A 57278-nucleotide genomic window follows, 5' to 3' on the forward strand; every position below is an offset into this window, starting at 1 on the left:
CGGACGTGATCCAGGCGCCTTTCCCCGCTGGGCCGCCCCAAGGGGAAAGAGCCCCCTCGGGGGGCAGCTAGCCCACGGAAGTGGGCGCGGCGTGGGGGCGCCTTTCCCCGCTGGGCCGCCCCAAGGGGAAAGAGCCCCCTCGGGGGGCAGCTAGCCCACGGAAGTGGGCGCGGCGTGGGGGCGCCTTTCCCCGCCGGGCCGCCCCAAGGGGAAAGAGCCCCCTCGGGGGGCAGCTAGCCCACGGAAGTGGGCGCGGCGTGGGGGCGCTTATACGCCACGCAATCAATCTCGACCTTTGCGTCCACCATCAAACTGGACTGCACGCAGGCGCGTGCCGGCGGGTTTTCGCCGAAGTATTCCTTGAAGACCTTGTTGAACGACGGGAAATCGCGGGCGTCGTCCAACCAGACGCCGCAACGCACCACGTGTTCCGGGCCGTAGCCGGCTTCCTTCAAGATCGCCAGCAACTGCTGAATGGCTTTATGGCACTGGGCAACCGTGCCGCCTTCAATCACTTCACCGTTTTCCATCGGCACCTGGCCAGACACGTGCAGCCAGCCGTCGGCCGCAACCGCGCGCGCAAACGGCATGTGCGATCCGCCCTGGCCGGTGCCGCCGGCCACGCCGTAGCGGGTGATGCCATTGTTGTCGGGGGTGGGGGCATTGCTCATGGATAGGCTCCTTAGGGTGTTTGGGGGGCGGGCGTCAGCGGATTTGCTGCGGCAAAGCCCGCGCGCAGATCGCCACTGCGCGGCAGCCAGCGGCCAGCGCGGTCGCCGGTGGGTTGCCCGTGGTGATAAGAGAGTGCGCCATTGACCCACACGGCTTCGATGCCGGCGGCCGTTTGCACGGGGGCGGCGAAGGTGGCGCGGTCGATGACGGTGTCGGGATTGAACAGCACCAGGTCAGCGTGATAGCCCTCGCGCACCAGGCCGCGTTCAGCCAAACCGAAGCGGGCGGCGGACAGCCCGGTCATCTTGTGGACGGCCTGAATCAGCGGAAACAAACCCACATCGCGGCTGTAATGGCCCAGCACGCGCGGGAACGCGCCCCATAGGCGGGGGTGCGGCATCGGATCGTTGGGCAGGCCGTCGGAACCCACCATCGTCAGCGGGTGCGACAGCACGCGGCGCACATCGTCTTCGTGCATGTTGTGATACACGGCGCCCGCGGGCTGCAAACGCTTGGCCGCGTCCAGCAGGCTCACGCCCCATTCGGCGGCAATGTCGGCCAGCTTGCGGCGGGCCTGCTCCGGATGCGGCACGGACCAGGTGATGTCGATGTCGAATTCGTCGGTGACCTGCTTCAAGTCCAGGGTGGACGAGCTGGCGGAATACGGATAGCAGTCGCAACCCACGTGTTGCAGGCGGCCGGCGCTTTCAAGCGTGAACAGCACTTCCTTCGTGCGGCCCCAGTTGCCCGCGCCCGCGCATTTCAGGTGCGACACCACCACCGGCACGCGTGCATGCTGGGCAATGTCGAACGCTTCCTGCATGGCTTCCAGGATGGCGGCAAATTCCGAGCGCAGGTGCGTGGTGTAAAGCGCGCCGAACTCGTCCAGCGCTTCGGCCAGCAGCTTGACTTCGGCGGTGTCGGCCTCAATGGCGGATGCATACGCCAGGCCCGTGCTGAGCCCGATCGCGCCATGCGCCAGGGCGTCTCGCAGTTGCTCGCGCATCGCCAGCACTTCGTCTTGCGTGGCGGCGCGGTCCAGGCGGTCCATGTGGTTGCTGCGCAGCGCCGTGTGGCCGACCAGCGCGGCCACGTTCACGGCGGGCTGCGCGGCTTCGATGGCGCGGGTGTAGTCGGCGAACGTGGGGTAGTTGAAATCCTTGCGGCCGCCCAGCAGGTTCATCGGGTCTGGCGGGTCAGCGCGCAGCGACACGGGCGAGGCGCTGATGCCGCAGTTGCCCACCACCACCGTCGTCACGCCTTGCGACAGCTTGGGCAGCATGCCCGGCGTGCGGATGACGTTTGTGTCGTCATGCGTATGCACGTCGATGAAGCCGGGGGCGAGCGCCAGGTCGGTGCCGTCGACGATGTGGCGGGCGTGCGCGCCCGGCAGGCCGCCAATGGCGGCGATGCGGCCATTGGCCAGCGCCACGCTGGCGCGGTACTCGGGGCCGCCCGTGCCGTCCAGGACTCGGACGTTGCCTATGAGGGTGTCATACATCTTGGGTTCCAGGTTCAATCGCCCAGCGGCAAACGGTTGGGGCCGCCGCGGTGTTCGTCCAGCGCCAGCTTGATGCGGCGCAGGCGTTCGCGGTTTTCCTCTTGGTTCAGCATGGCCAGTTCGGTAGACAACAAGTCAATGGCCAGCATCATCGCGTAGCGTGATGCCGAGGGTTTGTAGATGAAGTCGGTTTCGTCGGTACGTATCGGCAACACCACGTCGGCCAGCTTGGCCAGTTCCGACGATGCGTCGGTGATGGCGACAAGACGCGCGCGGTACTGTTTGACGATGCGCGCCGCGCCCACGATTTCCGGCGTCAGGCCCGAGGCCGACAGCACCAGCACCGCATCGCGCTCGTCCAGGGTGGCGGCCACCATGCGCAACAGCACGGCGTCGCTGTAGACGGCGATGGGGTAGCCCAGCCGCACCAGGCGCGACTGCACTTCCTGCGCCAGCACGGCGGACGCGCCGCCCATGCCGAACACGTAGATCATGCGGGCGCCGTCGATCATGGCGCATGCTTGTTCGAACAACGACTCAGTAAAAGTGGGCAGATGCGCGCGCAGCGTGCTTTCGATGTCGGCGTAGATGCGGGCGTAGAAGGTGCTTTCCTCGGCGGGCGCGCTCGGGTCCAGAAAGCGGCTGCCCACGGTGCTGGCCTGCGCCAGCTTCATCTTCAGGTCGCGCGTGTCGTCGCAACCGACCGTGCGCGCAAAGCGCGAGATTGTGGCGATGCTGACGCCCGCCTTGGTGGCCAACTGGTCAACGGTGGCGCTGGCGCCCCACATGATGTCGTCCAGAATGGCGTCAGCGACCTTGCGTTCGGTCACGCTCAATGCGTCCCGCCGACTGCGTATCTGGAAGACGATGTCGCGGATGATGTTCATGTGAAATTCCTGGGTCGAGTCGGGCAGGGCTGGCCGGCGTCAGGCCGCCAGCTCGGGGTCGCCGATGCGCGAACAGGCCACGTAGTGGCCCGGGCCGACGCTGACAGCTTGCGCTTCGATCGTGGCGCAGGCGTCAATGGCGTGCGGGCAGCGCGTGCGGAACACGCAACCGGACGGCGGATTGATCGGGCTGGGGATGTCGCCTTTCAGCAGAATACGCGAGCGCGGCGCACGCGGGTCCGGCACCGGCGCGGCAGACAGCAGCGCGCGAGTATAGGGATGGCGGGGGCGCGCGTACACCTCGCTGGTGGGGCCGCGCTCCATCACGCGGCCCAGATACATCACGACGACGTCATCGCACAGGTAATCCACCACCGCCAGATCATGCGCGACGAACAGCATCGTCAGCCCCAGATCGCGCTGCAAGTCCTGCAACAGGTTCAGCACCTGCGCCTGCACGGACACGTCCAGCGCCGACACCGGTTCGTCGGCCACGATGAAGTCGGGTTCGACCGCCAGCGCGCGGGCGATGCCGATGCGCTGGCGCTGGCCGCCCGAAAACTCGTGCGGATAGCGGCGGCTATGGTCGGCGTTCAGGCCCACGCGTTCCAGCAGTTCGCCGATGCGGGCCGACCGCCGGTGCTGCGCAAGCTTGTGCGTGTCCAGCGCCTCGCCCAGAATCTCGGCCACCGTCATGCGGGGGTTCAGGCTGGCATACGGGTCCTGGAACACGATCTGCATGCGGCGGCGCCACGGCAGCATCTGCCTTTCATTCAGCTTGGTGATGTCTTGGCCATCGAACACAATGCGGCCGGCAGTGGGCGCAAACAGGCGCAGCAGCGCGCGGCCCGTCGTTGTCTTGCCGGAGCCAGATTCACCCACCAGGCCGACGATGGTGTTTCTGGGCACGTCGAAGCTGACGCCGTCCACCGCCCGCACAACCGGCGCATGGCGCGCCTGCGAGGTCGGGAAATGCACTTTCAGGTCTTCGATGCGGACCAGCGGCGCTTCGGCGCGCACGGTCACTTGAGGGCTCGTCATATCGGGTTCACCTTGATGCAGCGGGCGCGATGTTCGGGTTGTACCGTGACCAGTTCCGGCACGGCGGCGCGGCAGTCGTCGGCCGCCAGCTCGCAGCGCGGCGCGAAGGTACAGCCGGCCGGCAGCGACAGCACGCTGGGCACGTTGCCGGGAATGGCGCGCAGGCGTTCGCCCGAGGCCAGCAGCGCAGCGGTGGGCAGGCACGACAACAGGCCACGGGTGTACGGGTGCGTGGGCTTTTCGAACAGGTCGTAGACGCCCGCGTCTTCCACCACGCGGCCTGCGTACATTACCGCCACGCGATGCGCGATCTCGGCCACCACGCCCAGGTTGTGGGTGATGAACAGGATGCTCATGTTCATCTCTTTCTGCAGCCGGCGCAGCAGGTCCAGGATCTGCGCCTGCACGGTCACGTCCAGCGCGGTGGTGGGCTCGTCGGCGATCAGCACGGCCGGGTTGCAGGCCAGCGCCAGCGCGATCATCACGCGTTGGCGCATGCCGCCCGACATCTGGTGCGGGTATTCGTTGACGCGCCGGTCGGCAGCGGGAATCTCTACGCGTTCCAGCATTTCGCGGGCGCGCTTGAGCGCCGCCGCATACGAGCCGCCTTCGTGCTGCAACACGGCTTCGGCGATCTGGTCGCCCACCGTGTATAGCGGGTTCAGGCTCGTCATCGGCTCCTGGAAAATCATGGCGATTTCCGCGCCACGGATTTTCTGCAGCGTAGCGGGCGTGGCGTGGGCCAGATCATGCTGCACGCCCTGGCGGTCGCGAAACAGGATCTTGCCGGCTTCGATGCGGCCCGCCGGTTTGGGCAACAGGCCCATGATGGACAGGCTGGTTACGGATTTTCCGGAACCGGATTCACCGACGATGGCCAGCGTTTCGCCGCGAGCCAGGTCGAAGGTGACGCCGTCCACGGATTTGGCGATGCCGTCGCGGCTGTGGAACCAGGTCTTCAACCCTTCCACGGACAGCACGACGTCTCGGGTGCTTGCCGTCATGATTACAGCTCCTTGCGCAGGCGCGGGTCGAGCACGTCGCGCAGCCCGTCGCCCACTAATTGCAGCGACAGCACGGACAGCACAATGGCGATACCGGGGAAGATCATGATCCAGTCCGCCGAGCCCATGTACTGCTGGCCGGCGTTGATCATGGTGCCCCAGGTGGGAATGTCGGGCGAAACGCCCACGCCCAGAAACGACAGGCCGGCTTCGGCCAGAATCGCGTAGGCGAAGATGAACGTGCCTTGCACCAGGATGGGCGACACCAGGTTGCGCAGCACGTGCACGGTCACGATGCGCCACGTGGGTACGCCCAGCGCGCGGGCGGCTTCCACGAAAGGCAGCTCGCGGATCACCAGCGTCGAGGCGCGCACGATGCGGGCCAGACGCGGCGTGTAGACGATGCCCAGCGCAATCACCACGTTGATCAGCGACGGGCCCAACGCGGCCACCAGCGAGATCGCCAGCAGGATGTCGGGAAACGCCATCATGGCGTCGATCAGGCGCGACACGAACTTGTCGGCCGACCGGAAGAACCCGGCGATAAGACCCAGCGCAATGCCCAGGACGCTGGACACGACCACCACGGAAAAGCCCACCATCAGCGACAGGCGGCCGCCATAGATCACGCGGCTGAACACGTCGCGCCCGAAGTCGTCGGTGCCGAACCAGTGCGCGGCGCCCGGCGCCTTCAGCCGGTTCATGATGGACAGCTTGAACGGGTCGTAGGGGCTGACCCACGGCGCCAGCAGCGCGGCGGCCACCAGCACGATGATGACGATCAGGCTCAGCAGCACGGTCTTGCGCGACACCAAGAGGCGCAGCACCTGCCAGCGGTCGGCGCCGCCGGCGGATTGGGGAGAAGTTGCGATAGCCATATCAGTAGCGCACCCGGGGATCGACCAGCAGGTACAGCAGATCGATGATCAGATTGATCAGGACATAGATGGCCGCGATGATCAGCAGCGCGCCCTGGATGACGGGGTAGTCGCGGCGCAGCACCGCCGACACCACCAGACTGCCCACGCCGGGCAGGCCGAACACGGTTTCGGTCACGACGGCGCCGCTGATCAAGAGCGCGGTGGTCAGGCCCAGCACGGTCAGGATGGGGATCAGCGCATTGCGCACGGCGTGCTTCAGGATGACCTTGCTTTCCGGCAGGCCCTTGGCGCGCGCGGTACGCACGTAGTCGTCACGCAGCACGTCCAGCATGCTGGCGCGGATGAAGCGGGTGATCAGCGCGGAGTTCACCAGGCCCAGCACCACTGCGGGCAGGATCAGGTGCGACAGGCGCGTGGCCAGCGACGCGTCGGGGCCGCCATAGCCCGACACCGGCAGCCAGCCCAGCTTCACCGAGAAAATCTGCATCAGCAGCAGGCCGAGCCAGAAGCTGGGCACGCTGGAGGTGAACATCGAGAACGACAGCACCGACTGATCAAGCGTGGTGCCGCGTTTGACGGCGGACAGAATGCCCACCGGCAGCGCGATGGCGCTGGCGATAAGCAGCGACATCAACGTCAGGAAAATCGTGGGTTCGGCGCGGTCAGCCAGTGCGGAGAGCACGGGCTTGTTCATGAAGATGGACTGGCCCAGATCGCCTTGGACGAGCTTGCCCAGCCACGATACGTATTGCAGCGCCATGGGCTGGTCCAGCCCCAGTTGCGTGCGCAGCGCGGCGATGTCCTGCTGGCTGGCTTGCGGACCCAGCATCACGGCAGCCGGATCGCCGGGCGTGACGCGGATGATGACGAACACGATGGTCGCGACGATAAACATCACGGCCACCAGCCCGACCAGCCGGTTTAAGAGATAACGCAACACGATGATGTCCTAATAGAAGCGTCAATCAGTGCATGAGGGACGGGGGCCTTACTGCACGCCCCTTCCCAGCGATGGGGGGCGCGCGGCGGGCGGTCTTGTTCTTGCGACCGCGCTGCCGCGCTTTACCCATCCTTACTTAGGGCTTTTCCAGGCGTTCCAGAAGAACGGCCACGGGGCGGGCTGGGTGCCTTGCAGCGACGGCGAGCGCGCAGCCTGGGCGTTGAAATCGCCGACCTTCACGAACGGGATTTCGTCATACACGGCCTGCTGCACGTCGGCCCAGCGCTTGATGCGTTCTTCCTGCGTGCGGGCCTGGTTGTAGGCGTCCATCACCTGGGCGCGGCGCGGCGTGTCCCACCAGCCCGGCGCGTCCTTGGACGGGAAGTCGATCAGCGCGGGTTCCGGCAGGAACACACTGTGCGTGATGAAGATGTCCCACACGGCGGGGTCCTGGCGGCGTTGCGTCAGCGTGGCCCAATCCACCACCTGCATGTCCACCGTAAAGCCGGCGGCCTTCAGGTATTCCGCGGCCACCAGCGCCATCTTGTAATGGAACTCGTACTGCTGGCTGGTCAGGATGCGGATCTTCTTGTCGGCGACGTTGGCGCTGTCCAAAAGTTTCTTGGCGGCGGCGGAGTCGGCCTTGTTGTAGACCTTGCCGCCCAGCGACGTGGCCCACGGGTAGCCTTCGGGATACAGGTCGCCGTTCAGCTTGTAGAAGTCTTTGTTGCCGAACGCGGCAAACAGCATGTCTTCTTCATTCAGCGCCAGTTGCACGGCCTGGCGCACGGCCAGGTTGGACATGATGCCTTGCTTGGTGTTGAGCACCAGGCGCGGCCAGCCGAAAGGCTTCAGCATCACCGGGTCGGAACGGCCGCCCTTGAGCTTTTCCAGCGCTTCCACGGGCAGCGAGTCGACGTAGTCGAACTGGCCGGCGGCAGCGGCTTCCGAGCGGGTGTTGGCGTTGCTGACCGGCACGAAACGGATTTCGTCCAGGTATTGCTTGCGTGCGCCGCCGTAGCCGTCGGGCTCGCCTTCGCGCTGCTTGTAGCCGTCGAAACGCACCAGCTGGATGTACTGGTCCGGCACGCGCGCCTTCAGTTGGTAAGGCCCCGTGCCGACGATTTCGGTCAGCACCGGCGCGATCTTGCCCTTGGGCATGATGACGGCGGCGGCGTTGTTCATCGCCAGCAGCGCGGTCAGCGGCGCATAGGGTTGCTTCAGCGTGATGCGGATGGTGTTGGCGTCAGGCGCTTCGATGCTCTGGATGACCTTGGCGGCGCCCTTGCCGCGCGTGGCGGTTTCCGTCCAGCGCTTCAACGAGGCCAGCACGTCCGACGAATCCATCTTCGAACCGTCATGGAACGTGATGCCCTGGCGCAGCGGAATCGTGTAGATCAGGCCGTCGGGGGTCACGTCCGGCATCTTGTCGGCCAACAGCGGAGTCAGGTTCCACTTGGCGTCGAAGGTGTACAGCGTTTCGAAGAAGTGCTGTGTCAGGATGCCCACCAGATCAGCGGTGCTGGTCATGGGGTCAAGCGTCGGCGGCTCACCGATGGTGGCGACGGAAATCGTGCCCCCCTTGACCGGCGTGGCACTCAGGGCGGGGGACGACATTGCGGTCAAGCCAATTGCGCCGGCCGCGAGCAGGCTGGTCAGCCCGCCGCCTCGCCGGGAGGGTCGGAAGTTCATGATTCTCTCTCCAGAGGGGTCAAAAACAGGTTGTCGCGTGAAATCAGGTAAGCGCCGGTTCCCAAGTCATTCAGCCCCCTTGGGCCTGGCGCGATGCGTCAGGCAGGGGGCGTTCAGAAGAAGGTTTCGGCCACGTCCGTGACGCGGTACTGCTCGTCCACCAGCAAGACCTGGCGCCACTTGTCGAACGTCAGGCAGGGGTGGGAGATATCGAAGGCGATCATGTCGCCGACTTGAATGTCGTCGCCGTCGGCGATCTGCATGAAGGCGTGCTGGTCCATCATGGCGGTCAGCTTCCAGGCGCGGTTCGCGTCTGCCGGGGCGCTTCGCCCCGGACGGTAGTGCAGGGCGGGCGTAGGCAGGCCGGCGTCAAACGCGGCGTCGCGCTTGCCCATTGCGATGATGGCGCGGCCGGGTTCGGGCAGCGACTGCACGTAGGCCCAGACCTGCAAGGCGGGCAGCAGGCCCGGCTCCATTTTTTGCGCCACGGGGTTGTGGGCATTGATGCGTTCGGCGGCCGAGCGGTACACGCCCACATCGTGCGACAGGTAGCAGCCCGGGCGCAGCACCACTTCCAGCGGTGCGCCAATATCCAGCTGCGAGAATTCTTCGGCCACGACGTCGAACCAGGCCGACCCGGCGCCCGAGATCACGGCGGGGCCGTTCTTGCGCAGGCGGCCGGCGGTGGCCAGGCCACGCAGGGCGTCGGTGGCGCGGCGCAGGAATGCGCGGATGGCGCCTTCTTCCTGCAACACGCCTTCGTAGACTTCAATGCCGGCCAACGCCAATCCGGGCCAGCGGCCGATTTCTTCCACCACGGCTTGCAGTTGGGCGTCGTCGCGCACGCCGGTGCGTCCGCCGGCGGGGCCCAGTTCGATCAGCACCGGCAGGGTCAGGCCTTGCTCGCCGAAGAACTCGCCCAGTTGGGCGGCGTTGGCGGGGGAATCGACGATGCAGAAGTACGTGAAGGCGGGGTCTTGCAGCAGGCGGGCGATGATGGCCATGTTGGCGCGGCCCACCAGCTGGTTGGCCATCAGCACGCGGCGGATGCCATGTTGATAGGCGGCCAGCACTTGGGGAGCCGTCGCCAGCGTGATGCCCCAGGCGCCGTTGTCGATCTGGCGCTTGAACAGCGCCGGGCTCATCGTGGTCTTGCCGTGGGGCGCCAGTTTGACGTGGTACGCCTCCATGAACTGCTGCATCCATTGCAGGTTGTGGCGCACGCGGGCTTCATAGAGCACGGCGACGGGCAGGCTGACGTCTTCGTCCAGCAGGTTCCAGTTCAGGGCCGCCACGCCCGCGGTCGTACAGGACTCGGGGAACGCGCCCAGGCCTTTGCCATTCACGTCCAACAAGGCTGCGGGGGAAGAAGAATTCGTCATGGTGGGCGCCTGCTTTGGAAAATATTTACGTCAAAGTTCGTTTTTTTCATTATCGTGAAAGAAATTTACAAGCGGGAGCTAGGAGTTACCCTAGTCGACAGGGCGGCCCACATGGCTCCACAAGGATTTACACGGCTCTCCACACGGCAGCCCAGTTGGCGCGACAATAGCGAAACGTTCGAAATTCATCGCGCCAAACAAGGAAATGCCATGCTGAAAGTCGCTTTGGGCCAGTTCGCCGTCAGCCGCGTCTGGGAAGAAAACGCGCAAGTCTGCGTAGATCTGATGACGCGCGCCCGCGAGGGCGGGGCGGATCTGCTGGTGCTGCCCGAAGGCATCCTGGCCCGCGATATCACCGACCCGCAGATCGTGCTGAAGGCCGCCCAGCCGCTGGATGGCCCGTTCATGACCCGCCTGCTGCAAGCCAGCCGCGGCTCGTCCTTGTCGACGATGATGTGCGTCCATATCCCTACCGGGGACGGCCGCGTCTGGAACACGCTGGTCACGCTGCGCGACGGCGAAATCGTGTCGCAGTACCGCAAGCTGCATCTTTACGACGCCTTCACGATGAAGGAATCCACCAACGTCACGCCGGGCGCCGAGATCCCGCCCCTGCTGGAAATCGCCGGCCTGCGCGTGGGCCTGATGACCTGCTATGACGTGCGCTTCCCCGAATTGGCGCGCCGCCTGGCGCTGGACGGCGCTGACCTGCTGGTGCTGCCGGCCGCGTGGGTGCGCGGGCCGTTGAAGGAAATGCACTGGGAGGTATTGGTCACGGCGCGCGCGCTGGAAAACACCTGCTATGTGGCCGCCACGGGCGAATGCGGCGAACGCAATATCGGTTGCAGCATGGTGGTGGACCCCTTGGGCGTCGTCACGGCCCGCGCGGGCGAGGCGCCGGCGCTGGTGTTTGCCGATATCGACCCCGAGCGTCTGGCGCATGCCCGCAAGGTGCTGCCGGTGCTGGCCAACCGCCGTTTTGCGCCACCGGAATTGGCCTAGCCGCCGTGCCGGCTGCGCAAGTCAGTCGGCATGGCCGTCATGGTGTAATGCTGACTTAAACTTCACGCTGTCCTCCCTCATCTGCTGCCAATGAGCAACGATCTCTTCGCGGCCGATCCTGCGCATCGGCCCTATGTGCCTCTGGCCGAACGCCTGCGTCCGCGCACCTTGTCTGACGTCGTCGGGCAGTCGCACCTGCTGGGGCCTGACAAGCCCCTGCGCGTCGCCTTCGAATCGGGCCGTCCGCACTCCATGATTTTCTGGGGGCCGCCCGGCGTGGGCAAAACCACGCTGGCGCGCCTGATGGCCGACGGCTTCGATGCCCAGTTCATCGCCATCTCGGCCGTGCTGGGCGGGGTGAAAGATATCCGCGAAGCGGTCACGGTGGCGCAGGTGGCGCAAGGCCAGGGCCGCCGCACGATCCTGTTCGTGGACGAAGTGCACCGCTTCAACAAGGCCCAGCAGGATGCTTTCCTGCCCTATGTGGAAAGCGGGCTGTTCACGTTCATTGGCGCCACCACCGAAAACCCGTCGTTCGAGGTCAACTCGGCCTTGCTGTCGCGGGCGCGGGTGTACGTGCTGCAATCGCTGTCGCCTGAAGAATTGCAACAGCTCGTCGATCGCGCGGTGACCGCGCTGAACGACGGGGTGGAAGACGGCGAGGCCATCCGCGTCGAGGACGATGCGCGCGAACAATTGGCCGCGTGGGCCGACGGTGACGCGCGCCGGTTGATCAGTGCGGTCGAAGTCGTGGCGGAATCGGCGCAGTCGGCGGGGCGCGACACGGTCGACGCCGCCTGGCTGGAAATCTCGCTGTCGCAGAACCTGCGCCGCTTCGACAAGGGCGGTGACGCGTTCTACGACCAGATCAGCGCGCTGCACAAATCGGTGCGCGGCTCCAACCCGGACGCGGCCCTGTACTGGTTCTGCCGCATGATCGACGGCGGCGCCGATCCCAAATACCTGTCGCGCCGGCTGGTGCGCATGGCGGTGGAAGACATCGGCCTGGCCGACCCGCGCGCCACCGATCTGGCCGTCGTTGGGGCCGACATCTACGAACGCCTGGGCTCGCCCGAAGGCGAGCTCGCGCTGGCGCAAGCCGTGGTCTACATGGCCTGCGCGGCCAAGTCGAACGCGGTCTATAACGCCTATAACCAGGCGCGCCAGTTCGCGGCCGAACACGGCAGCGCGCCGGTGCCCATCCACCTGCGCAATGCGCCCACCAAATTGATGAAGCAATTGGGCCACGGCAAGGCCTATCGCTACGCGCACGACGAGCCGCACGGCTATGCCGCCGGCGAGCAATATTTCCCTGATGGACTCAAGCCTTCCTTCTATCGGCCGACCGATCGCGGCCTGGAGGCTAAAATCCAGCAAAAGTTGGCATTTCTGCGCGAGCTGGACGCGCAGGAACGCGCCAAGAACCGGTAACGGGCCACGCCCGTTGCTTCACGCAACTCTCAACCGACCTCACCGATGCTAGACCCGATACTGCTGCGCAAAGACCTGCAAACCGTCGTAGACCGCCTCAAGAGCCGTGGCGTGTCCTTCGACACGGAACGGTTCAACGACCTGGAATCTCGCCGCAAGGCCGTCCAGACCGAGACCGAGTCCCTGCAAGCCCGCCGCAATGCGCTGGCCAAGCAGATCGGTCAGTTGAAGGCCAAGGGCGAAGACGCCAGCGCCGTCATGGCGGAATCCCAAGCCGTGCCGGTGCGCCTGAAGCAGCTGGAAGAAGAGCTGGCCGCCTTGCAGGCGCCGCTGAATGAGCTGCTGATGTCGGTGCCGAACCTGCCGCACGCCAGCGTGCCGCTGGGCGAGTCCGCCGACGACAACGTCGAAGTGCGCCGCTGGCTGCCGGGTGAAGCCGGCGCCGATGGCAACCCGCCGCCCCTGGCGTTCGACGCCCGTGACCACGTCGCTATCGGCGAGCCGCTGGGCCTGGACTTCGACATGGCGGCCAAGCTGTCGGGCGCGCGCTTCTCGTTCATGCGCGGCCCCATCGCCCGCCTGCACCGCGCGCTGTCCCAGTTCATGCTGGACTTGCAAACGGGCACGCACGGCTACACCGAGTGCTACACGCCTTACATCGTCAACGCGTCCACCCTGTACGGCACGGGCCAGTTGCCCAAGTTCAAGGACGACATGTTCGCCGTGTCCAAGGGCGGTGGCGACGACGATCCCAAGGTGGATGCCGCAGGCAACCCCTACGTGCGCGAAGACCAATACCTGATCTCCACGTCGGAAATCACCTTGACCAGCGTGGCGCGCGACACCATCCAGGCCGCCGCCGACCTGCCGCTGAAACTCACCGCGCATACGCCGTGCTTCCGTTCCGAAGCGGGCAGTGGCGGCCGCGACACGCGCGGCATGATCCGCCAGCATCAGTTCGACAAGGTCGAAATGGTGCAGATCACGCAGCCCGAGCAATCGTACGAAGCGCTGGAAGACATGGTCGGCCACGCGGAACGCGTGTTGCAGCTGCTGGGCCTGCCGTACCGCGTGGTGCTGCTGTGCACGGGCGACATGGGCTTTGGTTCGGCCAAGACCTATGACCTGGAAGTGTGGCTGCCGGCGCAAAACACGTGGCGCGAAATTTCGTCGGTGTCCAACTGCGAAACCTTCCAGGCCCGCCGCATGCAGGCGCGCTTCCGCAATACCCAGGGCAAGCCGGAGTTCGTGCACACGCTCAACGGTTCCGGCCTGGCCGTGGGCCGTGCGCTGGTGGCGGTGCTGGAAAACCACCAGCAAGCTGACGGCAGCGTGCTGATCCCCGAAGCCTTGCAGCCTTACATGGGCGGCCTGACGGTGCTTAAGCCGTAAAGAAAAGCGGTCTGTATATCGCGTCTATCGGCCATTTGGCGGATAAGAAAACGGAGCCTCCGGGCTCCGTTTTTTTTTATCATGTCGACATATTCTTGTCGTTTTTGCTATTTAAGATCTCGGGGTGAGTGCTTGATTTTGATGTGAGCAATTGTGTATTTCTAATAAAAGGGCCGGATAGTTGCGGCACAATACACCCGCGTTCTACACGCTTCATTCACTTATATAACAAGGAGTTGTCCATGACTTCAAGAATGATTGGAGATTTTCGTGTGAGATGCTCTGTCGCTCGTGAGGACGAACAGGGCTACCGCGTGCAGATATGGACCCGCCGAGTGGGCGGAACCGCACCGGAAAAATGCTGGACTGTGCCGGGACAGGCGCCGTTCTCAGACTTGCACGAAGCAGAACAGGAAAGCCGTCAATTGTTCCAAGATATCAATGGTGTGCGTTTCAACGGTGAACCGGAGTTTGCTCATGCGTCCGCATAATGGCTGGTGGCGGGCGTCCAGTGCGCCTCGTCGATGGATCGATCTTGTTCAAGAATCGCCGCGTTGGGCCGATAACAAGGCCAACCCGGTATCGCAGACGCCAGCTGTCATGGCTGGCAAACCTGTGCAGGCCCCTGCGGCCTGAATCCCTTCCAACGGGGCACCGGACATTGTCCCGGCGGAAAAAAAGGCCACTCTTTCGAGTGGCCTTTGCTTTTGGCCGCGGCTTTTACACCGCGGTTAAGTTGACGCGTTCAGCGGCGCCAGTCACCACGGCCGTCGCCATGTCCGTGCCCATGTCCGCGGTAGTAGCCGGGGCCCGGGCCGTAGTAGCGCGGGGGCGGGCCGCCGCGCCAGTGGGGGCCGCCGCGGTAATAGACCGGGGCGGGGTAAACCACCGGGGGCGCCACGTATACGGGAGCCGGGCGGTAATAGACGGGCGGGGGCGGCGCCACGTAGACCGGGGCGGGGGCGACATACACCGGCGCCGGATACACCACACCGGGTACGCCAATGGAAATCCCCACATCCACACGAGCCAAGGCCACGCTTGAGATCAGCAGACCTGCGGCACCTGCACCAGCGATAAGCCATTTTTTCATGTTGCACCTGCCTGCTGCGCGACACAGCAAAGTTGAGTATTCGACGCCTCTATTTTCGGGCTTTTCCGCCCGCTTTTCGTAAGCGCCGCTTCCTCAATCGCGACAATCCGCAACCGTCCCCCTGTTCGAATTCGCTTGGGTGTTGCAGTGCGGGGTAGTGCGTCCGCTCTGGTAAACCCGGACTTGAAATCGATTGAAATCGAGTGGAATGAGATGAAGTTAATAGGGGGCGTTACACGCCGTCACCATCCGCGGGCGGTGTGAGGCGCATCCGCCACGTCAGTCGCCATGGGTGCGGCGCATCTGCCACGTCAGTCGCCATGCGTGCGGCGGAACTCCACCACCCATACCCACGGATTTGCCGCCCAAGCGTGCGCCCCGTAGCGTTCGCACCACGTCAACGCAAACGCCGTTTGAAGTGGCACGCCAGGCAGCAGCGCAGAGGATTCATACAGCGCTTGTGTGCCTTCGGCGCGCGCATCCGCTTCGGTCAGGTTCTGCAAGCGCTGGATGCGCACACCGACGACAAGCGCGGTGGCGAATGGCGTGCCGGCTTCGTCCGTCAAGACAATGCTCTCGCCGGACTTGCCGTACGGACATCGCACCCAGCTTGAGGTCTTACGGAGTTCAGTGGGGTTGTCGCGGTTGGGGCCCATGGCGACCCATCTGCCGGAATCGGCAGCGTCCGCATACCAGACCGTGGTCGGCTTGGTTGGCTGTGGCTTCACGATGCGGCGGCTTTGCACCTTTGAGCCGTTTAAAACGGCTTGTTTAAGCGGCTCGCTGAATTGAAGTGACTGCCTTTTCATGCGCTCGCTATTCTCCTCTCGATGAACGGCACCGCGTTGGTCGCTGAGGTGCCGAAATCGATGCGTGACAACTGCACCAGCTATTTCAGCCTAGGAGCAGGCAGTATGACTTGTCGGGTTCACGATGTCAGGCACGGTTTGTATTTGTGTTGTCTTTTTGTACAAAGCATCGATGTTTGTATACTCAGGGAATGAACACAGACCTGCACAATCTCAAGCCCGGTTACTACTGGTACACCATGGCCAACGACCCGCTGGCCGTCATCCACATCCATGAAGACGGTGGCGCTTCGCTCATGGGTTCGGACTATCGCATCGGCGCCGAAGGCGTGGCCGATATGGTCCGCCAAGGCGAACGCTTCTTCTGGATCGAACCCCCGCAAGTTTGAAGCCGCAAGGCCTCTCACGGCCGGCCCGCGTGGCCGGCCGCTTGCGTTTGTCCCGGACTCACCATGACTGATCTGTTGCTGAAGAATGTCCGCGTGTCCCCAAGCGATGCCGTGGATGTGTTGGTGCGCGGTGGCCGCATTGCGCAAATCGGCCCGCAGATTTCTGCGACGCCCGACACTCTGACGGAAGACGGCGGCGGGGCGTTGCTGCTTCCCGGTCTGGTGGAAGGGCACACCCATCTGGACAAGACCAACTGGGAATCGCCCTGGTACGTGAACGAGGTGGGTTCGGCGCTGACCGACCGCATTGACAACGAACGCGCCTGGCGCGCCAGCACCGGGCATGACGCAGCCAGCCACGCGCGTGCGCTGGCGCTGGCTTTCCTGCGCGAAGGCACCACCCGCATCCGCAGCCATGTCGACGTGGACACCGACGCCGGCCTGCGCCATCTGCATGGCGTTCACGCCACACGCGCCGAACTGGCGGGCCGCGTGGAAATTCAAACGGTGGCGTTTCCGCAATCGGGTTTGCTCATCCGTCCTGGCACGGCCGAGTTGCTCGATCAGGCGCTGGCGGATGGCGCCGATGTGCTGGGCGGGCTGGACCCCTCCGCCATTGATCGTGATCCGGCGCGGTCGCTGGATGTGCTGTTTGGCCTGGCCGACAAGCATGGCAAGCCCGTGGATATCCACTTGCACGAGCCCGGCGAATTGGGCGCATTCACGCTGGACCTGACGCTGGACCGCGTGGCGGCCTTGGGCATGAACGGCAAGGTAGTCATCAGCCACGCGTTCTGTCTGGGCGGCGTGGACGCCAAGCGACTGGACGGATTGCTGAAGCGGCTGGCCGCGCTGGACGTGGCCGTGCTGACCACCGCGCCGCCGTCCCGCCCCGTGCCGGCCGTGCGCGCCTGTCGCGAAGCGGGCGTCACGATCTTCGGCGGCAACGACGGCATTCGCGATACCTGGACGCCCTACGGCAGCCCCGACATGCTGGCGCGCGCCATGATGATCGGGCTGCGCAACGATTTGCGGCGTGACGATGAAGTCGAATGGGCGTTTGATTGCGTCACCGGCGCCGCCGCGCGCGCCTGCGGCTTTGCCGACTACGGCCTGACGATGGGCGCACGTGCCGACCTGGTGCTGGTCGACGCCAGCTGCGTGGCCGAAGCCGTTGTCACGCGCAAGCCTCGCCGCCTGGTGGTGTCAGGCGGCGTTGTCGTGGCGCGCAACGGGCAGGACGCCATCGCCTAAGGGCGGGACAGGCCGAGTCGCCTAAGGGCGGGACAGGCCGAGCTGCGACTCGGTCAACTCCACAAACGCCCGCATCAATTCCGAACGCACGCCGGCGCGCAGCCAGATGGCGCCGACGGTGCGCACGGGGCAGGGCGCTGGCAACGGCCAGCGCTTGACGCGCGCCATCGCCTCGCCGGTTGTCGCCCAGTCTGGCAGCAGCGCCACCCCCAATCCTTCCGCCACCAGCTTGGCGATGGAATCGATGCCATCCAGTTCAAACCGCACGTGCGGCCGCAGATTGCGCGCCCGCAGATAATCGTCGGCCATCTTGCCGCCGACCACGCTGCGGTCGTAGCAGATGTAGGGCTCGCGCGCGAGGATCGCCAGCGGATCGCGCACCGTCATGTCGGCAGGCGTGACCAGCACCAGCGGTTCGTGACGCAGGTCGCGCCAGTCGCAGGTCTTGGGCAGCGTAAACAGCGGATGCACCAGCAGCGCGCCATCCAGTTCGCCCGACAGCACCTTGCTGTACAGCAGCGTCGTGGGCGCGGGTTCGATATAGATTTCGATGTGGGGATGGCGCGCCACCCACGTGCGCAGCACGGGCGGCATGATGCCCGTCAGCGCCGTGGGCGTGGCGCCCAGCCGCAGCGGTCCGGCGGGCAGCTCGGTGTCGCTGGCGGCCGAGCGCAAGTCGCGCACATCGCGCAGGATGTGGCGCGCCCGTTCCAGGATGCGGATGCCGGCTGGCGTGGGTTTGACGGTGCGCCCGGATCGGGCGATCAGCGCGCTGCCCACGTCCGCCTCCAGTGCGCGCAAGCGCTGCTGAACGGTGGCGGGCGTCAGCCCCTGGTGCCGGGCGGCCTGGGCGATGGAACCCAGCTCCACCACATGCACATAGGTTTGCAGAAAGCGCGAGTCCACGACGGCGAGCCTTTTGGGAAGATGGATTTTTCGTATTCTAAAGATGGATGACGATAATTGTTGTTTTCTTTGGCGGCGGGAAGAATACGTCCAGAGCGAGTAGCCCGCCGCACGTCGCGCCGGCGCCGCCTTCAGCATCTTCCCGCTACCAAGGAGCCCACCGTGCCCATCATTGAATCTATCGACGTCTGCGCCGCCGCCGTCCCCCTGGACAAAGTCACCTCGTTTTCCAACCGTACGGTGTCCACGCGCCACTACGGCCTGGTGAAAGTCCGTTCCACCGACGGCGTCGAAGGCATCGGCTTTTGCTATGTGGGCAGCGCAGGCGGGGCCATCTTCGAAGCGGCCGTGCAAAGCCTGCTGGGCCCTGTGCTGCTGGGCAAGGACTCGCATGCCGTCGAAGGGCTGTGGCAGTCCATGTATCAAGAGGCGCTTCTGCAAGGCCGCCAAGGCACGGTGATGCGCGCGCTGAGTGCTCTGGACATCGCGCTGTGGGACTTGAACGCCAAGACGGCAAACCTGCCGCTGCACAAATTCCTGGGCGCGGTGGAACTGGAAACCGTGCCGGCCTACGCCAGCGGCGGCTATTACCTGGATGGCAAGACCCCGCAGCATCTGGGCGAGGAAATGGCCAGCTATGTGGACAAGGGTTTTCGCGCCGTCAAGATGAAGACGGGCCGCCTGTCGCCGCGCGAGGAAGAGGCGCGTCTGAAGGCCGCGCGCGAGGCCGTTGGCCCGGACGTTGAATTGATGATGGATTGCAATAACGCCTGGGAGGACGTCACGCAGGCCATGCAATACATCCGCCGCTTTGAACAGTACGAGCCGTACTTCATCGAAGAACCCTTTGGCCCGGACGATATCGACAGCCACGCCAAGCTGGCGCGCCTGACGCACTTGCCGATCGCCACCGCCGAAATTGGCTATGGCCGCTGGTATCACAAGGAATTGCTGGACAAGGGCGCGGCCGGCATCTTACAAACGGACGCGGCTGTGTGCGGCGGCATCACCGAGTGGAAGCGCATTGCCGCCACCGCCGCCAGCTACGGCGTGGTGGTGTGCCCGCACTGGTTCCACGACGTGCATGCACCGCTGGTCGCGGCGACGCCAAACGCGCGCTACGTGGAATTCTTCTGGGACGACCAGGTGCTGAATTTCCGCAAGCTGGTTGATCGCCAACTGACGCACAAGCAAGGCCGCGTAGTACTGCATCAAGACCCGGGCCTGGGCTTTGGCTTCGATGAGCGCATGGTTGAACGCTACGGCAAGTGGACGCGTGTTGCCCGTTAAGGGCGGTGTGGCTTTCTTATTCAAGCGTAGGTAAAGGAGGGCGGCATCCCGGCCGCGTCAGATGGCCGGATACCGCGGAAGCAGACATTGCTTCCATAACCAGCCGCCGTCCACGGACGCCGGCGCGAGGAGACAAGCATGCAACGCAGGCAATTCATGACCGGCGCCGCAGCGCTGGGCGTAGGACTCGTCCTGCCCATCGCGGCGCGGGCGCAGCAGGACCTGCCGTCTGGGCCGGTGAAGATCGTGGTGGGGTTTCCGGCGGGCGGCGGCACGGACGTGCTGGCGCGCCTGCTCGGGCAGAAGCTGGGCGTCATGTGGAACATTCCCGTCATCGTGGAAAACCGCGCGGGCGCAGCCGGCATCATTGCGGCCGAGCAGGTGGCCCGCCAGCCCAACGATGGCAACACGCTGTTGATGGCGCATGTGAATAGCCACGGCATCGCGCCGGGCTTGCAACCCAAGCTGGCGTACGCGGTGGACCGCGATTTCTCGCCCATCGCGCTGGTGGGCAAGACGCCCACCATCCTGATCGGCGGCGCGTCGCAGCCCGCCAAGACCTTGCCTGATCTGGTCAAGCTATGCCGCGCCCAGCCCGGCAAGATCGTGTTCGGGTCGGCGGGGGCGGGGTCGGCGCAGCATCTGGCGCTTGAAATCTTCAAGGCGCGCGCTGGCATTGACGTGCTGCACGTGCCGTACAAAGGGTCGGCGCCGTTGATGAACGATCTGCTGGGCGGCCACGTGCAGTACTGCTTTGAAGGCATGACCACGGCCACGCCTCTGCTGCAATCGGGCAAGGTGATTGCGTTGGCCCAAACGCTGCAACAGCGTTCCAAAAGCCAGCCGAATGTGCCGACCGTGGCCGAGCAGGGCTACCCCGGTTTCGAGGCCAGCATTTGGTTTGGCATGGTGGGGCCAAGCAAGATGCCGGCCCCCATGGTTCAGCGCATGAACCGCGACATCGACCAGGTGCTGGCCATGGCGGACGTGCAGGAAAAGCTGGCGCAGGTGGGGGCGGAAGACGGCGGCGGCAGCGTGCAGCGCTTTGCCGACTTCATGTCGCAGGAACAGCAGAAGTACGCCAAGACCATCAAAGACGCGAAGATCGTCGTCGAAAGCTGACGCCAGAATGCGCCGGGGCGGGCAGATCAGCCTGCCTGCGCGTCCCCGTCCGGTTCCACCCAGCCCGCCATCGCCGAGATCGAGCGGGCTTTTTCACGCAGCAAGCGGGCGGTGCCGGATTCCAGTTCATCGTCAATCGCGCCTACCGGCCCCATCAGCGTGATGGCCGCGGTCATCTCGCCCAGCATGTCGAAGATGGGCGCGGATAGCGACGTGAAGTGCGGCAGCAGCGCGTGGCGGCAGCGGCTGATGTGGTGCTTTTGCACTTCATCGCGTATCGCCTGCACGTCTTTCAGCGTGTAGGAATTGCCCGGCGCGCCGCCGTGGCTTTCAGGCTGGGATGACGATAGCTCTTGCTCGAGCAGATCACGGGTCAGCGCATCGGGCAGGTGCGCCAGGAAATTGCGGCCCAGGGCGGACGACAGCAGCGGCATCACCGTGCCCACGCGCAATTCCAGCAGGGGGCGGCTGCGGCTGCCTTCCACGCGGTAGACGATCGTGGGGCCCTTGTTGCCCCACACGCCCAGGAACACGGTGTGCCCGGTAACGGCGGCGACTTCGGCCATGATGGGCCGCGCGGTCGTGAAGACATCGAATTGCTCCAGCGCCGCCAAGCCCAGCCGCAGCGCGTAGGGGCCCAAGCCGTAATGGCCGGTGTCGGCATGCTGCTGCACCACGCCCACCTTTTGGAAGCTCACCAGGTAGTAGTGCACGTTGGGCACCGTCAATTCACAGGCGTCGGCGATTTCCTTCAAGGGCATCGGCCGGCCGGTCTTGCGGATTACGTCCAGAATCCGGAACCCCACCTCAATCGACTGGATGCCTCTGCGCGCAGCGGCTGGCGCCTTGTCCGTGTTCTTTTCAACCTTGCCGGCGGGCCTTGCCATCACTGCCTCCACTGTGTGTTTGGCGGCAGTGTAGCAGCGGCTCGGGCGCGTTCCCGCAGGCGGCCGCCGCCGTTTTCCGGGTTTCCCCCAGCTTTGTGATGCCCGGTTTTAAGTTTGATAATAGTTAATGCGTACAGCAGTATCAATTAAAAACACCAGGGGAAAGCAAGCATGGAAGCAAACATCGCAATGCCGCAGGCCGGGGCCGGGCTAACGCTAAGCCGCAAAGAAGAACGCCAGGTCGTCGTGGCGTCGACGCTGGGCACCTTGTTCGAGTGGTATGACTTTTTCATCTACGGGACGCTGGCGGTCTTCATGAGCCAGGTGCTGTTTCCGCAGGACAATCCCACGGTTGCGCTGCTGGCCGCCTTGGGCGCGCTGGCGGTGGGCTTCATCATCCGGCCGCTGGGCGCGGTGATGTTTGGCTATCTGGGCGACAAGTGGGGCCGCAAGTACACCTTCCTGATCACGGTGGTGATGATGGGCGGCGCCACGGTGTTGATCGGCTGCCTGCCCACCTATGAGTCGGCGGGCCACTTGTCGTGGATTCTGTTGCTGACGCTGCGGGTGGTGCAGGGCCTGGCGGTGGGCGGCGAATACGGCGGCGCCGTGATCTATGTGGCCGAACACTGCGAGCCCAAGCGCCGCGGGCTGCTGACGGGCTGGATTCAGATCACGTCATCCGCCGGGCTGATCCTGTCGCTGATCGTCATCCTGTGCACGCAGGCGTCCATGAGCGCCGACGATTTTCGCCAGTGGGGCTGGCGCCTGCCGTTCATTCTGTCGATCGTGATGCTGGCCATTTCGATCTACGTGCGCGCCAAGCTGCATGAATCGCCCGTCTTCACGCGGATGAAGCAGCAGAACCGCCTGTCGAAGAATCCCATCAAGGAAACGTTTGGCCAGTGGTCCAGCCTGCGCCTGGTGTTGCTGGCGCTGATTGGCGTGACGGCCGGCCAGGGCGCCACCTACTTCACCGGCCAGTTCTACGTGATGATCTTCCTGCAACAAGCCGTGCAGATCGACCAGACCAGCGTCTACACGCTGATCCTGATCGGCTTCATCATCGGCGCGCCGACCTTCGTGCTGTTTGGCTGGCTGTCTGACCGCATCGGCCGCAAGTGGATCATGATGGCGGGCCTGTTCATCGCCGCCATCGGGTATCACTCGATGTTCGACGTGCTGCTCAAAGCCGGCAACCCGGCGTTGGCGCAAGCTATGCAAAGCACGCCGGTGCGCGTGCATGCCGACACCAGCGGCGGCGCGTGCGACTTCGGTTTGCAAGCCGCCATGATCGGCAGCCATGCCGACCATAAGAAGGTGTGCGTGCAGGCCAAGAAATTCCTGGTCGGCAAGGGCATCAACTTTGAATACGCAGCACCCCTGCCGGGGCAGGACATCGCGATGAGCGTGGGCGGCGTCACCGTCAACGGTTTCGACCGCGCCGGCTACGCCAAGGCATTGACCGCCGCAGGCTACCCCGACCGCGCCGACCCCGCCCGCGTTGACCGCGCCACCATCATCCTGATCCTGGTGCTGATGACGGCGGTGGTCGCCATGGTCTACGGCCCGGTCGCGTCCTATCTGGTCGAGCTGTTCCCGGCCCGCATCCGCTACACCGCGCTATCCTTCCCGTACCACATCGGCGCCGGCATCTTCGGCGGCATCGTGCCCTTTACCGCCACGTACCTGGCGCAAGCCAGCGGCAATATTTTCGGCGGCCTGATGTACCCGGTCGTCGTGATGGTGATCGTGGGCGTCATCGGCAGCCTGTTCCTGCCGAACACCCGCGCCCAAGCCATTGATGAAGACCCCATCCACTAAAACAGCGAGGAGAGACATGTCCGTGCCATCGCAATTCAAGGCTGCCGTCATCCAGGCAGCGTCCATCCCGACCGACAGCGTTGCTTGCGCCCACAAGGCGGCCTCGCTGATCCGCCAGGCGGCGGAGCAGGGCGCCCGGGTGCTGGTGTTCCCCGAGGCCTTTCTGGGCGGCTACCCCAAGGGCAATTCATTTGGCGCGCCCATCGGCATGCGCAAGCCCGAAGGCCGTGACGCCTTCGCCAGCTACCACGAGCAGGCCATCCGGCTGGACGGCGAGGAAGTCGCCGTGGTGGCGCAGGCCGCGGCCGATACCGGCAGTTTCGTGGTCATGGGCTGCATCGAAGCCGACGGCGGCACGCTGTACTGCACCGTGCTGTACTTCAACGGCGACGCCGGGCTGATCGGCAAGCATCGCAAGCTGATGCCCACCGCAGGCGAACGGCTGATCTGGGGCTTTGGCGACGGCTCGACCATGCCCGTCTTCGACACCCCCTACGGCAAGATCGGCGCCGTCATCTGCTGGGAAAACTACATGCCCATGCTGCGCATGTATATGTACAGCCAGGGCGTGGCGCTCTATTGCGCGCCCACCGCAGACGACCGCGACAGCTGGATTCCCAGCATGCGCCACATCGCGCTGGAAGGCCGCTGCTATGTGCTGACCGCTTGCCAGCATCTGCGCCGCAACGCGTATCCGGAAGACTTCGAATGCGCGCTAGGCGATGCGCCCGACACCGTGCTGATGCGCGGCGGCAGCGCCATCATCGACCCCTTGGGCGAAGTGCTGGCCGGCCCGGACTTTTCGGACGAAACCATCTTGTATGCCGACATCAACCCCAACCAGATCCTGCGCGGCAAGTACGACTTTGACGTGTCGGGCCACTACGCGCGGCCGGACGTGTTCCAGCTTCAGGTCGACACCCGCGAGAAGCGGGCCGTCTCCGCCATCGGCGCGGGCGGCCAGCAGGAGCCTTAAGCCATGCATTTTGATTTCAGCGCCTTGCCTTCGCAGACGGTCTACAAGCTGTTGACCTCGACCGTCACCCCCCGCCCGATCGCGTGGGTCACCACGATTTCGGGCGACGGGTGCGTCAACGCGGCGCCGTTCAGCTTCTTCAACGTGATGGGCCATGAACCGCCCACGGTGGCCATCGGCCTGATGCGCCGCGCCAACGGCGACTTGAAGGACACCAGCGCCAACATCATCGAGAACGGCGAGTTCGTGGTGAACCTGGTGCCTGAATCGCTGATGCAGCAAATGAACCAGACCTGCGCCGACTACCCGCCGGGCGTCGACGAGCTGGCCAAGGCCGGGTTGACCGGGTTGCCGGCGGCGCATGTGCGTCCGCCGTTGATCCAGGGCAGCCCGGTGTCGCTGGAATGCGTCAGTCAGGCCACGATCGTGACCGGCCCGCATCAAGTCGTGGTCATTGGCCGGGTGTTGGGCGCGCATGTGGACGACGCTTTTGTGCAGGACGCCGAACGCGGTTACGTGAAAACCGCCGAGATGGGGCTGGTTGCCCGCATGCACGGCAGCGGCTGGTATGCACGCAGTACAGACTTGTTCCAGCTTGCGCGGCCAACGGTCGCGGACTGAAACCCTAGGCGGCCGTGATGGCCGCTTTTTTTTCGCCTTCGCATTGGCCGCAGCGCCAGTTACGCAAACGCGGGAGCTTGTGCCAAAACACTCCCCATTTCGCCCCTTGCCGGTCAAATCCGGGCTGCTAGCATTTCCCGGACCGTTGAGAGAATCCTCGAATCCGACTTCTCCGGCGGCGCTTTTTTGACACAACGAACACCAATATTTTGGGGGCGGATCATCCAGGGGCTTACGGGCGTCTGGCTTGCAAGGGGCGGCGGCTTTTGTCCGGCGCTCTCGCAACTGCCGAAGCCCGCATTCAAGCGCCTGGTTGGATGCTGGAGGCAGTATGAAGAATATGAAGCTTGGAACCCGTCTTGCGGGTGGCTTTTCCGTCTTGCTCGCCATGATCATCATCATGAGCATCGTCGGGCTGGTCAGCCTGGCGAACATCAACGACTCGGTGGAAACCGTGACGCAGCGGTCGCTGATCAAGGAACGCCTGATCAGCGATTGGGCGCGCAACATCCAGACCGGCGTCACCCGAACCACCGCCATCGCCAAAAGCGCCGATGCCAGCCTGGCCGGCTTCTTCACCGAAGAGGCGGCGGCATCCACGAAAAATTCCTCGGCGTTGCAGCAGAAGATTGAACCGCTGATCGAGTCCGACGAAGAAAAGCAATTGTGGGAAGGCATCCGCAAATCCCGCGGCGACTACCTGCGCACGCGCGACGCCATCTTCAAGGCCAAGCAGGACGGCGATGTGGACGCCGCCAACCGGGTCTTCACGCAGGAATTTTTGCCCGCCACGCGTCAGTTCATTGATCAGATCACCAAGCTGACGAACTTGCAGCGCGCGGAAATCGACGCGAGCGCGGCGGATATCCAAAGCGCTTATGGCGTGGCGAATTTCTGGATGATCGCGATTGGGTCCATCGCGCTGGTCAGCGGCCTGCTGCTGGCCATTCTGTTGACCCGCAGCATCACCCGGCCCTTGTCCGACGCGGTGCGTGTCGCCCGAACCGTGGCCGCCAATGACCTGACCAGCACCATCACCGTGCGCTCGCGCGACGAGATCGGCCAGCTGATGCAGGCGCTGGAATCCATGAACGCCAACCTGGCCGGCACGGTCGCCAGCATCCGCACGGGCGTGGACAGCATGGCGTCCGCCTCGGGCGAGATCGCGGCGGGCAATACTGATTTGTCGTCGCGCACTGAACAGCAGGCAGCGTCGCTGGAAGAGACCGCGGCGTCGATGGAGCAGCTCTCGGCCACGGTGAAGCAAAACGCCGACAGCGCGCGCCAGGCCAACCAGTTGGCTGCGGCCGCGTCCGACACCGCTTCCCGTGGAGGCGCCACCGTGTCTGAAGTCGTCAGCACGATGAGCGCAATATCTTCCAGCTCGGTCAAGATATCCGACATCGTGTCGGTGATCGACGGCATCGCCTTCCAGACCAACATCCTGGCGCTGAACGCCGCCGTTGAAGCCGCCCGCGCAGGCGAACAAGGCAAGGGCTTCGCCGTCGTCGCCGCTGAAGTCCGCACGCTTGCGCAACGCAGCGCGCAAGCGGCCAAGGAAATCAAGACGCTGATCGAAGATACGGTGCAGAAGATCAGCCAGGGCTCCGTCAGCGCCGAACGCGCCGGCACGACGATGCAGGAAATCGTCAGCTCCGTGCAGCGCGTAACCGACATCATGGGCGAAATCGCCGCCGCGTCCGCCGAGCAAGCCGACGGCATCGAACAGGTGAACCGCGCAGTGTCGCAGATGGATGAAGTCACCCAACAGAACGCCGCACTGGTCGAAGAAGCCGCGGCGGCCGCCGGGTCGATGCAGGATCAGGCAGCAGAACTGACGCGCGCGGTCAGTGCGTTCAAGTTGCCGGGAGGAGGGGGAATGGGGCGTGGCACGGAACGGGTCACGACGGGCCGATCGTTAACAATGACGGGGGCTGTCGCCCTTCGGCCCTGACCTTGACCCAATCAGCAACGGATGCCTTGCCGAATGAGGCGGGCGAGGCTATCCGTATGGCCGTTATAGGCGTCAATTGACGCCTGAATCATTTCGGCCTGGCTGATGCCAGTCCAGTCAATGTCATAGCCCGCGTTACGCGCCAGTTGTCCAATGAACTCCCGTTGCGTACGTCCATTGCCTTCGCGAAACGGATGCAGCACGTTGATTTCACCAAGGTAGTAAGCCGCGCGATGGCTGAAATGCTCAGCATCCAACGCTTGCAAGTAGCGCTCTTGGGCAAGCTGCTGAAACAATTGCCGGGCTGCGCTGTCGATCATCAGGTGACGAGCGAACATCGTGTCGCCTTTCTGAATCTCGCCTTGACGGATTTCCCCCGCCCAGTCGTAGATGTCGCCAAACAAGCGCCGATGGATTTGCTGCAGATGCGCCAGGTCGAACTTGCCGTCAACGGGCTGCTCGCGCAGTTTGGTCGCCTGCAAAAATGACAGGCTGGACTCGGCCTTATCGAGTGCAGCCTGATCCTTGATACCCAGAAGGTTGCGGAGTATCCCCGTACCTTTGTCGAGGTAGGGATCTCCGTCCTGCCCGGTGTATTTCATTTCTCGGATCGATTGAGGCCCAGCCGCGCCTTGTATTCGGCAATGGCGTCATCCAGGGATTTTTCGCCCGACGCCCATAACTCGGCATCTTTGATGACCTGTGCGTCCGGCTCCAGGCCTTCCATGCGTTGACTGGCCAGTGCGCTATTCACCACGGCACGGCGGGCAAGGACTTCTTGCTCTGCAATCATGACTCGTCCTGTGATCAATGAATGGGTCATTTTACGCCGCAGCACAAAGAAAAAAGCCCCTGATTTCTCAGGGGCTTCGTTCTTGAATACTGGCGGAGAGGGTGGGATTCGAACCCACGGTACGGGGATACCGTACGCCTGATTTCGAGTCAGGTACATTCGACCACTCTGCCACCTCTCCGTGGCTGGGTTCCAAAACGGTGTTGTCTCTTGGTGTTGCTAAAGAGGCTTCACGGAAAGATCCCTGGTCGGAAGGATCTTCGTTGTTGGAGCAGCGAAGCCCGCAATTCTACAGGAATTTTTTCGCTTGTGTAAAGGGGGTGCGAAAAAATCTTCACAAGGGCTTATCCCGATCTTCCGGCGGCGTGGATCTTTGCCCAGAATCGCCTCCATGAACCTGATCCTTATCCTTCTGCTTGCCGCGGTGCTTTGCGTGCCCATCACCCAGCGCCTGGGGCTGGGCGCCATCCCCGGCTATCTGATTGCGGGGGTGCTGATCGGGCCGTCCTGCCTGAAGCTCGTGACCAATGTCGACACCATGATCGACGTCTCGCAGTGGGGCGTGGTGATGATGCTGTTCATCATCGGGCTGGAGTTGTCGCCCAAACGCTTGTGGGCCATGCGCAGCGAGGTCTTTCTGCTGGGATCTTTGCAGATGCTTGTCTGCGGCCTATTGCTTGGGCTGGTCTTTGGCGCGGCGCTGCGCCACATAGCGGGGATGGAATGGCAGGCGGCGGTGCTGTGCGGGCTGTCGCTGGCCTTGTCGTCCACAGCGGTGGCGTTACGGCTGTTGGACGAACGCACGCTGACTCGAACGCCGCTGGGCCGTTCGGCGCTGGGGGTCTTGCTGTTCCAGGACATGGCGGCGATTCCGATGCTGGTGGCCGCTGGCCTGCTGGGCTCGGACGGCACATCCGCGCCGTCGTTCAAGGAAGCGCTGATCGCCGTGGCGGTGGTGGCGTTGGCTTATCAATTGCGGTTGCTGGGCTGGGCCGCCAAGGCGCAGCTGAATGAACTGTTCACTGCGGCCGCCTTGCTGATGGTGGTGGGGGCGGCGCAGTTGTTTGACTATGCCGGGCTGTCGGCGGGCCTCGGCGGTTTTCTGGTGGGCGTGCTGATGGCCGAATCCCGCTATCGGCACGATCTGGAAAAAGCCATCGAGCCTTTCAAAGGCTTGCTGCTGGGCCTGTTCTTCCTGGCCATCGGCATGTCGATCAATTTGAAGGTCGTGGCCGATCACTGGTCGTTCATCATTGCCGGCGTCACCGCTTTGCTGGTCGTGAAAGCGCTGGTGCTGTACGGGTTCGCGCGCGCGCTGGGCCTGCCGCGCTATCACCGCCTGTTGTTTGCCATGGTGCTGGCGCAAGGCGGCGAGTTCAGCTTCGCCATCTTCAACGAAGCCTGGGACAACCATCTGGTGAACATCGAGCAGCGCGATGTGTTGTCGGTCGTGGTGGCGGTGTCGATGGGCGTGGTGCCGGTGCTGATCAAGCTGTTGGAGCGCGTGCCCGAACGGCTGGGCGGCATGGCGGACCTGCCCGCGGCAGAACCTGCGGCAGAGCCCGCAGCAGGACCTGCGGTAGAGCCTGCGGCAGAGCCCGCAGCAGACCACGTGACCCGGCCTGTGGTCGAGCCCTCGGTCGAGCTCGTGGCCGCTCCCATCGATGCCGGTAGGCCGCCTGCGTCCACCGCCCAAGACAAGCCTCCCGTTTGACCCCGCGCCGCGTGGGGGCATGGCATGATTGCCGTCTTGCCGGGCGGCTACACTTGAACCCGCTTTGCTTCCCGCCTACCTGCCAGATCACAGGAGAATGCTCATGCTCAAAGGAAAAGTCGCCCTTGTCACCGGTTCCACCAGCGGCATCGGTCTGGGTATCGCCACGGCCTTCGCCCAACAAGGCGCCGATATCGTCTTGAACGGTTTTGGCGATGCGGCCGAGATCGAGAAAGTGCGCGCCGGCTTGGCCGACAAGCATGGCGTGAAGGTGATCTACGATGGCGCCGACCTGTCCAAAGGCGCCGCCGTGCGCGAGCTGGTCGAGAACACCGTGCGCCAGATGGGCCGCATCGACATCCTGGTCAACAACGCCGGCATTCAGCACACCGCGCTGATCGAAGACTTTCCCGCCGAGAAGTGGGACGCCATTCTGGCGCTGAACCTGTCGGCCGTGTTCCACGGCACCGCCGCCGCCTTGCCGCATATGAAGCAGCAGGGTTTCGGCCGCATCATCAATATCGCGTCGGCGCACGGCTTGGTGGCGTCTGCCAACAAGTCGGCCTATGTGGCCGCCAAGCATGGCGTGGTGGGCTTCACCAAGGTGACGGCGCTGGAAACGGCCGGCCAGGGCATTACCGCCAATTCGATCTGCCCGGGCTGGGTTCGCACCCCGCTGGTGGAAAAGCAGATTACCGCGCTGGCGGAAAAGAATGGTGTTGATCAGGAAACCGCCGCGCGCGACCTGCTCAGCGAGAAACAGCCGTCGCTGCAATTCGTGACGCCGGAACAACTGGGCGGCACCGCCGTGTTCCTGGCCTCGGATGCGGCGGCGCAAATCACTGGAACGTCCGTCTCCGTCGATGGCGGCTGGACGGCGCGTTAATAAAGGAATCCCCGAATGTTGTTGTTGCTTTCTCCCGCCAAGAAGCTGGACTACGACTCGCCGCTGCACATCGAGACGCACACCCAGCCGCTGTTTGTGGATCAGGCTGCCGGCCTGATCAAGTTGCTGAAGACCAAGACCGCGGAAGATATTTCCGGCCTGATGAGCCTGAGCCCGGCGTTGTCCGAGCTGAACGTGCAGCGATACGCGCACTGGAAGCGCACGTTCACGCAGACCAATTCGCGCCAGGCCGTGCTGGCCTTCAATGGTGATGTGTACGAAGGGCTGGACGCGTCCACCTTGTCGGCCAAGCAGCTGGAATGGGCGCAAGAACACGTGGCCATCCTCAGCGGCTTGTACGGCGTGCTGCGCCCGCTGGACTTGATGCAACCGTATCGCCTGGAAATGGGCACGCGGCTGGAAACGCCCAAGGGCAAGAACCTGTACGAGTACTGGGGGTCGACCATCGCCGCCTACCTGAACGAGCGTCAGGAAGGCAAGAAGTCGCCGGTCATCGTCAACCTGGCGTCTGAAGAGTATTTCAAGTCGGTCGACCTGAAGACGCTGAAGGCGCGCGTGGTGCAGTGCGTGTTCCAGGATTGGAAGAACGGCGCGTGGAAGATCATCAGCTTTCACGCCAAGCGCGCGCGCGGCCTGATGGCCCGCTATGCCATTCAGCACAAGGTTGCGAAGCCCGAAGGCTTGCAAGGCTTTGATCTGGAAGGCTATGCGTACGACGCGTCGGCGTCGACGGAAGACAAGCTGGTGTTCCGCCGGAAATTGGCGGATTGATGGGGTGATGGGTTCAGCGCGGATTGCGTGCGCTTTACCCAACCTACGCATTAACGCGCGCTTGACTCGTCCTGCGCGCGTTGATGCCTTTGCTTTACGCCGTGGCGGCAACCGGGGGCGCGTGCGTCGGGTCAGCCAGCGCTTGCAGTTCCTGGCGGATCATGTGTGACGCCTTCAACATCTGTTTCAGCGGATAGGCCAGCGCGGCTTGTTCGCCTTCCGTGTCGAATTGCGTGGGCAGCGTCGTGGCGATCTGCGGGCGCTTTTCGTCCAGCAGATCGACCATGCCATTCAGGGCCAGCTGCACGGCTTCGGGCGTCTTGGGCAACGCCGCCAGGATGGGAATTGCCGCTGTGATCTGCGAGGCCAGCACGTGGTTCTGGATCAGCAGGTTGTTCAGCTCCGGCACGCTCAGCTGGTGCGACTTGGGTTCGCTCATCATCCGGTAGAACGCTTCGGCAAAGTTGCTGAACGCAATGTGCACGTTCTTGCGCGCCAGGCGCCATGCCAAGTCGGCGTCAATGACGGCAGGCACATCAGAAGCCGGCCCCGTCGTGGCCACCCCGTTTGATTGCATCGCTTCCACATAGCGCAGGCCGGCCAGCAGGTATTCGCGATTGGCGCGCGTGGCGGCGGCCGCCAGGGGCTTCAGATAGCGCGCCTCCCACCACGGCAGGATGTAGCTGCAAACGAGCGCCAGCGCGCAGCCCAGCAGCGTGTCGATGGCGCGTTCGCCAATCACCGCCATGGACACCGTGCCGGGCGACACGAAGTGGAACACCAGCACCACGAAGAGCGTGTTGAAAATGGCGCTGGCCATGTAGTTCAGCTGCACCAGGCTGTTGCCCATGACGCACGCGCCCAAGAGCACGGCGAACAGGATTTCGGGCCGGTCGGTTACGTTGAACAGCAGCAGCGCGCAGATGCAGCCAATCAGCGTGCCCCCCAGACGCCAGCCATTGCGTTGCCGCGTCAGCGCAAAGCCGGGCTTCATGATGATGACGATGGTCAGCATGATCCAGTAGTTGTGCGCGGAAAATTCCGGCGACAGCCAGCGGCTGGCCAGGGTCATGGCAATGGCGGCCGCTGCCGTCACGCGCAGCGCATATCGGAAGTGCGGGGAGTCCAGCCGCAGGTTGCTGGTCAAGAGACCAAAGCGGAATTCCTGGCGCGAGATGAATCGCGTCAAGGACTTGTTGATGCGCAGGGCGTCCGTGGGCTTGGCATCCGGCGAGGCCGCGGTGTGGTCCGCCAGGCGGTCGACGATGCGGGCCGAATTGCGCAGACGGCGCAGCACCTGGATGATCAGCGCCAGCATTTCGGGTTCGCGTTCGCCCAGCCCTTGCTGCTTGAGCTGTTCGATTTCGTATTCGATGGCGCGCAGTTCGGCCTTGGCGCTGCTGCGGTATTGCACCTGCCGGCCGCGCGACACATCCAGCGCGATGCGGTTCAGTTCCAGCGACATCTTCACCAGCGCGTCGCGCATGAACATCAGGCAGTCGTTGCCGGCCAGTGTGCGGCGCAAGGTGGCGTAGTCGGTATGCGTGGCGACCAGCGTGTCCAGCAACTGAAGCATGTCGACGAACATGTTCCAGATCATCACGCGCTGGCGGTCGCCCAGGCCTTTGCCGCGGGGCAGGGCGCGCAGCACCATGTCGCGCGCGGCCTGGTGCTTTTCCGTCATGACGGATTGGCGCTGGATCAGCGTGCGGTAGGCTTCGTCCAGGTCAGACGTTTCATCGTAGAAGGCGGCGCGGGCGGCAACGTAGTCGGCCGTGGCGAACAGCGCCACCGACATGGCTTGCTGCTCTTCGCGCAGCCAGAACAGGCGCGAAAAGCCCAGGCTGAAGACCACGTAGAACAGGGCGCCGCCCAAGGTGGCGGCGGCGTGCGCCAGAACTTCGTGCGGTTCCAGCGGCGAATGCATCGTCAAGGTCATCAGCAGCAGGCCGGCAAAGCCGATCAGCCCGCCGCGTTTGCCGAACACCGTGAACATTGAATAGACAAAGCACTGCGCAATGACCACCAGCCAGATCAGGACGGGATGCGTGGACGCCAGCCCCGTGATGATGACAGTGATGGTTCCCAGCGCCGCGCCGCCCAGCATTTCGTTGGTGCGATGGCGCTGTGGCCCGCCCGGCTGGTCGATGATGGCCAGGCACTGCGCGCCGAAGGTGGCGACCAGGCCCGTCGTGTAGTTGCCAAAGAGGCCGCCCAGCACCAGCACGGGCAAAAGCATGCCGACCCCCTGGCGCACCCCTCCGAAGAAGTAGTGGCTGTAGAGGAAACGGCGAATGCTGGCAATGCGCAAATCCATGGGGCGGGGCCTAATTCTCGCGATGCGGCAAGTATATAGATGCGCCCTGCGCTTCGGGCCTTTCCCGGCTGGCAAAGCGCACCCAAACGGCGCGAAGCAAGGGAGCATTTGGATTTGGGGGCAGATGGCTGCCGGACTGTCTCTGATGGCCGTCTGCGTCGCCCATGCAACGGTCCGGAAACACCGATTTGCTACCTTTGACGCAACGCGGTAAATTCCATCTCTTGCGTCGGTCTGCCTATCCGATACCGGCGCGTTGAGGCAAGTTGGTCAGGGTCACCTCCCAGCCATCCTGCCGCAGTGATACCTGCTGTTGGCCGCGCCACAAGCGTGTGTTGCCAAAGCTTCCATTTCGACCTCCAGCGTCCCCAAGGGGCGTTTGCACTGCGTTCTGTCGAGCGTGTGCCGGGTCGGCAAGGTGTCCGGGTGGCGTGGCTCCGTGAGCCGCTAAGCGCCGGATCATGTTGTCGTAGCCGGTATGGGTTCCGTTGCCGCCGTATCCGGGCGAGCAACAGTCAGGGTTGCAGGGCCGGTACTGAAAGGAAATACAACATGGAAATGAATGGCGCCGATATCGTCGTGCGCTGCTTGGCCGATGAGGGCGTGGAACACGTTTTCGGCTATCCCGGCGGCGCAGTGCTTTACATCTACGACGCGATCTTCAAGCAAGACAAATTTCAGCATATCCTGGTTCGTCACGAGCAAGCCGCCGTGCACGCCGCCGATGCCTATTCGCGCTCGTCGCAAAAGGTTGGCGTCTGCCTCGTGACCAGCGGCCCGGGCGTGACCAATGCCGTCACCGGCATCGCCACCGCCTATATGGATTCCATCCCCATGGTCATCATCAGCGGGCAAGTGCCCACTGCGGCCATCGGCGAGGACGCCTTCCAGGAATGCGACACCGTCGGCATCACGCGTCCCTGCGTCAAGCACAACTTCCTGGTGCGTGACGTCAAGGACCTGGCCGAAACCATGCGCCGCGCGTTCTATATTGCGCGCACGGGCCGTCCCGGCCCGGTGCTGGTGGATATCCCCAAAGACATCACCGTCGCGCAGTGCAAGTACACGCCGCCCAAGGGCGAGATCTCGATGCGTTCCTACGCGCCCGTCAACAAGGGCCACCAGGGGCAAATCAAGAAAGCCGTGCAGATGCTGCTGGCCGCCGAGCGGCCGATGATCTACACGGGCGGCGGGGTCATCCTGTCGAACGCCGCGCCCGAGCTCAACAAGCTTGTGTCGCAGTTGGGCGCGCCGTGCACCAGCACCCTGATGGGTCTGGGCGGCTACCCGGCCAGCAGCGGCCAGTTCGTGGGCATGCCCGGCATGCACGGCACGTACGAAGCCAATATGGCAATGCAGCACTGCGACGTGCTGCTGGCCATTGGCGCCCGTTTCGATGACCGCGTGATTGGCAACCCCAAGCACTTCGCCCAGAACGCCCGCAAGATCATCCATATTGATATTGACCCGTCGTCGATTTCCAAGCGCGTGCGCGTGGACGTCCCGATCGTGGGCAACGTCAAGGATGTGCTGGCCGACCTGTCCGCCCAATATGAAGTGGCGGCCGCCGAGCACAAGCCCGCGTCCATCACCAAGTGGTGGGAGCAGGTCGAGACCTGGCGTGGCAAGGAATGCCTGAAGTTCGCCAACTCGGACGAAGTCATCAAGCCGCAGTACGTGGTGGAAAAGCTCTGGGAAGTGACGGGCGGCGACGCCTTCGTCACGTCCGACGTGGGCCAGCACCAGATGTGGGCGGCCCAGTACTACAAGTTCGACAAGCCGCGCCGCTGGATCAACTCCGGCGGCCTGGGCACCATGGGTGTGGGGCTGCCGTACGCGATGGGCGTGCAGATGGCCAACCCGGGACACGACGTTGCCGTTATCACCGGCGAAGCGTCGATCCAGATGAACATCCAGGAACTGTCGACCTGCCATCAATACCGCCTGACGCCGAAGATCGTCTGCCTGAACAACCGTTTTCTGGGCATGGTCCGGCAATGGCAGCAGATCGATTACGGCTCGCGCTATTCCGAGTCCTACATGGATTCGCTGCCCGACTTCGTCAAGGTGGCCGAGGCCTATGGCCACGTGGGTCTGCGCATCGAGCGTCCGGCGGATGTCGAACCCGCGCTGCGCGAAGCCTTTGGCAAGCACAAGGAACGCCTGGTCTTCCTGGACTTCATCACCGACCGCACGGAAAACGTGTGGCCGATGGTCAAGGCTGGCCGCGGGCTGACCGAAATGCTGCTTGGCTCTGAAGACCTGTAAGGAGGCCACCATGAAGCACGTGATTTCCGTCCTCCTCGAGAACGAACCCGGCGCGCTGTCGCGCGTGGTGGGGCTGTTTTCCGCGCGGGGCTACAACATTGAAACCCTGACCGTGGCGCCCACCGAGGACTCCACGCTGTCGCGCATGACGATCGTGACGACCGGTTCCGATGAGGTCATCGAACAGATCACCAAGCACCTGAACCGCCTGGTGGATGTCGTTAAAGTGGTGGACCTGACCGAAGGCGCCCACATCGAGCGCGAGCTGATGCTCGTGAAGGTGCGCGCCGTTGGCAAGGAACGCGAAGAGATGAAGCGCATGGCGGACATTTTCCGCGGCCGCATCATCGACGTGACCGACAAGTCCTACACCATCGAATTGACCGGGGTGCAGGAAAAAGTACAGGCCTTCCTGGAGGCCCTGGACCGCAGTGCCATCCTTGAAACCGTACGCACCGGCGTGTCCGGCATCGGACGCGGTGAACGGATTTTGAAGATTTGACCGGCCTTCCAGGCCAAGCCGCACCCTACATCTGAATTAATCGAATATCCAAAATACTGGAATCTGGAGCACAACCATGAAAGTTTTCTACGACAAAGACTGCGATCTGTCCCTCATCAAAGGCAAGACCGTTGCCATCATCGGCTACGGTTCGCAAGGTCACGCCCACGCGCTGAACCTGCATGAGTCGGGCGTGAAGGTCATCGTCGGCCTGCGCAAGGGCGGCGCTTCGTGGAACAAGGCCGCCAACGCCGGCCTGGAAGTCAAGGAAGTGGCTGAAGCCGTCAAGTCCGCCGACATCGTCATGATGTTGCTGCCCGACGAAAACATCGCTTCGGTCTACAACAACGAAGTGCACGCCAACATCAAGGCCGGCGCTGCCCTGGCTTTCGCTCACGGCTTCAACGTCCACTACGGCCAGGTCGTGCCGCGTGAAGACATCGACGTCATCATGATCGCCCCGAAGGCCCCGGGCCACACGGTGCGCAACACGTACAAGCAAGGTGGAGGCGTGCCCCACCTGGTGGCCGTGTACCAAGACAAGTCGGGCGCCGCGCGTGACGTGGCCCTGTCGTACGCCAGCGCCAACGGCGGCGGCCGTGCCGGCATCATCGAAACCAACTTCCGCGAAGAAACCGAAACCGACCTGTTCGGCGAACAAGCCGTGCTGTGCGGCGGTACCGTCGAACTGATCAAGGCCGGTTTCGACACGCTGGTGGAAGCCGGCTACGCGCCCGAAATGGCGTACTTCGAATGCCTGCACGAACTGAAGCTGATCGTCGACCTGATCTATGAAGGCGGCATCGCCAACATGAACTACTCGATCTCGAACAACGCTGAGTTCGGCGAGTACGAAACGGGCCCGAAGATCGTCACGGACGAAACCCGCAAGGCCATGCGCCAGTGCCTGACGGACATCCAGACCGGCGAATACGCCAAGAAGTTCATCCTGGAAAACACCGCCGGCGCCCCGACGCTGACCTCGCGCCGCCGCATCAACGCGGAATCGCAGATCGAGCAAGTGGGCGGCAAGCTGCGCGCCATGATGCCCTGGATCGCCGCCAACAAGCTGGTGGACAAGTCCAAGAACTGATCGATGCGCCCAGGCGCGGGGCCATGCTCCGCGCCGCGCCGGTCAAAAGCGGCATGCCTGCGAGGGCATGCCGCTTTTTTCTTGGCTTTTTTGCGCAGGCACGCGGCTTGCTCTGTCCCGCAAGCGGGGCCAGATGGGTTAACCTTTCACAGTCCGTTGTAAGTTATTGAGACTATGCCCAATTTTTCCATGCGCGATTCCGAGAACCGCCACCGAAGCATCTACCTGCTTCCCAACGCATTCACCACCGCAGCGCTGTTCGCGGGGTTCTATGCCGTTGTGCAAGCCATGAACGACCGCTTCGAAGTCGCCGCCATCGCCATTTTCGTGGCCATGGTGCTGGACGGCATGGATGGCCGTGTCGCCCGGTTGACCAACACGCAGTCCGCTTTTGGTGAGCAATACGACTCGCTGTCCGACATGACGTCGTTTGGTGTCGCGCCTGCGCTGGTCATGTACGAATGGATTTTGAACGATCTGGGCCGCTGGGGCTGGCTGGCGGCTTTTGTGTATGTGGCGGGTGCGGCGTTGCGCCTTGCGCGCTTCAACACCAACATCGCCGTCGTCGACAAACGTTATTTCCAGGGCTTGCCCAGCCCGGCCGCGGCCGCGCTGGTGGCGGGTTTTGTGTGGCTGGCGGTGGACAACAAGCTGCCCATCCATGACAGCCTGATGGCCTGGGTGGCGTTCACGCTGACCATGTACGCGGGCATCACGATGGTGTCGAACGCACCGTTCTTCAGCGGCAAGAGTTTCGCGCTGGGCCGCAGCGTGCCGTTCTGGGGCATCTTGCTGGTGGTGGCCGTATTCGTGTTCGTATCCAGCGACCCCCCAGTCGTGCTGTTTGGCCTGTTCGTGCTGTACGGCTTGTCGGGCTGGGTGATGTGGGCGTGGCGCTGGAACAAGGCGCGCCGCCTGACGCAAGAGCGCCGCGGCCATTCTTCCTGATCCGAATTTGGAATATCGCTGCTGCTTCTAAAACAAAACCCGCCAGATGGCGGGTTTTGTGTTTTGCGGCGCTTGGCCTGTCAGGCCCTTCCGATGCGGGCCGCGCGTGATCTTAGCGCCACATGAACTTTTCGTCGTCGTACATGGGGTCCGGGCCGGGGTGGAAGTGGGTCAACTTGCTGCCGTCGCGGCTCATGTAGACGTACATCAGCGAATTCCAGACGCCGTTTTCTTTGTAGCGGTACGACCACACGACTTCGCGCTTTTCGCCCAGGCCGGTTTCTTCGATCCGGGCAGGCGGGCCAAACTCGCAACGCACGCGCTCCGGCCCCCATTCGCCCACTTCCAGCACTTTGAAGTGCTGGTCGGTCAGCAGCGGCACCACCTGGCCCACGCGGCCATCGGTGCCCACATTCGTGCCCCAGGCATATTGGCCCATGGGCTGCTGCGTCCAGATCACGCGCTGGCCGCCGCCGGCTTGCGGGCAGGTAAAGTTGGGCTTGCCGAATTGAGTCAGCACTTCCGCGTAGGGAGTGCCGGGCGGAACCTGGGCCAGATTCGCGCAGGCGGCCAGCCCTGTCAGGGCCAAGGAGGTGAGGGCGATGCGAGCGATGCGGGTCGTTCTGTAATATTTAGACATGATCTTGCTCCTCTTGGACGCCCGTCGGGCGCCTGCCGGCCTCTGCCGAAAGGGCGAAACCGTCTCTGGGGTAATTCTAGCGAATCAGCTATAATCATCGAGCTTTATCAAATGTATTGATTTTGCAAGATGCTTTGCGCCGGCAGTCCGGCTGCAAAGGGTACCCAACAACCCAACAGTGGGCCGGGGTTCTTATACGGAATCCAAGGCGCTCAGGGCGTCAGACGACGTTCTGGCTGGGGTGGGTCGCCCGAAGCAGCTATTGAAGCAGCAGTGAGAAAGCAAAAACGCTTATCGCCGGGTCTACGCAAATTTTTTCCAAACCACGTCAGGGCACCTCGGCCCTGTCGCATGTCCGAAGAGGTCATCAATGTCTGTAGCTGACATCAAGAAATCCGATATCGTTGCGCAATTCCAACGCGCTCAAGGCGATACCGGCTCCCCCGAAGTTCAGGTAGCTCTGCTCACCGCCCGTATCAACGAACTGACCGGTCACTTCAAAGAACACATGAAGGACCATCACTCGCGTCGCGGTCTGCTGCGTATGGTCAGCCGTCGCCGCAAGCTGCTCGACTATCTCAAGGGCCGCAATCCCGATTCGTACCGCGCTCTGATCGAAAAGCTCGGTCTGCGCAAGTGATCGACGGGGCTGGCTCCCCATGACGCAATAACCGTGGTCGGTGCGACGTATTGTCGCGACGGCCACGGTTTTTCATTTGTAAGGAATAATCGTCATGTTCAACAAAGTGACAAAATCGTTCCAGTACGGCCAGCACACGGTCGTCCTGGAAACTGGCGAGATCGCTCGCCAGGCCTCCGGCGCCGTTGTGGTGTCGATCGAGGACACCGTTGTTCTGGCCACTGTTGTGGCTTCCAAGAAGGCCAAGCCGGGTCAAACGTTTTTCCCGCTGACCGTCGACTACATCGAGAAGACCTACGCTGCCGGCCGTATTCCGGGTGGGTTCTTCAAGCGTGAAGGCAAGCCGTCCGAAAAGGAAACGCTGACCTCGCGCCTGATCGACCGTCCCCTGCGTCCGCTGTTCCCCGAAGACTTCTACAACGAAGTCCAAGTGGTCATCCACACGCTGTCGGTCAACCCCGAGATCGACCCCGACATCGCCGCCATGATCGGCGCGTCGGCTGCGCTGGCCATCTCCGGCATCCCGTTCAACGGCCCGATCGGCGCCGCTCGCGTGGGCTACATCGACGGCCAATACGCACTGAACCCGACTGCTTCGCAGCTGAAGTCGTCGAAGCTGGACCTGGTGGTTGCCGGTACGGAAAACGCCGTGCTGATGGTGGAATCGGAAGCTCAACAGCTGTCCGAAGAAATCATGCTGGGCGGCGTGGTGTTCGGCCACGAGCAAATGCAGGCTGTCATCAACGCCATTCACGAACTGGTGAAGGACGCTGGCAAGCCCGATTGGGACTGGCAAGCACCGGCCAAGGACGAAGCCCTGATCGCCGCCGTGACCTCGGCTGCCCAGGAAGGCCTGAACGCCGCCTACCAGATCCGCGAAAAGCAAGCTCGCACCGCCAAGCTGCGTGAAGTGTCGGCTGACGTGTCGGCCAAGCTGGCTGCTGCTGCCGCCGAAAAGGGCGAATCGCTGCCTGACGCCGTGACCGTCGACAACATCATGTTCTCGCTGGAATCGGCCATTGTCCGCGGCCAGATCCTGAACGGCGAACCGCGTATCGACGGCCGCGACACCCGCACCGTGCGCCCCATCAGCGTGCGTCTGGGCGTGCTGCCCCGCGCACACGGCAGCGCGCTGTTCACCCGTGGTGAAACGCAAGCACTGGTCGTGGCCACGCTGGGCACGAAGCAAGACGAGCAGATCATCGACGCGCTCATGGGTGAATACCGTGACCGCTTCATGATGCACTACAACATGCCTCCGTTCGCCACTGGCGAAACGGGCCGCATCGGTGTGCCCAAGCGCCGCGAAATCGGCCACGGCCGTCTGGCCAAGCGCTCGCTGATCCCGCTGCTGCCGGCGCCGGAAGACTTCCAATACACGATCCGTATCGTGTCGGAAATCACGGAATCCAACGGTTCGTCGTCGATGGCTTCGGTCTGCGGCGGCTCGCTGGCCATGATGGACGCTGGCGTGCCGGTCAAGGATCACGTGGCCGGTGTGGCCATGGGCCTGATCCTGGACGGCGGCAAGTTCGCTGTGCTGACCGACATTCTGGGTGACGAAGATCACCTGGGCGACATGGACTTCAAGGTTGCGGGCACCGAAAACGGCGTCACCGCACTGCAGATGGACATCAAGATCCAGGGCATCACCAAGGAAATCATGCAAGTGGCGCTGGCTCAAGCCCGCGAAGGCCGCCTGCACATCCTGACCAAGATGAAGGAAGCGCTGGACGGTTCGCGTGGCGAGCTCTCGGCTTTCGCCCCGCGCATGCTGACCATCAAGATCAACCCCGAGAAGATCCGCGACGTGATCGGCAAGGGCGGCGCCACCATCCGCGCGCTGACCGAAGAAACCGGCACGCAGATCGACATCTCCGACGACGGCACGATCGTGATCGCCAGCGTCGACGAAGCGCAGGCCAAAGAAGCCCAGCGCCGCATCGTCGAACTGACCGCCGACGTCGAAGTGGGCCAGATCTACGAAGGCTCGGTCCTGCGTCTGCTGGACTTCGGCGCCATCGTGCAAGTGCTGCCGGGCCGCGACGGTCTGCTGCACATCTCGGAAATCGCCAACTACCGCATCGCGAACATCAACGATGTGCTGAAGGTCGGCCAGCAAGTCCGCGTCAAGGTCATCGAGGCCGACGACAAGGGCCGTCTGCGCCTGTCCATCAAGGCAATTGGCGGTATCGAAGCGCAGCAACCCGCTGCCGCTCCGGAAGCTGCCCCCCAATCGGAACCGCAAGCTGAATAAGCTTGCAGTCTGATTGAACGAAGAACGGCGCCGCAAGGCGCCGTTTTTTTATTGCTGCGCCACAAAAGCGCGCCGGCAGGCTGATTCATCCTCTTGCGACTTCAGGCCCCTGACGTCTCCCAACTTCGCCGACCTTGCTGTAAAGTCTTGCGCGAGGAAAGGGGGGATTGGATGAGCCAAGCATGATGAACTGGCCGGTCGTTGCGACGACCGCGGCGCTGTTTGCCGCGCTCTTGACCGGCTGCATGAGCAGCCCCGGTCCAGGCCAGCGCGGGCCCAACAGCGAAGCCATGACCGCCGACCAGTTCGGCCAGACTGACTTCAACCGCACCGTCACGCTGGAAGTGCGCGACAACCTGGCGAGCCTCTATTCCCTGCTCGACAAGCTCTACCGCCGCAACCCGCGCGAATGGCGCAAGACCGGCGTGACCGATCAAAAAACCGCCGTCAACCGCGTCAAGCACGCCATCGAAGTCCGCATTCCGCCCAGCGACTTATCCGGCTTGCGCGACATCCAGATCCTGGCGGTGTCGCTGGACCCGAACTATTCCGGCGACCGCGTCGGCGCCTTCATCTACGGCATGGCCGACACCATCATCGCGGCGCATAACGGCAAGACCCGCCTGTATGCCACCGACGCGTTGGACGGCCAGCGGGTCTACAATGCCGCTCGGAACGTCGAGGCCGCCGCCTGGTTGCTGGCGTCGCGACGCAACAACCAGGGCGAGCTGCTTTTGCTGGCCAATGAAATATCTCCCAACGCCACGAACCTCAGCTTTGAGCGCGAGTTCGGCGCCATCATCGGCCGCCTGGACTTGATCGCCAACCTGCTCGGCGAGAATTCGCGGCGTATCGGGATCAACTATGCGCAAGGCTTGCTGCTGTTTAATTTTCTGCCTGTGCGCTAACCGGATCTACCCATCGTGATCGATATCGCCTCTATCCAGACCGCCCGCGAAAACTTGCGCGGCCAGGTGCTGAAGACCCCGTTTACGTTGTCGCGCACGCTGTCCGACATCTTTGGCGCCGAGATCTGGCTGAAGTTCGAGAACCTGCAATTCACGGCATCGTTCAAGGAACGCGGCGCGCTGAACCGCATGCTGACCTTGTCCGACGAAGAGCGCGCCAAGGGCGTGATCGCCGTGTCGGCCGGCAACCACGCCCAAGGCGTGGCCTACCATGCGCAGCGCATGGGCGTGCCGGCGGTGATCGTGATGCCGCGTTTTACGCCCACCGTCAAAGTCGCCAACACGCGCCGCTTTGGCGCAGAGGTGGTGCTGGCGGGCGACACGTTCGATGACGCCAAGGCGCACGGCTACGAGCTCGCGCAAGCGCGCGGCCTGATCATGATCCACCCCTACGACGACGAAGCCGTCATCTCGGGACAGGGCACCGTGGCGCTGGAAATGCTGGAAGACCAGCCGCAACTGGACACGCTGGTCATCGCCATTGGCGGCGGCGGGCTGATCTCGGGGATGGCCACCGCGGCCAAGGCCTTGAAGCCCGGCATCGAAATCGTGGGCGTGCAGACCGAGCGCTTTCCGTCGATGTACGCCGCCGTCAAGGGCATCACCATGCCGCAAGGCCAGTACACAATCGCCGAAGGCATCGCGGTGAAGTCGCCGGGCGCACTGACCCAGCCCATCGTGAGCCAGCTGGTCGATCACATCGAACTGGTTAGCGAAGCGGATATCGAACACGCCATCGTTGTGCTGCTGGAAATTGAAAAGACGGTTGTGGAAGGCGCGGGCGCTGCCGGCTTGGCCGCGCTGCTGCGTGCGCAGGAAGCGGGCAGCGACCGCTTCAAGGGCAAGCGGATTGGCCTGGTGCTGACGGGCGGCAACATTGACCCGCTGATGCTGGGCGAACTGATCGAACGCGGCATGGTGCGCGCCGGCCGTCTGGCCCGCATCCGCGTCGACTTGCGCGACCTGCCGGGCGCTTTGGCGCACGCGACCAAGCTCATCGCCGATGCGCAGGCCAATATCACCGAAGTGCATCACCAGCGTGCTTTCACGTCATTGCCGGTGCGCAATGTCGAGGTGGATTTCGTGCTGCAAACGCGCGGTCCCGAGCACATCCTGGAAGTCATCGACATCCTGAACGCCGCAGGCTTTGCGGCCAGCAATCACGACCACTGACCGTCGCGGCTGGATCAGCCGCTTTGATCTCAAGCGTATCGACCTCAAGCGCCCGCATTTCGCGGGCGTTTTTACGTGCGTTTGAGGGCTTGGTCGGACGTTGTTGCAAAAAAAAGATGCCCGGCGCGGACCAGAGCCCAAATTTTATTTCGCCTTCCGTTGAACTTTTTTCGACATTGAATACATCCCCGTCCTGTCTGGCGTGAAAGCAAATTGAAGGTATTTCGTAAGCCGTTATTCCCTTCAAACACGCGCAATCTGTCCACTATTTGGCCTAGGGATATCCCGAAAAAAGTCATGGTTCATACGGATATTCGGTATGTCGCCATGCGATTTAGCATCTGCCACTTCGCTTTTCTGCCCGCTGTTTGCGCAGTGCGGGAAGGCGTTGACATAAGGGCGCACCGCGGTTTGAAGTGATTTTTCGGCGCGCCAGACAAGGGAGACCGCAGCTTGATTAGAAACAGACAGGACTTCTGGTCCGGAACCATGTTCATCGTTTTGGGAGGGGCCTTTTCCGCGCAGGCCACCGAATATTCCATGGGAAGCGCGGCTCGTATGGGACCGGGATATTTCCCATTCTGGCTGGGCATCGTCCTGGCGCTGATGGGCGCCGTCGTGCTGATAGGCGCGCTAGCCAAGCGCGCTGAGACCACCTCGATAAGCCGCTTCGATTTTCGAATCCTGTTCCTGGTGGTCGGCTCGGTTGTTTTGTACGGCTTCGCGCTTCAGTTCCTGGGGCTATACCTCTCGGTATTTCTGCTGGTGCTCATCAGCAGTCTCGCCAGCCACGAATTCAATTGGAAAGTTGCCGTCGCCAACGGCCTGTTCCTGGTGGCGTTCTCCTACCTTGCGTTCATACGCGGCCTGGGCTTGATCTTTCCGCTGTGGCCCAGCGCATTCGGCAACTAGGAGGCCACCATGGAACTTCTACAAAACCTGATGCTGGGCTTTTCCGTGGCGTTCACGCCCGAGAATCTCAGCTATGCATTCCTGGGCTGCCTGCTGGGCACGCTGGTCGGTGTATTGCCGGGCTTGGGCCCCGTTCCCACCATTGCGATGCTGCTTCCCATCACGTATGTGCTGCCGCCCACGGCCGGCTTGATCATGCTGGCGGGCATCTACTACGGCACACAATACGGAGGATCGACGACAGCTATTCTGGTGAATTTGCCGGGTGAAACGTCGGCGGTGGTGACGGTGCTGGACGGCCACCAGATGGCGCGCAATGGGCGTGCCGGTGCGGCACTGTCGCTTGCCGCGATCGGATCGTTCTTTGCGGGCAGCGTCGCAACCGTATTGATCGCGGCATTCGCGCCACCCTTGGCGGAAGTGGCGTTCGCCTTCGGGCCCGCCGAGTATTTTTCGTTGATGGCGCTGGGGCTTATTGGCGCGGTCGTGCTGGCATCGGGATCATTGCCGAAAGCGATCTGCATGATCTTGCTGGGACTGCTGCTGGGCATGGTCGGAACCGACGTCAATTCGGGCGTGGCCCGCTACGATTTCAGCATTCCGGAATTGCAGGACGGTATTGATTTCGCGATTGTCGCGATGGGTGTGTTCGGCCTGTCTGAAATCATGGCCAACCTGGAGCAGAAAGAGAACCGGGTTGAAATCACCGACAAGGTGGGGTCGCTGTATCCCAGCCGGCAAGAGTTCCGCGAAGCGGCGCCCGCCATTGTTCGGGGCACGGCCCTGGGTTCGGCGCTGGGCATTTTGCCGGGCGGGGGTTCCGTCTTGTCAGCCTTCGCCTCGTACACGCTTGAGAAAAAGCTGTCGAAAGAACCCGAGCGCTTTGGGAAGGGGCATCCGGCGGGCTTGGCTGGGCCGGAATCCGCGAACAACGCGGGTGCGCAAACTTCGTTCATCCCGCTGCTGACGCTAGGTATTCCCGGCAACGCCGTCATGGCCTTGATGGTGGGGGCGATGACCATCCACAACATCCAGCCGGGTCCGCAAGTGATGACCAGCCACCCAGAGCTTTTCTGGGGCTTGATTGCCTCCATGTGGATCGGCAACCTGATGCTGGTGATTCTGAACCTGCCGCTGATCGGCATCTGGGTGAAATTGCTGCGCGTTCCCTACCGCATGCTTTTCCCGGCGATTCTGGTGTTCTGCACGATCGGGGTGTATTCGCTGAACTACAACGTGTTCGACATCTTCATGTTCGCCATCTTCGGCGTCATCGGCTATGTTTGGAGCAAATTGGGCTGCGAGGGGGCGCCGCTGTTGTTGGGCCTGGTCCTGGGTCCGATGATGGAAGAGAACTTCCGTCGGGCGCTGTTGCTGTCTCGCGGAGAATTCAGCACCTTCGTCACGCGCCCGCTGTCCGCAACGTTGCTGGCGCTGGCCGCCATTCTGCTGGTGTTGGTGCTGTTGCCGGCGCTGCGCAAGAAGCGCGAAGAAACGTTCGTCGAGGTCGACTGACCGCGGGGAACCCGATTGGCTCCGGGCCTGGTGCGGCGCAAGCTGTCCAGGCCCTTTTTTTAGGCGGCGTCGCGCGCCACCAGGCTCTTCAGGCCATACAGGCGTTCGCGGTGCAAGGTCGTGGCCAGGGGTTCGGGTTCGCGGCCCAGCGCGACGTAATCGGCGGGAATCTGCGCAATGGCTGCGCGCATGGCGTTTGCGTCTGCCTGCCACCATTGCACCAGCATGCGGTCCGGGTTGTACACGTCCAGCCCCTGGCGCCGCAACTCTGATCGATTGAAATCCTTCAGATTCCAGGTCAGCACCTGGACCACCGGCGGTTGCTGCAAGCCGCAGCGCGCGCGGCGGGCCAGACCGGCGGCAATCACATGAAAGTCCTTCGGATCGCTGTACCGCAACGACGCTTCGTACACCTGCGTGCCGGCTTCGTTCGCTTCGGGAAAGCGCGCGTTCATCTCGGCCCAGAACTCCGTCAACACTTCCGGCGGAATATCCCATATGCGCGCCGCATTGCGCCGCCATTCCTCGCCGATACGTTCTGTCCAGACCGGCGTGTACACGCCGGCTTCGGCAAGACGCAACAACAGCCGCCGCAAAATGCCTGACATCAGGACGCAGGCATCCAGGACGATAAAAGGGGGGCGGGCGGCGGGGGCGGTCAAGAGGACGAGGGGAATAGGGGAAAGCGAGAGGCCAGGCGCAAGGCAGGCGGCCGGAAAGGCCGAAGCCTTTCGACCACTAAAAATGGTGCCCGAGACCGGAATCGAACCGGTACGACCGCGAAGTCGAGGGATTTTCTTACCACTTCGGCTTTCGCCGCCAGCACAAGGCTGTTCGTGGTCTGGAGCACGCCTTCACCATAGCCTTGCGGCCGTAGGTGCCCGCCGTCTGCTCTCTACACCTTCCCTGATTTTTCAATCGGGGCTTGGCTCGGCGTTGGCTCGGAACAGGTCCAGGGCATTCGCCGAGTTTGACGGGCTACACCTTTGGAGTTTCCCCCAAAGGGCTCAAATTAGTTTTAAGTCCCTTGTGTCTACCAATTTCACCACTCGGGCGTGCGCGGCCCATGCAGGGCCGGCAGCGGGCGAGACTATACCATCTTGCGCGCAGGGGCATTCACACGGCCGGCGCGCATTGGGGTAATCACGAGATGACTTGCACCGGCGGGTACGCCGTCACTCCACCGCCTACTTGCGTCCGAACAGCCGGCCCAGAAAGCCGCGCGGTGCGGCGGCGGCTTCTTCGGCGGCTTGCGCGCGGCGCAATGACAGGTCCTGGTAATTGGCCTTGCCATTCTGCTGATACGACGCCGCCGCCTGCCGATACGCCATGGCCGATTCCGCATGGCGCTTCATATGGCCGTAAATCTCGCCCCGCGAAAACAGCGCCCAGTTGCGGTAGTCCGGGTCCAGCCCGATCAGCCGGTCACACGCCGCAAGGGCTTCTTCGAACCGCTTCGCGCCAGTCAACGCGTTGATGCGTTCGGCGTGCAGCGGGCCGCTGTCTGGCCACTTTTCCAACGCGCGGTCGGCATCGGCCACGGCCTCTGCGCCCCGGCCCAGATGCGTCAACGCATCGATGCGCACGCGGCGCCATTTCAACCAGTCGGGGTCCAGCGAAATCGCCACTTCCGACAGCGGCAGCGCTTCGTCGTAGCGCTCAAGGCGGGTCAGCGCATCGGCGGCATTGCCTGGCAGAAAATCGTTGTCGGGGGCAATTTCGTAGCCGCGCAGGTAGTACGCAAGCGCCTCTTCCCAGTTGCTTTGATCGCGTTGGGCGTTGCCGGCCACGAACAGCAATTGCGCATCGCCGCTGGTCATCGGGTCCAGCCCTTGCAGCGCCTGTTCGGCAAGCTCGGGGTCGCCGCTACGGACAAATTCGCGTGCCTGTTCCTTGCGGCCTTCCCAGCCGGAGTCCGACAGCGCGTCCAGGTGCCGCCACAATGGCGCGGCTTCGTCGGCGCGCCCTAAACGGTGCAGGGATCGGGCCTTGCCCTCTAGCGGCCAGTCCCAGTCGGGCTCGCGGCGCAGCAGGCTGGTCCATTCTTCGACGGCGTCGGCGTGACGCTCCAGCGCTTGCAGGCAAGACGCGCGGTTGTGCTGGATGGCGTTCTCTTCGCCCAGGATGGCGCGGGCGCGGTCGAACATGGCGATGGCGTTTTGCAGATCGCCCAGGCGGCGGTAGTTATTGCCGGCGTCGTAAAGAAAACCGCCATTGTTGGGCGCCAGTGCGACGGCGCGCTGGTGGTAGGGCCGCGCGTCTTCGTAGCGGCCCGCGTTGTGCAGGTTCGAGCCGATGTAGCAATGCGGTGCTGCGGCAGCGGGGCGCATCTGTGCGGCGCGCGTCCAGCTGGCGATGGCGTCTTCCAGGCGGCGATCATTGATCAGCAGATAGCCTTCAGCCATCAATAGCCCATAGTGCGCGGGCGAGCGCTGGCGGGCTTCGCGCAGCAGGGCCCACGCTTCCTGCTTCTCGTCGGCGTCGTAGAGCGCGATGGCGCGCACGCTCAGGGCTTCGCTGCATTGGGGGTCAAGCGACAGCGCGCGGGCCAGGTCGGCGTCGCGCGCCGCGTAGGCGTTGCGCCGGGCGTGATAGCGGGCGCGCAACGCCCACATGACGGATGACGCGGGCTGTTCGCGCAGCCCTTGTTCGCACAGGGACTGCATTTGCGTCAGGTCGCTGCCGTCGTCGGCGCGGAGAATGGCTTCAATCAGTTGGGGCATGCAGGTGTTCCGAATTCAGCAGGGCGGGCTAGCGCGCAAAGGCGCTGGTGTCGTGGCGGCAGCGGTAGATGCGGTCGTCGGGCGCGATGTCGTCGCTGCCGCATTCCCAGCGGCGGATGCCGCCGCCTTTCTTTTCCGATCGCATCTCGGGCAGGTAGGCCAGGTGCTTACCGGCCAGGCTGGGCGAGCCATCGGTGGGGGGTGTGCCAGCGATGGTGAATCGCAGCACGCCGTTCACCGGGTTCAGCTCCAGTTTGGAAAAGCCGCTGCCCAGCAAAGATTCCTGGGTCACGCCAAGATCCGCCAGCGTCGCGGGAAACGCCCGCGTGCGCTGGTAATGGTTTTCCGCCAGCCGGCGCACCGGGTCCGACACGAGGTCCAGGCGTGTGATCTCGGCGTGCAGCGGGTTGTCGGGCTTGTCTGAATCTTTGATGGCCAAGCCGATGATCACGCCGCCCACGATCAACGTCAGCATGCCAAACACGATGAACAAGAACTTTCCGGCACTGGTGACGGCGCGCGCCTTGGCCACCGCAGGCGCGATGGCGCGGGCGTCTGCCGTGCTGGACACGACGTGCGTGCCGGCCAGCGAATTGTGCATGGCGCGTTCGCCGAAAATCATCTGCTGGATGTGATGGAAGATGCCGGGCAGCACGACGTTCAGCGTGTACTTCAGCTGATGGCGCCAGATCGACCGCAACAGGCCGGGGGCCTGGCCCTTGCGATTCACCACGCGCATTTTCAACAGCCGCTTGCCGGGCGAGCCATTGCCCCAAGCGTCCATGAAGGCGGGCAGCAGCCAGCCCAGCAGCCCCGCTGCGATGGTCAGCAGAATGGGGCTGGGCGTACCCGCCAGCCCTTCATAGGTGTACGAGGCCGCGTTGATCAGCACGATGATCGCCACCGCCATGAACATGCCATCGATCGCGGTGGCGCCCAAGCGCGACCAGATGCTGGGAAAGAGTGAAGCCTGTTGTGGGCGGGAGGGAGCTGTCTTGGGTGTGGCGGCAGCCGGCTTGGCAGTTGCGGGCTTGACGGGCAAGGCCGCCTGACAACTGAAGCAACGTGTGTTCGAGGCCGGGTTCTGCCAATTGCATTTCGGGCACTGCATGGTCGATGTCTTGTTCTGGATGCTGCCGCCCGGCGATGCGGGTGCGGCTGAAGTGCGGCAGTGTATCGAAAACCCGCAGCTTCACCCGCAAGACGTCGTACTGTTGCGTCGTGCCCGAATGACAAAGGCTAGCGGTACACCAGCACCGGCAACGTTGAATGGGCCAGCACTTTCTGAGTTTGGCTGCCCAGCAGCAGGGCCGCCATGCCGCTGCGCCCATGGGACGACATCGCGATCAGATCGCAGCCTTGCGTCATCGCAATGTCGATGATCACCTGATGCGGGGCATCGCTTTCGCGCATCTCGGTGTTGCACGGCACGCCAGCCGCTTTCGCTTTTGCCTCGGCGTCTGCCAGATAGGACCGGGCCAGTTCGCTGGCCTGTTTCTCGTACGCGGTGCGCACGCCTTCAAACTGCACGGTTTCCATGGACGGCGCGTGGAAGGTCGCGTAGGCCGTCACGACCGTCACGCGGGCGCCCAGCGCGCGGGCCAGGCCCAGCCCGAGCTCCAGGCCAGCGTTGGACAGGCTGGAGCCGTCGATAGGAATGAGTATGTGCTTGTACATGGCAACCTCCAGTAGGGGCGGAGGGCGGCCGGGTGTCGTGGCCGCCGGTCAAGAGCGAGAACAACACGGGACATACTACGCCTCTGACGGGCCGCCAGCGACGCGCGTGGCGAGGCCTTGTGACACGGATCAAGCGCCGGTCTGAAAGGGGCTTTGGGGGCTCAGGGCAGCGGCGCGCAGGGGGGGGGCGCCAACTGATCCGCGGGCGAGTGCCCGGCGGTTGCCATAGATATCTGGCGGAAGCGGTGAGATTCGAACTCACGAACGGTTGCCCGTTGCCGGTTTTCAAGACCGGTGCAATCGACCACTCTGCCACGCTTCCGGAAAGGTCTGGCGATTCGGCCGTCAGGCAAACATTCTGCCGGAACGGAAACGCGATATGCCGTAAAGGGCGCAATAATAATCGATTTGCTGCAAAGGAGGCACGCGATGCACGCTGTTGAAATCTCCCGCCCTGGCGGCCCCGAGGTTCTGGTCCCCGTAGAACGCCCCACGCCCGAGCCTGGCGCGGGTGAAGTTCTGATCAAAGTCAGCGCCGCGGGCATCAATCGCCCCGACGTGTTCCAGCGCAAAGGCAACTACGCGCCGCCCAAGGGCGCATCCGATCTGCCGGGCCTGGAAGTGGCTGGTGAAATCGTCGGCGGCGACGTTGCCGGAAGCGGTTTTGCCGTGGGCGACAAGGTCTGCGCGCTGGTGGCCGGCGGGGGTTACGCCGAGTACTGCGTGGCGCCTGTGGCGCAATGCCTGCCGATCCCGAAGGGCTTGTCCGACATCGAAGCGGCCGGCCTGCCGGAAACGTACTTCACCGTCTGGAGCAACGTGTTCGACCGCGGCCAATTGTCCGGCGACGAAATCCTGCTGGTTCACGGCGGCGCAAGCGGCATCGGCACCACCGCCATCCAGCTGGCTCGCGCCATGGGCCACAAGGTCTACGCTACCGTCGGCAGCGACGACCGGGCTCGCGCCGTTGAAGCGCTGGGTGCGGAAAAGGGCATCAACTACAAGACGCAGGACTTCGTGAAGGAAGTCATGGACGCCACTGGCGGGCGTGGCGTGGACGTGATCCTGGACATGGTGGCGGGCGACTACATTGCCCGCGACATGCAGTGCCTGGCCGATGACGGCCGCATCGTCATCATTGCGCAACTGGGCGGATCGACGGCCAGCGTAGATACCTCGCAAGTCATGCGCCGCCGCCTGACCATCACGGGTTCCACCCTGCGTCCCCGTTCGGTCGAGTTCAAGGGCGCTATCGCACGCGCCCTGCGCAACCACGCCTGGCCCCTGTTGGAAAAAGGGGACATCAAGCCGATCGTGCACGCAACCTTCCCGCTGGCCGAGGCCTCCAAGGCGCACGCCATGATGGAAGGCGGTGAAAATATCGGAAAAATTGTGCTGACAATGTAAGAAACGCGCGGCGTTCGGCGTATCGCCGCGCAACAGGATACAATCTCGGGTTTCGCCTGGAATTTTTTCCAGGCAGGCCCGTGGGCGGTTGCCGCATCCCTCGGGGCTCACCCCACTCAGACACTTCGCCATGACTTCAGTCGAAAACCGCGCCCGCCTCGTGCTGGGCAACTGGAAGATGCACGGCAACCTGGCCGAGAACGCCGCGTTGCTGACCGAGCTGCGCGCCGCGGATGCTGCGAGCCACTGCGAAATCGGCATCTGTGTTCCGTTTCCCTATCTGGCGCAAGCCGGCTCGGCCCTGACCGGAAGCAGCGTGTCCTGGGGCGCGCAAGATGTCAGCGCGCACGAAAAGGGCGCGTACACCGGTGAAGTCTCCGGCTCCATGTTGAAAGAATTCGGCTGCCGCTGGGCGCTGGCCGGCCACTCCGAGCGCCGTGTGCTGCACGGTGAAACCGACGAGATCGTCGCCGCCAAGGCGCAAGCCGCGCTGGCTGCTAGCGTAACGCCGGTGGTGTGCGTGGGCGAATCGCTGGCCGATCGCGAAGCCGGCAATACGCTGGCCGTCATCGAACGCCAATTGAAGCCCGTGCTGGCGCTGGGCGCTGAAGCCGTCTCGCGCATGGTTCTGGCCTATGAGCCCGTGTGGGCCATCGGCACCGGCCGCACCGCCAGCCCCGAGCAGGCGCAGGAAGTTCACGGCGCCATCCGCGCCGCCTTGCGCGCGCTGGGCGCGGCGCAGGTGCAAGTTTTGTACGGCGGCAGCGTGAAAGCTGCCAACGCCGCCAGTTTGTTCGCCATGACTGATATCGACGGAGCCCTGGTCGGCGGCGCGTCGCTTGTGGCTGAAGAATTTTTGCGTATTGCCGCCATCTAAGTTTCCGTTCCGGAGTCTGTAATGCCCTTGATGCTTAAACTTTTGCTGGCCGTCCAAGTTATTTCGGCGCTGGCTATCATCGTTCTGGTCCTGCTGCAGCAGGGCAAGGGCGCCGACATGGGGTCCGCTTTTGGTAGCGGCTCGTCCGGCAGCCTGTTCGGTGCCACCGGCGCCGCGAACTTCCTGTCGCGTGCCACGAAGTGGGCCGCCGTCGTCTTCTTCGCGTCCACCGCGGGCCTGGCTTATGTCAGCCACAAGGGCACCAGCGGCCCGGCCGTTGATTCCGGCGTGATGCAAAGCTTCCCGTCCGACCGCTCCGTGCCGCAAGTGCCGGGCGCCGCTCCGGCCGCTGGCAGCTCGTCCGTTCCGGGCGCGGCTTCGGTTCCGGCAGCGCCTGCTGCGCCGGCCAAGCCTGACGCATCGGTGCCCTCGGCCCCGGCTCCGGCCGCTGCCGCACCGGCTACCGGTGACAAGCCGGCCGAGACGCCCGCCAAGTAAGCAGTAAGCCCCAGTCAGTGCAAAAAGGCCGGCGTAATGCCGGCCTTTTTCTTTTGCGCGGCAGGCGGGGTAGGGCCGGGTCTGGGTCAGGGTCTGGGGAAAAGATATTGAGAATGGTTCTCATGATTGATATAATCCGCCCGCTTCTTCCCATGCCCAACTGACCAATCCCGCGCCAGCCTCTCATGCCCCTACTGACTGACGACGCTCAAGCCGCCCGTCCGGCGATCGCGCCCTCGCGTGCGATGGCCGTGCTGGAAAGCTGGTTCCGGGGGCATCACAGCTGGTTGCTGGATCGGGTGCAGCGGCATTTGCGCAACCGGGCGGAAGCCGAAGATGTGGCCGCCGAAACGTTTTCGCAGGCGGTCGCCATCCAGGCCCACAACCAGGGCTTGAACGCGGTGCGCGAGCCGCGCGCCTTTCTCACCACCATCGCCAAACGGCAGATCTTCCAGCTGTGGCGCAGGCGCGATTTAGAGCAGGCCTACCTGGAAGCGCTGGCCGTGCAAGGCGAGGGCGTGGCGCCTTCCGCCGAACAACATCAGTTGGTGATCGAAGCCTTGGAGTGCGTGGCGGCGGCGCTGGAAGGCCTGTCCGCCAAGACGCAGCAGGCGTTTTTGTACAGCCAGCTGGACGGCCTGACCTATGCCGAGATCGCAGACAAGTTGGGCGTGTCGGCCAGTATGGTGCGCCAGTACATGGCGCAGGCGTTCCGGCGGATGGCAGGCCTGAATGTCATCGGCTAGGCCCTCAGCGCGGAGCGTGCGTTCGTGAATGCGCATGCTGCCCAAGAGTCCGAGGTCAATGATGCCGCTTTAGGCTGGCTGGTCATCATGCGTTCTGGCGAGGTGACTGCGCAAGAGCGCCAGGACCATGAGGCGTGGCTGCGTGCAAACCCCGCGCACGCGCAGGCCTGGAGCCGTTTGGTCGACGCGGTCGACCGCCCGTTGGGTGTGGTGCGCCAGCCTCAAGCCGTTCAGGCCGCAGGCAGCCGGGCAGACCTGTTGTCTCAGGCCCTGTTGCGCGCTCAGGCCGCAGGACGCGGGCGCCGCCAATGGCTCAAGGGCGCGCTAAGCGTGGCGGGCGTGGGCTCTTTGGCCGCGCTGGCGTTGGCCGAGCGCACGATGCCGCTGACCCAATTGCTGGCGGATCACGTCACCGGCACCGGAGAACGCCGCGCCGTGGCCTTGCCTGATGGCAGCCTGCTTCAGCTGAATGCGCGCACCGCGGTGGATGTGGTGTATTCCGATGCGCTGCGATTACTGATCCTGCGCGAAGGCGAACTGATCATTGATGTAGCGCCATCCGGGATCGGCCCGGCGGCTCGGCCGCCCTTTGTGGTGCGCACGGCGCAGGGAGCGATCCGCGCGCTGGGCACCCGTATCGCGGTGCGGCAGAACCCGGGCAACACGCGGGTTGCCATGTTGCAGCACCGCGTGGCGTTGATTCCCTTGGAGGGCCGCCCGGCCACTTTGGAAGAAGGCGAAACCGCAATCATGACCGAGCACGGCGTAGAGCCGTTATCGGCCCCCGCCGCGACCGCTAGCGCGTGGGAGCAGGGCGAAGTCCAGTTGCATGATCAACCGCTGGCCGATCTGGTTGCGGCCCTGCGGCCGTATCGCCGAGGCTATGTGCGCATCAGTCCCGCCGCGGCCAGGCTGCGCGCGTACGGCACTTATCCGCTGGACGACACCGACCGCACGCTGGCCATCGTGGCCGAGACGCTGCCCGTGCGCGTGCGCCGCTATGCCGGCGGCATGCTCGTCCTGATTGATACCCCCGCCGACGGCTGAAAAAAAAACGTTCGTCCCCACTGTCACTTTTGAGCCGTCGCGCCACATCCCTCTTGAAGCTAGTTCGATTCACGACGTTCTTGAGGGAAATCTCGTCATGTCTACCGTTACCGATCTGCGGCTGTCGCTGCTGGCCGCGGCCCTGGTCGCCTTGTTCTCGACACCGCTCGTCCGGGCGCAGCCCACGGCAAGCCACGCCGCCGCCCCTGCCGATATGGTCAGCCCCGTCTCTGCCCCTGCCGACACGGCCAGCACGCTGCGCGCCTACGACATTCCGGCGCAGGCGCTGGGCAGCAGTCTGGCCCGCATTGCCAGCGAAAGCGGCGAAGCGATCTCGGTAGATGCCGAGCTGGTGCGTGGCATTGATGCGCCCGCCGTGCGCGGACGCTACACGGCCGAGCAGGCCGCCCATGCGGCGATGTCGGGCAGCGGGCTGGAACTGCTGCGCACCGGCAGCGGCAGTTGGGCATTGCGGCGCCCGCTGGCCCCTGCGGCCGGCGTCGTGACGCTGGGGGCGGTCCAGGTCACGGGCGAACGTGATCCCGCCGTCACCGAGAACACCGGCTCGTACACGTCAACCGGGCCCAGCGCCACGGGCACGCCGCTGGCGCTGAGCCTGAAAGAGACCCCGCAGTCGGTCACCGTTATTACGCGGCAGCGGCTGGACGATCAGAAGCTGGAAAGCGTGATTGATGCGCTGGAAAGCACCACCGGCGTCACCGCGTTCCGTCAGGGCATGGGCACCGACCTAAGCGGCCTGTGGTCTCGCGGGTTCACGATTTCGAACTTCCTGGTTGATGGCATTCCCAGTTCCTTGGGGTCGTCCAGCTACTGGCGCAACACGGCCATGTACGACCGCATCGAAGTCGTGCGAGGCGCCACCGGCCTGATGAGCGGCATGGGCACGCCCGCCGCCAGCATCAACCTGGTGCGCAAGCGTCCGACCGCGGATTGGCAGGCGAGCATCAGCGCCGAGGCCGGCAGTTGGGACCGCTATGGCCTGGGCGCCGACGTGTCCGGCCCACTGTCTGAAAACGGCAAACTGCGCGGCCGCCTGGTCGTCGACGAAGAGAACCAGCATTCGTGGATTGATCGCTACGAAAAGCAAAGCCGGCTTGTCTATGGCATTACCGAGCTGGACCTGGGCAGCGCCACCTTGCTCACGCTGGGCTTCAGCTACGAAACCAACAATAACGACTCGCCCCTGCGCACGGGCCTGCCGTTTGCCTACAGCAACGGCGTCCCCACCCACTTCAAGCGGTCGACCAACCCCGCGCCTGACTGGAGCTTTTACGATAGCGAACTGAGCAACGTGTTTGCCTCCGTCAAACACGACTTCGGCAAAGGCTGGAACGGCAAAGTCGAAGTCACGCACACCCGCTACAACTACGACAGCGCCCTGTACTTTCTGACCGGCTCCATTGATCAGGCAACGGGGCAGGGCGCGGCGCTGTGGCCCGTGCGTTGGAAAAGCAACGACAAGCAGACCACGCTGGACGCCCAGATCAGCGGCCCCTTTGACCTGCTGGGCCGCCAACACGAAGTCGTTGCCGGGCTATCGCTGTCCCAACTGCGTTCCGACACGCCCAGCTATGGCGGATGGCTGGGTCCGTGGACGGGTTATGACGGCACGATTGCCGACTTTCATCACTGGGATGGCGCGTCCAACCAGCCCAACTTCGTCAAGGCCGGCGACACCCAAACCAAGGAAACGCAGGTCAGCGCATACCTCACGTCACGCTTCAAGCTGGCAGACCCCACCAGCCTGATCGCCGGCGCCCGCGTCATCAACTGGGAACGCAAGGCCGACACCAGCGTCGTCGGTGTACCCGGCAGCACGCGCGCCGACACGCGCGAGACCGGCGTCATCGTTCCCTATGCCGGCCTGGTTCACGAGCTGAACGAAAACTGGTCCGTCTATGGCAGCTACACCCG

General features: G+C 63.7%; 52 protein-coding genes and 2 tRNA genes (1 of these 54 running past the window's edge). 31 read left to right on the forward strand and 23 right to left on the reverse strand.

Annotated elements, in window-relative coordinates; all coding sequences use genetic code 11:
* Positions 1–233 precede the first annotated feature (233 nt).
* From HV765_RS28270 to HV765_RS28310, 9 genes are all read right to left on the reverse strand, one after another.
* A complete protein-coding gene (locus HV765_RS28270; RefSeq protein WP_054424377.1) occupies positions 234–671 on the reverse strand; it encodes a RidA family protein in 438 nt (145 codons plus the stop codon).
* 11 nt (positions 672–682) lie between these two features.
* Positions 683–2173 carry an N-acyl-D-amino-acid deacylase family protein gene (locus tag HV765_RS28275; RefSeq protein ID WP_175171670.1) on the reverse strand — a complete coding sequence of 497 codons (1491 nt, stop codon included), beginning with the start codon at positions 2171–2173 and terminating at the stop codon, positions 683–685.
* 14 nt (positions 2174–2187) lie between these two features.
* Positions 2188–3060, reverse strand: a complete 873-nt coding sequence (locus HV765_RS28280) for a MurR/RpiR family transcriptional regulator (protein ID WP_054424373.1) — start codon at positions 3058–3060, stop codon at positions 2188–2190.
* A gap of 39 nt (positions 3061–3099) precedes the next feature.
* Positions 3100–4101 carry an ABC transporter ATP-binding protein gene (locus tag HV765_RS28285; RefSeq protein WP_054424372.1) on the reverse strand — a complete coding sequence of 334 codons (1002 nt, stop codon included), beginning with the start codon at positions 4099–4101 and terminating at the stop codon, positions 3100–3102.
* Positions 4098–5105: an ABC transporter ATP-binding protein gene (locus tag HV765_RS28290; RefSeq protein ID WP_054424370.1), complete on the reverse strand. Its 1008-nt coding sequence runs from the start codon at positions 5103–5105 to the stop codon at positions 4098–4100. Before HV765_RS28290 ends, HV765_RS28285 begins: the two co-directional genes overlap by 4 nt.
* A gap of 2 nt (positions 5106–5107) precedes the next feature.
* A complete protein-coding gene (locus tag HV765_RS28295) occupies positions 5108–5983 on the reverse strand; it encodes an ABC transporter permease (protein WP_054424368.1) in 876 nt (291 codons plus the stop codon).
* A gap of 1 nt (position 5984) precedes the next feature.
* A complete protein-coding gene (locus HV765_RS28300) occupies positions 5985–6926 on the reverse strand; it encodes an ABC transporter permease (protein ID WP_054424366.1) in 942 nt (313 codons plus the stop codon).
* Positions 6927–7058: 132 nt separating this feature from the next.
* Positions 7059–8618, reverse strand: a complete 1560-nt coding sequence (locus HV765_RS28305; protein ID WP_054424364.1) for an ABC transporter substrate-binding protein — start codon at positions 8616–8618, stop codon at positions 7059–7061.
* A 113-nt stretch (positions 8619–8731) separates the two neighbouring features.
* Positions 8732–10000, reverse strand: coding sequence for an amino acid deaminase (locus HV765_RS28310; protein WP_175171671.1), 1269 nt, complete (start codon positions 9998–10000; stop codon positions 8732–8734).
* A gap of 210 nt (positions 10001–10210) precedes the next feature.
* On the opposite strand from HV765_RS28310, the gene HV765_RS28315 reads away from it, so the two are divergent.
* The 4 genes from HV765_RS28315 (at position 10211) to HV765_RS28330 (ending at position 14316) form a co-directional block, all read left to right on the forward strand.
* On the forward strand, positions 10211–11002 hold the full coding sequence (locus HV765_RS28315) for a deaminated glutathione amidase (RefSeq protein ID WP_054424361.1): 792 nt from the start codon (positions 10211–10213) through the stop codon (positions 11000–11002).
* Between the two features lie 90 nt (positions 11003–11092).
* Positions 11093–12433, forward strand: a complete 1341-nt coding sequence (locus HV765_RS28320; RefSeq protein ID WP_054424359.1) for a replication-associated recombination protein A — start codon at positions 11093–11095, stop codon at positions 12431–12433.
* Between the two features lie 45 nt (positions 12434–12478).
* Positions 12479–13825, forward strand: coding sequence for a serine--tRNA ligase (serS, locus tag HV765_RS28325; RefSeq protein ID WP_175171672.1), 1347 nt, complete (start codon positions 12479–12481; stop codon positions 13823–13825).
* Positions 13826–14067: 242 nt separating this feature from the next.
* Entirely contained in the window at positions 14068–14316 is a 249-nt protein-coding gene (locus tag HV765_RS28330) for a hypothetical protein (RefSeq protein ID WP_082387111.1), read from the forward strand.
* Between the two features lie 254 nt (positions 14317–14570).
* Here HV765_RS28330 and HV765_RS28335 read toward each other — a convergent pair whose 3' ends face one another.
* Together HV765_RS28335 and HV765_RS28340 are read right to left on the reverse strand one after the other, a co-directional pair.
* On the reverse strand, positions 14571–14918 hold the full coding sequence (locus HV765_RS28335; RefSeq protein ID WP_054424354.1) for a virulence factor: 348 nt from the start codon (positions 14916–14918) through the stop codon (positions 14571–14573).
* A 311-nt stretch (positions 14919–15229) separates the two neighbouring features.
* A complete protein-coding gene (locus HV765_RS28340) occupies positions 15230–15727 on the reverse strand; it encodes an ASCH domain-containing protein (protein WP_054424352.1) in 498 nt (165 codons plus the stop codon).
* A 191-nt stretch (positions 15728–15918) separates the two neighbouring features.
* On the opposite strand from HV765_RS28340, the gene HV765_RS28345 reads away from it, so the two are divergent.
* Positions 15919–16116 (forward strand): hypothetical protein, encoded by a 198-nt coding sequence (locus tag HV765_RS28345; RefSeq protein ID WP_054424350.1) that lies wholly within the window; start codon positions 15919–15921, stop codon positions 16114–16116.
* 63 nt (positions 16117–16179) lie between these two features.
* Positions 16180–17370, forward strand: coding sequence for an amidohydrolase family protein (locus HV765_RS28350; RefSeq protein ID WP_175171673.1), 1191 nt, complete (start codon positions 16180–16182; stop codon positions 17368–17370).
* A 21-nt stretch (positions 17371–17391) separates the two neighbouring features.
* Here the strand turns inward: HV765_RS28350 and HV765_RS28355 are convergent, their stop codons facing one another.
* Entirely contained in the window at positions 17392–18276 is an 885-nt protein-coding gene (locus HV765_RS28355; RefSeq protein WP_175171674.1) for a LysR family transcriptional regulator, read from the reverse strand.
* A 162-nt stretch (positions 18277–18438) separates the two neighbouring features.
* Between HV765_RS28355 and HV765_RS28360 the strand changes: the two genes are divergently transcribed.
* The gene (locus HV765_RS28360) at positions 18439–19566 is read left to right on the forward strand and encodes a mandelate racemase/muconate lactonizing enzyme family protein (protein ID WP_054424342.1); all 1128 of its coding nucleotides are present in this window, start codon (positions 18439–18441) and stop codon (positions 19564–19566) included.
* Between the two features lie 138 nt (positions 19567–19704).
* Positions 19705–20688, forward strand: coding sequence for a Bug family tripartite tricarboxylate transporter substrate binding protein (locus HV765_RS28365; RefSeq protein WP_175171675.1), 984 nt, complete (start codon positions 19705–19707; stop codon positions 20686–20688).
* Positions 20689–20714: 26 nt separating this feature from the next.
* Here HV765_RS28365 and HV765_RS28370 read toward each other — a convergent pair whose 3' ends face one another.
* Positions 20715–21575 (reverse strand): IclR family transcriptional regulator, encoded by an 861-nt coding sequence (locus HV765_RS28370; protein ID WP_054424338.1) that lies wholly within the window; start codon positions 21573–21575, stop codon positions 20715–20717.
* Between the two features lie 171 nt (positions 21576–21746).
* Here HV765_RS28370 and HV765_RS28375 point away from each other — a divergent pair, with 171 nt between their 5' ends.
* From HV765_RS28375 to HV765_RS28390, 4 genes are all read left to right on the forward strand, one after another.
* Positions 21747–23399, forward strand: a complete 1653-nt coding sequence (locus HV765_RS28375; protein ID WP_175171676.1) for an MFS transporter — start codon at positions 21747–21749, stop codon at positions 23397–23399.
* A 16-nt stretch (positions 23400–23415) separates the two neighbouring features.
* Positions 23416–24375, forward strand: coding sequence for a carbon-nitrogen hydrolase family protein (locus HV765_RS28380; RefSeq protein WP_175171677.1), 960 nt, complete (start codon positions 23416–23418; stop codon positions 24373–24375).
* A 3-nt stretch (positions 24376–24378) separates the two neighbouring features.
* Positions 24379–24996: a flavin reductase family protein gene (locus tag HV765_RS28385; RefSeq protein ID WP_054424331.1), complete on the forward strand. Its 618-nt coding sequence runs from the start codon at positions 24379–24381 to the stop codon at positions 24994–24996.
* 331 nt (positions 24997–25327) lie between these two features.
* Positions 25328–26950 (forward strand): methyl-accepting chemotaxis protein, encoded by a 1623-nt coding sequence (locus tag HV765_RS28390; RefSeq protein WP_254600752.1) that lies wholly within the window; start codon positions 25328–25330, stop codon positions 26948–26950.
* Between the two features lie 11 nt (positions 26951–26961).
* Here HV765_RS28390 and HV765_RS28395 read toward each other — a convergent pair whose 3' ends face one another.
* The 3 genes from HV765_RS28395 to HV765_RS28405 all read right to left on the reverse strand — a co-directional run bounded on the left by HV765_RS28395 (position 26962) and on the right by HV765_RS28405 (position 27924).
* On the reverse strand, positions 26962–27552 hold the full coding sequence (locus tag HV765_RS28395; protein ID WP_175171678.1) for a Fic/DOC family protein: 591 nt from the start codon (positions 27550–27552) through the stop codon (positions 26962–26964).
* A complete protein-coding gene (locus HV765_RS28400) occupies positions 27549–27773 on the reverse strand; it encodes an antitoxin VbhA family protein (RefSeq protein ID WP_245636351.1) in 225 nt (74 codons plus the stop codon). The genes HV765_RS28395 and HV765_RS28400 overlap by 4 nt, the downstream gene beginning before the upstream one ends.
* Positions 27774–27833: 60 nt before the next feature.
* Positions 27834–27924, reverse strand: a tRNA-Ser gene (locus tag HV765_RS28405).
* A 210-nt stretch (positions 27925–28134) separates the two neighbouring features.
* Between HV765_RS28405 and HV765_RS28410 the strand changes: the two genes are divergently transcribed.
* The 3 genes from HV765_RS28410 (at position 28135) to yaaA (ending at position 31135) form a co-directional block, all read left to right on the forward strand.
* Positions 28135–29457: a cation:proton antiporter domain-containing protein gene (locus HV765_RS28410; RefSeq protein WP_254600753.1), complete on the forward strand. Its 1323-nt coding sequence runs from the start codon at positions 28135–28137 to the stop codon at positions 29455–29457.
* A gap of 103 nt (positions 29458–29560) precedes the next feature.
* Positions 29561–30343, forward strand: a complete 783-nt coding sequence (locus tag HV765_RS28415) for a 3-hydroxybutyrate dehydrogenase (RefSeq protein WP_054424323.1) — start codon at positions 29561–29563, stop codon at positions 30341–30343.
* A gap of 15 nt (positions 30344–30358) precedes the next feature.
* The gene (gene yaaA / locus HV765_RS28420) at positions 30359–31135 is read left to right on the forward strand and encodes a peroxide stress protein YaaA (protein WP_175171679.1); all 777 of its coding nucleotides are present in this window, start codon (positions 30359–30361) and stop codon (positions 31133–31135) included.
* A gap of 94 nt (positions 31136–31229) precedes the next feature.
* On the opposite strand, the gene HV765_RS28425 is transcribed toward yaaA, so the two are convergent.
* A complete protein-coding gene (locus HV765_RS28425; protein ID WP_054424319.1) occupies positions 31230–33452 on the reverse strand; it encodes an FUSC family protein in 2223 nt (740 codons plus the stop codon).
* Positions 33453–33950: 498 nt separating this feature from the next.
* Between HV765_RS28425 and HV765_RS28430 the strand changes: the two genes are divergently transcribed.
* The 4 genes from HV765_RS28430 (at position 33951) to pssA (ending at position 38263) form a co-directional block, all read left to right on the forward strand.
* Entirely contained in the window at positions 33951–35720 is a 1770-nt protein-coding gene (locus HV765_RS28430) for an acetolactate synthase 3 catalytic subunit (protein WP_276325552.1), read from the forward strand.
* Between the two features lie 10 nt (positions 35721–35730).
* Complete coding sequence (ilvN, locus tag HV765_RS28435) at positions 35731–36222, forward strand: acetolactate synthase small subunit (protein ID WP_006223608.1); 492 nt, start codon at positions 35731–35733, stop codon at positions 36220–36222.
* 76 nt (positions 36223–36298) lie between these two features.
* Complete coding sequence (gene ilvC / locus HV765_RS28440) at positions 36299–37315, forward strand: ketol-acid reductoisomerase (RefSeq protein ID WP_054424317.1); 1017 nt, start codon at positions 36299–36301, stop codon at positions 37313–37315.
* Between the two features lie 174 nt (positions 37316–37489).
* Entirely contained in the window at positions 37490–38263 is a 774-nt protein-coding gene (gene pssA / locus HV765_RS28445) for a CDP-diacylglycerol--serine O-phosphatidyltransferase (RefSeq protein WP_054424315.1), read from the forward strand.
* A gap of 112 nt (positions 38264–38375) precedes the next feature.
* On the opposite strand, the gene HV765_RS28450 is transcribed toward pssA, so the two are convergent.
* Positions 38376–38903, reverse strand: a complete 528-nt coding sequence (locus HV765_RS28450) for a hypothetical protein (RefSeq protein WP_175171680.1) — start codon at positions 38901–38903, stop codon at positions 38376–38378.
* A 370-nt stretch (positions 38904–39273) separates the two neighbouring features.
* Between HV765_RS28450 and rpsO the strand changes: the two genes are divergently transcribed.
* From rpsO to HV765_RS28480, 6 genes are all read left to right on the forward strand, one after another.
* Positions 39274–39543, forward strand: coding sequence for a 30S ribosomal protein S15 (gene rpsO / locus HV765_RS28455; protein ID WP_006223612.1), 270 nt, complete (start codon positions 39274–39276; stop codon positions 39541–39543).
* A gap of 94 nt (positions 39544–39637) precedes the next feature.
* Positions 39638–41800, forward strand: coding sequence for a polyribonucleotide nucleotidyltransferase (gene pnp, locus HV765_RS28460; RefSeq protein WP_054424311.1), 2163 nt, complete (start codon positions 39638–39640; stop codon positions 41798–41800).
* A 182-nt stretch (positions 41801–41982) separates the two neighbouring features.
* Positions 41983–42708: a hypothetical protein gene (locus tag HV765_RS28465; protein ID WP_175171681.1), complete on the forward strand. Its 726-nt coding sequence runs from the start codon at positions 41983–41985 to the stop codon at positions 42706–42708.
* Between the two features lie 15 nt (positions 42709–42723).
* The gene (locus HV765_RS28470; RefSeq protein WP_175171682.1) at positions 42724–43941 is read left to right on the forward strand and encodes a threonine ammonia-lyase; all 1218 of its coding nucleotides are present in this window, start codon (positions 42724–42726) and stop codon (positions 43939–43941) included.
* Positions 43942–44430: 489 nt separating this feature from the next.
* A complete protein-coding gene (locus tag HV765_RS28475; protein WP_175171683.1) occupies positions 44431–44853 on the forward strand; it encodes a tripartite tricarboxylate transporter TctB family protein in 423 nt (140 codons plus the stop codon).
* Between the two features lie 9 nt (positions 44854–44862).
* On the forward strand, positions 44863–46368 hold the full coding sequence (locus tag HV765_RS28480) for a tripartite tricarboxylate transporter permease (RefSeq protein ID WP_175171684.1): 1506 nt from the start codon (positions 44863–44865) through the stop codon (positions 46366–46368).
* Between the two features lie 59 nt (positions 46369–46427).
* Here the strand turns inward: HV765_RS28480 and HV765_RS28485 are convergent, their stop codons facing one another.
* From HV765_RS28485 to HV765_RS28505, 5 genes are all read right to left on the reverse strand, one after another.
* On the reverse strand, positions 46428–46976 hold the full coding sequence (locus tag HV765_RS28485; protein WP_254600754.1) for a PIN domain-containing protein: 549 nt from the start codon (positions 46974–46976) through the stop codon (positions 46428–46430).
* Between the two features lie 579 nt (positions 46977–47555).
* Positions 47556–49091, reverse strand: coding sequence for a tetratricopeptide repeat protein (locus HV765_RS28490; protein WP_175171686.1), 1536 nt, complete (start codon positions 49089–49091; stop codon positions 47556–47558).
* A 28-nt stretch (positions 49092–49119) separates the two neighbouring features.
* Positions 49120–50202 carry an RDD family protein gene (locus HV765_RS28495; RefSeq protein WP_175171687.1) on the reverse strand — a complete coding sequence of 361 codons (1083 nt, stop codon included), beginning with the start codon at positions 50200–50202 and terminating at the stop codon, positions 49120–49122.
* 128 nt (positions 50203–50330) lie between these two features.
* Positions 50331–50768, reverse strand: a complete 438-nt coding sequence (locus HV765_RS28500) for a universal stress protein (protein WP_175171688.1) — start codon at positions 50766–50768, stop codon at positions 50331–50333.
* A 234-nt stretch (positions 50769–51002) separates the two neighbouring features.
* Positions 51003–51090, reverse strand: a tRNA-Ser gene (locus tag HV765_RS28505).
* A 107-nt stretch (positions 51091–51197) separates the two neighbouring features.
* Between HV765_RS28505 and HV765_RS28510 the strand changes: the two genes are divergently transcribed.
* The 6 genes from HV765_RS28510 to HV765_RS28535 form a co-directional block, all read left to right on the forward strand.
* Positions 51198–52175, forward strand: coding sequence for an NAD(P)H-quinone oxidoreductase (locus tag HV765_RS28510; protein ID WP_054424291.1), 978 nt, complete (start codon positions 51198–51200; stop codon positions 52173–52175).
* Positions 52176–52305: 130 nt separating this feature from the next.
* Positions 52306–53052, forward strand: a complete 747-nt coding sequence (tpiA, locus tag HV765_RS28515; RefSeq protein WP_175171689.1) for a triose-phosphate isomerase — start codon at positions 52306–52308, stop codon at positions 53050–53052.
* 21 nt (positions 53053–53073) lie between these two features.
* A complete protein-coding gene (secG, locus tag HV765_RS28520) occupies positions 53074–53550 on the forward strand; it encodes a preprotein translocase subunit SecG (protein WP_054424287.1) in 477 nt (158 codons plus the stop codon).
* Positions 53551–53735: 185 nt separating this feature from the next.
* Entirely contained in the window at positions 53736–54296 is a 561-nt protein-coding gene (locus HV765_RS28525; protein ID WP_338077818.1) for a sigma-70 family RNA polymerase sigma factor, read from the forward strand.
* A 24-nt stretch (positions 54297–54320) separates the two neighbouring features.
* On the forward strand, positions 54321–55343 hold the full coding sequence (locus HV765_RS28530) for a FecR domain-containing protein (RefSeq protein ID WP_175171690.1): 1023 nt from the start codon (positions 54321–54323) through the stop codon (positions 55341–55343).
* A 97-nt stretch (positions 55344–55440) separates the two neighbouring features.
* On the forward strand, positions 55441–57278 hold the 5' portion of the coding sequence (locus HV765_RS28535; RefSeq protein WP_175171691.1) for a TonB-dependent siderophore receptor. Its footprint extends 619 nt past the window's final position; only the first 1838 of its 2457 coding nucleotides appear in the window; it begins with the start codon at positions 55441–55443; its stop codon lies off the right edge, out of view.

It is taken from the genome of Achromobacter kerstersii, from assembly GCF_902859595.1.
In the GTDB taxonomy this organism is placed as follows: domain Bacteria; phylum Pseudomonadota; class Gammaproteobacteria; order Burkholderiales; family Burkholderiaceae_B; genus Achromobacter; species Achromobacter kerstersii.

Coding starts and splice junctions, on each gene's coding strand:
- HV765_RS28270 (WP_054424377.1), bottom strand. CDS start 671: ATGAGCAATGCCCCCACCCCCGACAACAATGGCATCACCCGCTACGGC.
- HV765_RS28275 (WP_175171670.1), bottom strand. CDS start 2,173: ATGTATGACACCCTCATAGGCAACGTCCGAGTCCTGGACGGCACGGGC.
- HV765_RS28280 (WP_054424373.1), bottom strand. CDS start 3,060: ATGAACATCATCCGCGACATCGTCTTCCAGATACGCAGTCGGCGGGAC.
- HV765_RS28285 (WP_054424372.1), bottom strand. CDS start 4,101: ATGACGAGCCCTCAAGTGACCGTGCGCGCCGAAGCGCCGCTGGTCCGC.
- HV765_RS28290 (WP_054424370.1), bottom strand. CDS start 5,105: ATGACGGCAAGCACCCGAGACGTCGTGCTGTCCGTGGAAGGGTTGAAG.
- HV765_RS28295 (WP_054424368.1), bottom strand. CDS start 5,983: ATGGCTATCGCAACTTCTCCCCAATCCGCCGGCGGCGCCGACCGCTGG.
- HV765_RS28305 (WP_054424364.1), bottom strand. CDS start 8,618: ATGAACTTCCGACCCTCCCGGCGAGGCGGCGGGCTGACCAGCCTGCTC.
- HV765_RS28310 (WP_175171671.1), bottom strand. CDS start 10,000: ATGACGAATTCTTCTTCCCCCGCAGCCTTGTTGGACGTGAATGGCAAA.
- HV765_RS28315 (WP_054424361.1), top strand. CDS start 10,211: ATGCTGAAAGTCGCTTTGGGCCAGTTCGCCGTCAGCCGCGTCTGGGAA.
- HV765_RS28320 (WP_054424359.1), top strand. CDS start 11,093: ATGAGCAACGATCTCTTCGCGGCCGATCCTGCGCATCGGCCCTATGTG.
- serS (WP_175171672.1), top strand. CDS start 12,479: ATGCTAGACCCGATACTGCTGCGCAAAGACCTGCAAACCGTCGTAGAC.
- HV765_RS28330 (WP_082387111.1), top strand. CDS start 14,068: ATGACTTCAAGAATGATTGGAGATTTTCGTGTGAGATGCTCTGTCGCT.
- HV765_RS28335 (WP_054424354.1), bottom strand. CDS start 14,918: ATGAAAAAATGGCTTATCGCTGGTGCAGGTGCCGCAGGTCTGCTGATC.
- HV765_RS28340 (WP_054424352.1), bottom strand. CDS start 15,727: ATGAAAAGGCAGTCACTTCAATTCAGCGAGCCGCTTAAACAAGCCGTT.
- HV765_RS28345 (WP_054424350.1), top strand. CDS start 15,919: ATGAACACAGACCTGCACAATCTCAAGCCCGGTTACTACTGGTACACC.
- HV765_RS28350 (WP_175171673.1), top strand. CDS start 16,180: ATGACTGATCTGTTGCTGAAGAATGTCCGCGTGTCCCCAAGCGATGCC.
- HV765_RS28365 (WP_175171675.1), top strand. CDS start 19,705: ATGCAACGCAGGCAATTCATGACCGGCGCCGCAGCGCTGGGCGTAGGA.
- HV765_RS28370 (WP_054424338.1), bottom strand. CDS start 21,575: ATGGCAAGGCCCGCCGGCAAGGTTGAAAAGAACACGGACAAGGCGCCA.
- HV765_RS28375 (WP_175171676.1), top strand. CDS start 21,747: ATGGAAGCAAACATCGCAATGCCGCAGGCCGGGGCCGGGCTAACGCTA.
- HV765_RS28380 (WP_175171677.1), top strand. CDS start 23,416: ATGTCCGTGCCATCGCAATTCAAGGCTGCCGTCATCCAGGCAGCGTCC.
- HV765_RS28385 (WP_054424331.1), top strand. CDS start 24,379: ATGCATTTTGATTTCAGCGCCTTGCCTTCGCAGACGGTCTACAAGCTG.
- HV765_RS28390 (WP_254600752.1), top strand. CDS start 25,328: ATGAAGAATATGAAGCTTGGAACCCGTCTTGCGGGTGGCTTTTCCGTC.
- HV765_RS28395 (WP_175171678.1), bottom strand. CDS start 27,552: ATGAAATACACCGGGCAGGACGGAGATCCCTACCTCGACAAAGGTACG.
- HV765_RS28400 (WP_245636351.1), bottom strand. CDS start 27,773: ATGACCCATTCATTGATCACAGGACGAGTCATGATTGCAGAGCAAGAA.
- HV765_RS28410 (WP_254600753.1), top strand. CDS start 28,135: ATGAACCTGATCCTTATCCTTCTGCTTGCCGCGGTGCTTTGCGTGCCC.
- HV765_RS28415 (WP_054424323.1), top strand. CDS start 29,561: ATGCTCAAAGGAAAAGTCGCCCTTGTCACCGGTTCCACCAGCGGCATC.
- yaaA (WP_175171679.1), top strand. CDS start 30,359: ATGTTGTTGTTGCTTTCTCCCGCCAAGAAGCTGGACTACGACTCGCCG.
- HV765_RS28425 (WP_054424319.1), bottom strand. CDS start 33,452: ATGGATTTGCGCATTGCCAGCATTCGCCGTTTCCTCTACAGCCACTAC.
- ilvN (WP_006223608.1), top strand. CDS start 35,731: ATGAAGCACGTGATTTCCGTCCTCCTCGAGAACGAACCCGGCGCGCTG.
- ilvC (WP_054424317.1), top strand. CDS start 36,299: ATGAAAGTTTTCTACGACAAAGACTGCGATCTGTCCCTCATCAAAGGC.
- pssA (WP_054424315.1), top strand. CDS start 37,490: ATGCCCAATTTTTCCATGCGCGATTCCGAGAACCGCCACCGAAGCATC.
- HV765_RS28450 (WP_175171680.1), bottom strand. CDS start 38,903: ATGTCTAAATATTACAGAACGACCCGCATCGCTCGCATCGCCCTCACC.
- rpsO (WP_006223612.1), top strand. CDS start 39,274: ATGTCTGTAGCTGACATCAAGAAATCCGATATCGTTGCGCAATTCCAA.
- pnp (WP_054424311.1), top strand. CDS start 39,638: ATGTTCAACAAAGTGACAAAATCGTTCCAGTACGGCCAGCACACGGTC.
- HV765_RS28465 (WP_175171681.1), top strand. CDS start 41,983: ATGATGAACTGGCCGGTCGTTGCGACGACCGCGGCGCTGTTTGCCGCG.
- HV765_RS28475 (WP_175171683.1), top strand. CDS start 44,431: ATGTTCATCGTTTTGGGAGGGGCCTTTTCCGCGCAGGCCACCGAATAT.
- HV765_RS28480 (WP_175171684.1), top strand. CDS start 44,863: ATGGAACTTCTACAAAACCTGATGCTGGGCTTTTCCGTGGCGTTCACG.
- HV765_RS28485 (WP_254600754.1), bottom strand. CDS start 46,976: ATGTCAGGCATTTTGCGGCGGCTGTTGTTGCGTCTTGCCGAAGCCGGC.
- HV765_RS28490 (WP_175171686.1), bottom strand. CDS start 49,091: ATGCCCCAACTGATTGAAGCCATTCTCCGCGCCGACGACGGCAGCGAC.
- HV765_RS28495 (WP_175171687.1), bottom strand. CDS start 50,202: ATGCAGTGCCCGAAATGCAATTGGCAGAACCCGGCCTCGAACACACGT.
- HV765_RS28500 (WP_175171688.1), bottom strand. CDS start 50,768: ATGTACAAGCACATACTCATTCCTATCGACGGCTCCAGCCTGTCCAAC.
- HV765_RS28510 (WP_054424291.1), top strand. CDS start 51,198: ATGCACGCTGTTGAAATCTCCCGCCCTGGCGGCCCCGAGGTTCTGGTC.
- tpiA (WP_175171689.1), top strand. CDS start 52,306: ATGACTTCAGTCGAAAACCGCGCCCGCCTCGTGCTGGGCAACTGGAAG.
- secG (WP_054424287.1), top strand. CDS start 53,074: ATGCCCTTGATGCTTAAACTTTTGCTGGCCGTCCAAGTTATTTCGGCG.
- HV765_RS28525 (WP_338077818.1), top strand. CDS start 53,736: ATGCCCCTACTGACTGACGACGCTCAAGCCGCCCGTCCGGCGATCGCG.